This is a genomic window from Exiguobacterium sp. UBA6309 (genome assembly GCF_002439205.1).
Lineage (GTDB): Bacteria > Bacillota > Bacilli > Exiguobacteriales > Exiguobacteriaceae > Exiguobacterium_A.
Window position 1 is genome coordinate 94311 of the sequence record NZ_DJTL01000038.1, and the last position, 57523, is coordinate 151833.

General features: G+C 47.0%; 58 protein-coding genes and 1 riboswitch (2 of these 59 only partly in view). Of the genes, 17 read left to right on the forward strand and 41 right to left on the reverse strand.

Annotated features, from left to right (window positions below):
* On the forward strand, positions 1 to 192 hold the end of the coding sequence (locus B3M90_RS13640; RefSeq protein WP_290784498.1) for a hypothetical protein. Its footprint begins 429 nt before the window's first position; the window shows 192 of its 621 coding nt (coding positions 430-621); its start codon lies off the left edge, out of view; the stop codon is at positions 190 to 192.
* 65 nt (positions 193 to 257) lie between these two features.
* Here the strand turns inward: B3M90_RS13640 and B3M90_RS13645 are convergent, their stop codons facing one another.
* Positions 258 to 1169 (reverse strand): Gfo/Idh/MocA family protein, encoded by a 912-nt coding sequence (locus B3M90_RS13645; protein WP_290784500.1) that lies wholly within the window; start codon positions 1167 to 1169, stop codon positions 258 to 260.
* Positions 1170 to 1341: 172 nt separating this feature from the next.
* Here B3M90_RS13645 and B3M90_RS13650 point away from each other — a divergent pair, with 172 nt between their 5' ends.
* Together B3M90_RS13650 and B3M90_RS13655 are read left to right on the forward strand one after the other, a co-directional pair.
* The gene (locus B3M90_RS13650) at positions 1342 to 2595 is read left to right on the forward strand and encodes an SH3 domain-containing protein (RefSeq protein ID WP_214852298.1); all 1254 of its coding nucleotides are present in this window, start codon (positions 1342 to 1344) and stop codon (positions 2593 to 2595) included.
* 145 nt (positions 2596 to 2740) lie between these two features.
* A complete protein-coding gene (locus tag B3M90_RS13655; protein WP_290784502.1) occupies positions 2741 to 3346 on the forward strand; it encodes an AmiS/UreI family transporter in 606 nt (201 codons plus the stop codon).
* Positions 3347 to 3429: 83 nt separating this feature from the next.
* Here B3M90_RS13655 and B3M90_RS13660 read toward each other — a convergent pair whose 3' ends face one another.
* Genes B3M90_RS13660 through B3M90_RS13725 form a run of 14 tightly spaced genes read right to left on the reverse strand, consistent with a single transcriptional unit; the run spans position 3430 to position 18058 of the window.
* Positions 3430 to 3618, reverse strand: coding sequence for a hypothetical protein (locus B3M90_RS13660; protein WP_290784504.1), 189 nt, complete (start codon positions 3616 to 3618; stop codon positions 3430 to 3432).
* 5 nt (positions 3619 to 3623) lie between these two features.
* On the reverse strand, positions 3624 to 4514 hold the full coding sequence (locus tag B3M90_RS13665) for an LCP family protein (protein WP_290784506.1): 891 nt from the start codon (positions 4512 to 4514) through the stop codon (positions 3624 to 3626).
* Between the two features lie 29 nt (positions 4515 to 4543).
* Positions 4544 to 5287, reverse strand: a complete 744-nt coding sequence (locus tag B3M90_RS13670; protein WP_290784508.1) for a hypothetical protein — start codon at positions 5285 to 5287, stop codon at positions 4544 to 4546.
* A 23-nt stretch (positions 5288 to 5310) separates the two neighbouring features.
* Positions 5311 to 6462 carry an aminotransferase class I/II-fold pyridoxal phosphate-dependent enzyme gene (locus B3M90_RS13675; RefSeq protein WP_290784510.1) on the reverse strand — a complete coding sequence of 384 codons (1152 nt, stop codon included), beginning with the start codon at positions 6460 to 6462 and terminating at the stop codon, positions 5311 to 5313.
* On the reverse strand, positions 6459 to 7529 hold the full coding sequence (locus B3M90_RS13680) for a lipid II:glycine glycyltransferase FemX (protein ID WP_290784512.1): 1071 nt from the start codon (positions 7527 to 7529) through the stop codon (positions 6459 to 6461). The genes B3M90_RS13675 and B3M90_RS13680 overlap by 4 nt, the downstream gene beginning before the upstream one ends.
* Positions 7510 to 8130 (reverse strand): sugar transferase, encoded by a 621-nt coding sequence (locus B3M90_RS13685; protein ID WP_290784514.1) that lies wholly within the window; start codon positions 8128 to 8130, stop codon positions 7510 to 7512. Before B3M90_RS13685 ends, B3M90_RS13680 begins: the two co-directional genes overlap by 20 nt.
* Before the next feature lie 15 nt (positions 8131 to 8145).
* Complete coding sequence (locus B3M90_RS13690) at positions 8146 to 9255, reverse strand: glycosyltransferase family 4 protein (RefSeq protein WP_290784516.1); 1110 nt, start codon at positions 9253 to 9255, stop codon at positions 8146 to 8148.
* The gene (locus tag B3M90_RS13695) at positions 9243 to 10586 is read right to left on the reverse strand and encodes a nucleotide sugar dehydrogenase (RefSeq protein WP_290784518.1); all 1344 of its coding nucleotides are present in this window, start codon (positions 10584 to 10586) and stop codon (positions 9243 to 9245) included. The genes B3M90_RS13690 and B3M90_RS13695 overlap by 13 nt, the downstream gene beginning before the upstream one ends.
* A gap of 12 nt (positions 10587 to 10598) precedes the next feature.
* Positions 10599 to 11948: a phenylacetate--CoA ligase family protein gene (locus B3M90_RS13700; RefSeq protein ID WP_290784519.1), complete on the reverse strand. Its 1350-nt coding sequence runs from the start codon at positions 11946 to 11948 to the stop codon at positions 10599 to 10601.
* Positions 11938 to 12972: an NAD-dependent epimerase gene (locus B3M90_RS13705; protein ID WP_290784521.1), complete on the reverse strand. Its 1035-nt coding sequence runs from the start codon at positions 12970 to 12972 to the stop codon at positions 11938 to 11940. Before B3M90_RS13705 ends, B3M90_RS13700 begins: the two co-directional genes overlap by 11 nt.
* Positions 12962 to 14248, reverse strand: a complete 1287-nt coding sequence (locus tag B3M90_RS13710) for a glycosyltransferase family 39 protein (protein ID WP_290784523.1) — start codon at positions 14246 to 14248, stop codon at positions 12962 to 12964. The genes B3M90_RS13705 and B3M90_RS13710 overlap by 11 nt, the downstream gene beginning before the upstream one ends.
* Positions 14249 to 14260: 12 nt before the next feature.
* Positions 14261 to 15520 (reverse strand): oligosaccharide flippase family protein, encoded by a 1260-nt coding sequence (locus tag B3M90_RS13715; RefSeq protein ID WP_290784525.1) that lies wholly within the window; start codon positions 15518 to 15520, stop codon positions 14261 to 14263.
* Positions 15521 to 15535: 15 nt separating this feature from the next.
* Positions 15536 to 17401 carry a polysaccharide biosynthesis protein gene (locus B3M90_RS13720; protein ID WP_290784527.1) on the reverse strand — a complete coding sequence of 622 codons (1866 nt, stop codon included), beginning with the start codon at positions 17399 to 17401 and terminating at the stop codon, positions 15536 to 15538.
* 21 nt (positions 17402 to 17422) lie between these two features.
* Positions 17423 to 18058, reverse strand: a complete 636-nt coding sequence (locus B3M90_RS13725) for a YveK family protein (protein ID WP_290784529.1) — start codon at positions 18056 to 18058, stop codon at positions 17423 to 17425.
* 339 nt (positions 18059 to 18397) lie between these two features.
* On the opposite strand from B3M90_RS13725, the gene B3M90_RS13730 reads away from it, so the two are divergent.
* Both B3M90_RS13730 and B3M90_RS13735 read left to right on the forward strand, forming a co-directional pair.
* On the forward strand, positions 18398 to 19666 hold the full coding sequence (locus tag B3M90_RS13730) for an O-antigen ligase family protein (protein ID WP_290784531.1): 1269 nt from the start codon (positions 18398 to 18400) through the stop codon (positions 19664 to 19666).
* Positions 19667 to 19695: 29 nt separating this feature from the next.
* Positions 19696 to 20454, forward strand: coding sequence for a homing endonuclease associated repeat-containing protein (locus B3M90_RS13735; RefSeq protein ID WP_214852265.1), 759 nt, complete (start codon positions 19696 to 19698; stop codon positions 20452 to 20454).
* Between the two features lie 63 nt (positions 20455 to 20517).
* On the opposite strand, the gene B3M90_RS13740 is transcribed toward B3M90_RS13735, so the two are convergent.
* Positions 20518 to 21513 (reverse strand): ATP-grasp domain-containing protein, encoded by a 996-nt coding sequence (locus B3M90_RS13740; protein WP_214852263.1) that lies wholly within the window; start codon positions 21511 to 21513, stop codon positions 20518 to 20520.
* 16 nt (positions 21514 to 21529) lie between these two features.
* Positions 21530 to 22054 (reverse strand): VanZ family protein, encoded by a 525-nt coding sequence (locus tag B3M90_RS13745; RefSeq protein ID WP_290756613.1) that lies wholly within the window; start codon positions 22052 to 22054, stop codon positions 21530 to 21532.
* A gap of 207 nt (positions 22055 to 22261) precedes the next feature.
* Between B3M90_RS13745 and B3M90_RS13750 the strand changes: the two genes are divergently transcribed.
* Complete coding sequence (locus B3M90_RS13750; RefSeq protein WP_214852259.1) at positions 22262 to 22681, forward strand: helix-turn-helix domain-containing protein; 420 nt, start codon at positions 22262 to 22264, stop codon at positions 22679 to 22681.
* Between the two features lie 38 nt (positions 22682 to 22719).
* On the opposite strand, the gene B3M90_RS13755 is transcribed toward B3M90_RS13750, so the two are convergent.
* The 4 genes from B3M90_RS13755 to B3M90_RS13770 form a co-directional block, all read right to left on the reverse strand.
* A complete protein-coding gene (locus B3M90_RS13755; protein ID WP_290756610.1) occupies positions 22720 to 23031 on the reverse strand; it encodes a hypothetical protein in 312 nt (103 codons plus the stop codon).
* Between the two features lie 141 nt (positions 23032 to 23172).
* A complete protein-coding gene (locus B3M90_RS13760) occupies positions 23173 to 23910 on the reverse strand; it encodes a hypothetical protein (protein WP_290784534.1) in 738 nt (245 codons plus the stop codon).
* Positions 23903 to 25108 carry a hypothetical protein gene (locus B3M90_RS13765; protein ID WP_290784551.1) on the reverse strand — a complete coding sequence of 402 codons (1206 nt, stop codon included), beginning with the start codon at positions 25106 to 25108 and terminating at the stop codon, positions 23903 to 23905. Before B3M90_RS13765 ends, B3M90_RS13760 begins: the two co-directional genes overlap by 8 nt.
* Positions 25109 to 25187: 79 nt before the next feature.
* Entirely contained in the window at positions 25188 to 25334 is a 147-nt protein-coding gene (locus B3M90_RS13770) for a hypothetical protein (protein ID WP_214729303.1), read from the reverse strand.
* Between the two features lie 147 nt (positions 25335 to 25481).
* Between B3M90_RS13770 and B3M90_RS13775 the strand changes: the two genes are divergently transcribed.
* Positions 25482 to 26357, forward strand: a complete 876-nt coding sequence (locus B3M90_RS13775) for a helix-turn-helix domain-containing protein (RefSeq protein ID WP_214852253.1) — start codon at positions 25482 to 25484, stop codon at positions 26355 to 26357.
* 23 nt (positions 26358 to 26380) lie between these two features.
* Here B3M90_RS13775 and B3M90_RS13780 read toward each other — a convergent pair whose 3' ends face one another.
* Together B3M90_RS13780 and B3M90_RS13785 are read right to left on the reverse strand one after the other, a co-directional pair.
* Entirely contained in the window at positions 26381 to 26746 is a 366-nt protein-coding gene (locus B3M90_RS13780; protein WP_214852246.1) for a hypothetical protein, read from the reverse strand.
* Positions 26747 to 27038: 292 nt separating this feature from the next.
* The gene (locus B3M90_RS13785) at positions 27039 to 27212 is read right to left on the reverse strand and encodes a hypothetical protein (protein WP_200934380.1); all 174 of its coding nucleotides are present in this window, start codon (positions 27210 to 27212) and stop codon (positions 27039 to 27041) included.
* Positions 27213 to 27290: 78 nt separating this feature from the next.
* Between B3M90_RS13785 and B3M90_RS13790 the strand changes: the two genes are divergently transcribed.
* On the forward strand, positions 27291 to 27872 hold the full coding sequence (locus B3M90_RS13790; RefSeq protein WP_290784555.1) for a TIGR00730 family Rossman fold protein: 582 nt from the start codon (positions 27291 to 27293) through the stop codon (positions 27870 to 27872).
* 153 nt (positions 27873 to 28025) lie between these two features.
* On the opposite strand, the gene B3M90_RS13795 is transcribed toward B3M90_RS13790, so the two are convergent.
* From B3M90_RS13795 to B3M90_RS13805, 3 genes are all read right to left on the reverse strand, one after another.
* Positions 28026 to 28979, reverse strand: a complete 954-nt coding sequence (locus B3M90_RS13795) for an ABC transporter ATP-binding protein (protein ID WP_035410435.1) — start codon at positions 28977 to 28979, stop codon at positions 28026 to 28028.
* Between the two features lie 15 nt (positions 28980 to 28994).
* Positions 28995 to 29792 carry an ABC transporter permease gene (locus tag B3M90_RS13800; RefSeq protein WP_290784557.1) on the reverse strand — a complete coding sequence of 266 codons (798 nt, stop codon included), beginning with the start codon at positions 29790 to 29792 and terminating at the stop codon, positions 28995 to 28997.
* Positions 29793 to 30126: 334 nt separating this feature from the next.
* Positions 30127 to 30249, reverse strand: coding sequence for a hypothetical protein (locus B3M90_RS13805; RefSeq protein WP_255359374.1), 123 nt, complete (start codon positions 30247 to 30249; stop codon positions 30127 to 30129).
* A 371-nt stretch (positions 30250 to 30620) separates the two neighbouring features.
* On the opposite strand from B3M90_RS13805, the gene B3M90_RS13810 reads away from it, so the two are divergent.
* Positions 30621 to 32717, forward strand: a complete 2097-nt coding sequence (locus B3M90_RS13810; RefSeq protein ID WP_290784559.1) for a 5'-nucleotidase C-terminal domain-containing protein — start codon at positions 30621 to 30623, stop codon at positions 32715 to 32717.
* Positions 32718 to 32779: 62 nt separating this feature from the next.
* Here the strand turns inward: B3M90_RS13810 and B3M90_RS13815 are convergent, their stop codons facing one another.
* The gene (locus B3M90_RS13815; protein WP_290784561.1) at positions 32780 to 34213 is read right to left on the reverse strand and encodes an ankyrin repeat domain-containing protein; all 1434 of its coding nucleotides are present in this window, start codon (positions 34211 to 34213) and stop codon (positions 32780 to 32782) included.
* A gap of 403 nt (positions 34214 to 34616) precedes the next feature.
* Between B3M90_RS13815 and B3M90_RS13820 the strand changes: the two genes are divergently transcribed.
* Positions 34617 to 34793: a hypothetical protein gene (locus B3M90_RS13820; protein ID WP_290784563.1), complete on the forward strand. Its 177-nt coding sequence runs from the start codon at positions 34617 to 34619 to the stop codon at positions 34791 to 34793.
* Between the two features lie 52 nt (positions 34794 to 34845).
* On the opposite strand, the gene B3M90_RS13825 is transcribed toward B3M90_RS13820, so the two are convergent.
* The 3 genes from B3M90_RS13825 to B3M90_RS13835 form a co-directional block, all read right to left on the reverse strand.
* A complete protein-coding gene (locus tag B3M90_RS13825; RefSeq protein ID WP_290784565.1) occupies positions 34846 to 35358 on the reverse strand; it encodes a VanZ family protein in 513 nt (170 codons plus the stop codon).
* A gap of 153 nt (positions 35359 to 35511) precedes the next feature.
* Positions 35512 to 36531 (reverse strand): fatty acid desaturase, encoded by a 1020-nt coding sequence (locus B3M90_RS13830; protein WP_290784567.1) that lies wholly within the window; start codon positions 36529 to 36531, stop codon positions 35512 to 35514.
* A 234-nt stretch (positions 36532 to 36765) separates the two neighbouring features.
* Positions 36766 to 38292 carry an FAD-dependent oxidoreductase gene (locus B3M90_RS13835; RefSeq protein ID WP_290784569.1) on the reverse strand — a complete coding sequence of 509 codons (1527 nt, stop codon included), beginning with the start codon at positions 38290 to 38292 and terminating at the stop codon, positions 36766 to 36768.
* 242 nt (positions 38293 to 38534) lie between these two features.
* Between B3M90_RS13835 and B3M90_RS13840 the strand changes: the two genes are divergently transcribed.
* Positions 38535 to 38924, forward strand: a complete 390-nt coding sequence (locus B3M90_RS13840) for a hypothetical protein (protein WP_290784571.1) — start codon at positions 38535 to 38537, stop codon at positions 38922 to 38924.
* Between the two features lie 154 nt (positions 38925 to 39078).
* On the opposite strand, the gene B3M90_RS13845 is transcribed toward B3M90_RS13840, so the two are convergent.
* Both B3M90_RS13845 and B3M90_RS13850 read right to left on the reverse strand, forming a co-directional pair.
* On the reverse strand, positions 39079 to 39984 hold the full coding sequence (locus B3M90_RS13845; RefSeq protein ID WP_290784573.1) for a hypothetical protein: 906 nt from the start codon (positions 39982 to 39984) through the stop codon (positions 39079 to 39081).
* Positions 39985 to 40002: 18 nt separating this feature from the next.
* Complete coding sequence (locus B3M90_RS13850; protein WP_290784575.1) at positions 40003 to 41226, reverse strand: hypothetical protein; 1224 nt, start codon at positions 41224 to 41226, stop codon at positions 40003 to 40005.
* 86 nt (positions 41227 to 41312) lie between these two features.
* Here B3M90_RS13850 and B3M90_RS13855 point away from each other — a divergent pair, with 86 nt between their 5' ends.
* Both B3M90_RS13855 and B3M90_RS13860 read left to right on the forward strand, forming a co-directional pair.
* The gene (locus B3M90_RS13855) at positions 41313 to 42068 is read left to right on the forward strand and encodes a hypothetical protein (RefSeq protein WP_290784577.1); all 756 of its coding nucleotides are present in this window, start codon (positions 41313 to 41315) and stop codon (positions 42066 to 42068) included.
* Entirely contained in the window at positions 42065 to 42748 is a 684-nt protein-coding gene (locus B3M90_RS13860) for a hypothetical protein (protein WP_290784579.1), read from the forward strand. The genes B3M90_RS13855 and B3M90_RS13860 overlap by 4 nt, the downstream gene beginning before the upstream one ends.
* A 44-nt stretch (positions 42749 to 42792) precedes the next feature.
* Here B3M90_RS13860 and B3M90_RS13865 read toward each other — a convergent pair whose 3' ends face one another.
* Genes B3M90_RS13865 through B3M90_RS13875 form a run of 3 tightly spaced genes read right to left on the reverse strand, consistent with a single transcriptional unit; the run spans position 42793 to position 46207 of the window.
* Positions 42793 to 44523, reverse strand: coding sequence for a zinc ribbon domain-containing protein (locus B3M90_RS13865; RefSeq protein ID WP_290784581.1), 1731 nt, complete (start codon positions 44521 to 44523; stop codon positions 42793 to 42795).
* Entirely contained in the window at positions 44520 to 44942 is a 423-nt protein-coding gene (locus B3M90_RS13870) for a zinc ribbon domain-containing protein (protein WP_290784583.1), read from the reverse strand. Before B3M90_RS13870 ends, B3M90_RS13865 begins: the two co-directional genes overlap by 4 nt.
* 20 nt (positions 44943 to 44962) lie before the next feature.
* A complete protein-coding gene (locus B3M90_RS13875; RefSeq protein ID WP_290784585.1) occupies positions 44963 to 46207 on the reverse strand; it encodes a TcaA 3rd/4th domain-containing protein in 1245 nt (414 codons plus the stop codon).
* 540 nt (positions 46208 to 46747) lie between these two features.
* Between B3M90_RS13875 and galE the strand changes: the two genes are divergently transcribed.
* Positions 46748 to 47755 (forward strand): UDP-glucose 4-epimerase GalE, encoded by a 1008-nt coding sequence (galE, locus tag B3M90_RS13880; protein ID WP_290784587.1) that lies wholly within the window; start codon positions 46748 to 46750, stop codon positions 47753 to 47755.
* 123 nt (positions 47756 to 47878) lie between these two features.
* On the opposite strand, the gene pelG is transcribed toward galE, so the two are convergent.
* The 5 genes from pelG to B3M90_RS13905 are packed head-to-tail and all read right to left on the reverse strand — an operon-like array spanning position 47879 to position 54698.
* Positions 47879 to 49339, reverse strand: a complete 1461-nt coding sequence (gene pelG / locus B3M90_RS13885; protein WP_290784589.1) for an exopolysaccharide Pel transporter PelG — start codon at positions 49337 to 49339, stop codon at positions 47879 to 47881.
* Positions 49320 to 50738 (reverse strand): GT4 family glycosyltransferase PelF, encoded by a 1419-nt coding sequence (pelF, locus tag B3M90_RS13890; RefSeq protein ID WP_290784591.1) that lies wholly within the window; start codon positions 50736 to 50738, stop codon positions 49320 to 49322. The genes pelG and pelF overlap by 20 nt, the downstream gene beginning before the upstream one ends.
* Complete coding sequence (locus tag B3M90_RS13895; protein ID WP_290784593.1) at positions 50735 to 52570, reverse strand: DUF2194 domain-containing protein; 1836 nt, start codon at positions 52568 to 52570, stop codon at positions 50735 to 50737. Before B3M90_RS13895 ends, pelF begins: the two co-directional genes overlap by 4 nt.
* Positions 52567 to 53475 (reverse strand): hypothetical protein, encoded by a 909-nt coding sequence (locus B3M90_RS13900; protein ID WP_290784595.1) that lies wholly within the window; start codon positions 53473 to 53475, stop codon positions 52567 to 52569. The genes B3M90_RS13895 and B3M90_RS13900 overlap by 4 nt, the downstream gene beginning before the upstream one ends.
* Positions 53472 to 54698 carry a GAF domain-containing protein gene (locus B3M90_RS13905; RefSeq protein WP_290784597.1) on the reverse strand — a complete coding sequence of 409 codons (1227 nt, stop codon included), beginning with the start codon at positions 54696 to 54698 and terminating at the stop codon, positions 53472 to 53474. Before B3M90_RS13905 ends, B3M90_RS13900 begins: the two co-directional genes overlap by 4 nt.
* 72 nt (positions 54699 to 54770) lie before the next feature.
* A riboswitch (cyclic di-GMP riboswitch) is annotated at positions 54771 to 54855 on the forward strand.
* 106 nt (positions 54856 to 54961) lie between these two features.
* Here B3M90_RS13905 and B3M90_RS13910 point away from each other — a divergent pair.
* The 3 genes from B3M90_RS13910 to B3M90_RS13920 all read left to right on the forward strand — a co-directional run bounded on the left by B3M90_RS13910 (position 54962) and on the right by B3M90_RS13920 (position 57012).
* Positions 54962 to 55753, forward strand: coding sequence for an endo alpha-1,4 polygalactosaminidase (locus B3M90_RS13910; RefSeq protein WP_290784598.1), 792 nt, complete (start codon positions 54962 to 54964; stop codon positions 55751 to 55753).
* Between the two features lie 233 nt (positions 55754 to 55986).
* Positions 55987 to 56277 carry a hypothetical protein gene (locus B3M90_RS13915; RefSeq protein ID WP_290784600.1) on the forward strand — a complete coding sequence of 97 codons (291 nt, stop codon included), beginning with the start codon at positions 55987 to 55989 and terminating at the stop codon, positions 56275 to 56277.
* Between the two features lie 171 nt (positions 56278 to 56448).
* Positions 56449 to 57012, forward strand: a complete 564-nt coding sequence (locus B3M90_RS13920; RefSeq protein WP_290784602.1) for a GGDEF domain-containing protein — start codon at positions 56449 to 56451, stop codon at positions 57010 to 57012.
* Between the two features lie 230 nt (positions 57013 to 57242).
* Here B3M90_RS13920 and B3M90_RS13925 read toward each other — a convergent pair whose 3' ends face one another.
* A protein-coding gene (locus tag B3M90_RS13925) for an ATP-binding cassette domain-containing protein (RefSeq protein ID WP_290784604.1) crosses the window boundary here: on the reverse strand, positions 57243 to 57523 show its 3' portion. It continues 550 nt past the right edge of the window; the window shows 281 of its 831 coding nt (coding positions 551-831); its start codon lies beyond the right edge, outside the window; it ends in the stop codon at positions 57243 to 57245.

Genomic DNA, 57523 nt, shown 5'->3' on the forward strand with positions numbered 1-57523 from the left:
GATCAGTTCGGTCTCCCGGACGCGCTCCGAAACGATGAAGAGATCGTCCGTTTCGAACCCGATTTCTCCGCTCGTGTCAGTTTATCCGGAGGACAAGTCAGCTACCGTTTCGTTCGTTCGACGCTCCGCGTGACGTTCGAAGGACCAGGCGGTAAGCGAATCTATCAACTCAAACAACTGTCAGATAAATAACCAGTAAAACGCCGCTTTACTTGAGACGATTCTCGAGTGAAGCGGCGTTTTTTTATGATTTTAATTTACCGTGTTGCTTGAACGTTCTCATACACCTGCTGACATAATTCATGTGTCGCCAGGCTATCAGAAGCTACGACCGATTCGGACGGTTCCCCTTTGACCGTCCGAAGGAACGCATCCAGCATATCGACGAATCCACGGCGCTTTAGCGTCGCTTCCCAGTTATCGAGCGGATACCGAAGCGTGCCTTGTTTCGTCAATTGATCGAGTGTCGTCACGTCCGTTGCGATTCGTTTTTCTTCCGGTCCCATCACTTCGACGCCTTCTTCCGTGATGCCGTTATTGCGGTTCATGACACCAATCGCCGTAATGCCGTTTGAGACGAATTGAATCGTCACGTGATGCAACCCGCTTGCGTCCTGCTTACTCTTAACGTGCAAATCTTCAATCTCACCGCGTCCTGTCAAGAAACGCAGCGTATCCGCGACATGAATGAAGTCGTCGAACAGAAACGGCTTGGCATCTTCGATGAACGACGTCCGATTCTTTTGCATGAGGACGAGATTCGGATCGTTGACCTCAAGCAAGCGCTGATGCGCTGAAGCGAAGCGACGGTTGAATCCGGTGATGAACGGTAACTGTTTCTCTTCTGATAAACGAGTCAATTTGCGAATCTCTTCAATTTCCATCGAGACCGGCTTATCAACGTAGACGGCGATTCCTGCTTCTAGCGCTTGCCGTGCCTGCTCGGCATGGACGACAGTCGCTGAATGGATCATGACCGCATCGATCCCCTCCTTTACGGCGTCAGCAAACGTCGCGTATGTTCCTGCAAAACGATACGCCGCTTGCAATCGTTTTGCTTTCTCTTCATCTCGCGAGATCAGATACACCTCGATATCAGATCGTTCAGCATAGACCGGTAAATAGGCTTTTTGAGCGATATCACCTAGACCAATGACGGCTAATTTCATATGAACTCCTCCTTTTCCACTGTTGCTTACATTCCCTATGATACGTTAATTGACACGAAAAGATGAGAAACAGCCCTTTACAGGCATCAAATTCCTTTTTTTGAAAAGAAGTGAATTTCCTTTTTTTGTTTTATGATAAAACCATATTTGAACAAGGAGGGAATGAGTTTTTATGAAGCGCTTGCTCCGTACTAGTCTTACGCTCTTATTATTGTTCGCTTTGTGTCTTCCCGCCATTCCGGCTCAGGCAGCCAGTTACCAAGTCGTCGTCACTTCGACGATTGGAGCGAACATCCGCTCGAAGCCGAGTACAGCCTCGTCTGCGACGATCGTCCGACGTGCCGCGTACAAGGCAAAATTCACAGCCGTTTCGTATACGAATGGCTGGTATAAGATCAAGGACGGAGGTACATATCGTTATCTATCGAACCAAGTCGCTAAAAAAGTGTCGAGTAGCTCCGTAAAGACGTACAAAATCGTCGTCTACTCGAAAGCTGGAGCGAACGTCCGGACATCACCAAGCACGGCCTCATCAAAGAACATCAAACGACTCGCATCCTACAACTCGAAGTTCAATGCAGTCTCGTACTCGAACGGTTGGTATAAGGTCAAAGGGAAAGTCAATTATTATTACGTCTCTAGCCAAGTTGCCCGAAAAGTGACGACGAGCAGCCCTAAACCATCGAGTGGCAGTTATCCGGTTGCATCGATGCGGTATTTCAAGCTTGGATCGTCAAGTTATCAATTGACGAAAGAAAGCTTCGTCCGCCGTTATCCAGCGAGTACGACGAAACTGTTGACGGGAATCGTCGCGTATGACGAAGCAGCACGTAAAGGCACGCTTGATCAAACGTTCACCCTGACGTCTTCGATGTTATCCGTTCCTGCAGGTAGCAGTGTCGCTGGCTTCCGTGCTGGCGATAAAGTCACGATGCGTCAACTCTTGAACGGGATGCTGATCCGCTCTGGTAATGATGCAGCAAAAGCGATCGCTGTCCGGACAGCAGGTTCTGAATCGAAGTTCGTCTCGTACATGAATAACCGCGCCCGTTCAATCGGAATGAGTGCGAGTCATTTCATGAACCCACACGGTTTCTATCATCCAAGTCATTACACGACAGCTGCTGATATGCAAAAACTCGCGAATACATATGCGAAGTACAGCACGCTCATGACGATCAGTGGACGCAAGTCGTATCAGACGACCGTTAAAGGACCGTATGCACGGACATTGACGTGGTATCATACGAATACGTCGCTTCCAGGAGATACACGTGTTTATGCGAGCAAGACTGGTTACACACCGGAATCTGGCTACACACGCGTCTTCTTCATCAAAAAAGGATCGACACGATATGGTCTCGTCACACTGAAAGGAACGTTGTCCCAAACCGAGACGACACTTCGCTCCGTCTTAAATCAATAATCGACTCATCAACAGTCTGGTTTTCCGTTTCGGGATCCAGACTGTTTTCTTTTTCCTTCAAATTATACTTGCGCTGAAAGCGAATTCATCTTAGAGTTAACTTTAGAATCAGACGTCTGACGTCTTAATGAAGGAGAGTTTTTACGTGGGAAATGTCAGTTTGTTATTTGGGGGCGTTGCGCTCTTTTTAAATAGTTTGACCTTGTTTGGAAAAGTCGATCTCCGTAGTGCTGGTGTCTTCAGTCTCATCACGGGTCTACTGCAAACGTTCATCGCAACGTATCTTGTCATCGGTGCTGTCGGTGATCCGGCGTTAACGTTCGGTTACGCGAGCATTTACTTGTTTGCCTTTACGTATGTGTATGTCGGCATCACATTTCTGTTCAATCTTGACGGAAGCGGTGTCGGTTGGTTTTCCTTGTTCGTTGCGATCGCCGCTTTGTTTTATGCATTTGTCAGCTTCACGACAGCAGACATCATCGGCGGGATGACATGGTTGTTCTGGGTATTGCTCTGGAGCCTGTTTTTCCTTGGGATGGGAATGAATCGTCCGATTGACGCGATCACTGCCCGCGTCGCCCTCGTATTAAGCTGGTTGACGTTGATCGTCCCGGCACTGATCGGTCTTCGGTTTGGCTACTTCAGTACGGCATACCAATGGTTATGGAGCGGCGCTGCCATTCTGACTGTCGTCTATTTCCTCTATACGATGATAAAATTCTCGATGCTTCGGACGATCCGCTCGTCGTGACATGCTAATCGATTCATCAAAAAAAGATGTCTATTTCCGGTCATGAATCGGAGATGGACATCTTTTTTGATTGATGGAGAACGCTATCGTTCATCCGCGACTCCTACAGGAAAAGAAAGTGCCATAGGTACTTTCGTCAGGGATGAATCAGACCCGGCAAACTGCATGAAATGTTGGTTGCCGCGGCTGATTTCCCGCCTGAGGAAAGCGCGGATGAGAGGAGCGTTCGTTTCGTTATCAATCAGTCCTGCTAGCGCATTTTTTCTCTCCATGCCAATCACTTCAATGCATTCTGCAGCTGTGCTTGAACCTCTTTCAACGACTTGTTCGTCGGATGCCAGTAATAGATGCCGTCCGATTCGATGCCACCTTTTCCGTCGAGTGATAAGGTCTCGACATTTCGTAAGGCATCCCGGTAGTCCGTCACGACCGTCCGGGCAACGGAAAATGGTACGTTCGTCTTGACGTTTTTCCCGAGGGCGTCGAGGACAGCATTGAAGCGACGAATCGAGAAGTCCTCTGTCATTTTATCGGCGACTGCCTGAACGACTTGCCGTTGGCGGATTTGTCGTCCGAAGTCCCCACGTGGATCATCGTGCCGCATACGAGCATAGGCGAGTGCTTCCTTCCCGTTCAGTAATAGTTCTCCTTTTGGGAACTGCATCTCATAGTACGAAAAATTGATATCGTTCTTGACTCTGACCCCATCCACCGCATTGACGAGATCCGTAAAGCCCGCTAGATTGATCTCAGCGAAATAGTCGATTCGAATCTTTAACAGATGACTGACCGTATCAAGCGCCATCTGTGGACCACCGAAGGCATAGGCATGGTTGATCTTATCATTTGAACCATTGCCGATGATGTCTGTCTTTAAGTCGCGCGGGATGCTGATCATCTGACTGGTATTCGTTTTCGGATCAATCGTCACGACGATGATCGTATCACTCCGTCCTGTCTCATTTTTTCGTTGATCGACGCCGAGTAAGAGAAACGAGAATCCTTTTTTCTGCTCGACGGTTTTTTCCGTCTCAACGCTTGCTTTGACCGGTACCTGGACTTCTTTGAGCGTCTGACTCGCTTTATGATACACATATCCGCCTGAACGAAAGAGAAGGAGCAGGCAAATCCCCGTAAGTGTCAGTACGATCCATTTCCATTTCTTCATCACCCATTCTCCTTTTCTTCAATTTGAATTCAGGACGGTCGTTGTGCTTCGAGTACCAGCAAAGCATTGCGCCAGCTACCGAACAAGGCAGTGATGACTCCGATGCTTGGCGCATCACGTCCGATACTGAACCGTTGATAACTTGCGATCGTCAGATGCTCCGTTTCGCGAGCGGCTTCAGCAAGTACGTCGAGCACTTCTTCTTCCCGCCAGCGTTTGCGCGGGAATTCGATCCCAATGATTTCAAGTGCGTTTGACCAAGAGCCGTACCGGCGGGCAATCGTTGCGACGGTCGGACGATTTTGACCAGCCGCCCACTTCGTGTAGGTCTGACTCGTCAAGACCGGCAAGACCCCTTGCGCTTCCAGTAATGACTCGATGATCCGTTGTTCCATTTCCTGGACGCGTTCCTTTAAGATATCCGCTTCTGACAATGCCTGCTGCCACGAGTTGAATTGATGGACGATATCCGTCAGGCTTGGTGCTTGTTTCTGTTGTGCCCATTCGCGGTACGTCGCACTCGTGAAAGGATGGAGTTCCTCACGTGCCTGACGCAAGGCGTCAATGATTTCCGATTTCGTGAACGTCAAGCGGGCATGCCCGATGCCTGCTCGTTCCAAAGCGATTTGCCACGATCCAAACAGCATCAGGATTTCCGCGACGCTTGGATGAGTAGTGTGGAGTTGCCAGCGGAAATAGGTATTGGCCGTCAATTCATTCTTCCCGTCCGCAGCGAGACGGAGTGCGTGGATCGCTTCCTCCATATCGCGCATGACGATGTCCCCTTCCCATATATTCATGACTGGACGTTCCGGCGTACGGTCGTCTGTAAAGCATGACGAACGTTTCGGATGACGACGGCTTGTTCAGTGAACGTCATTTGTGAAGCAGACGGAAGGCAGATACCGTCTTCAAACAAACGACGGCTGACGTCAACCCCTTCTGCTGTGACGAATGGTACGTCGCGATAGACGGGTTGTAAGTGCATCGGTTTCCAGACCGGGCGAGACTCGGCATTCGCTTGTTGCAGTGTCTGAATCATCGCATCGCGTTGCGCTTGACCACCCGGTAAAAGAAAGGCACTGAGCCAGCGGTTGGCGAATGTTCCAGGCTGCTCGGCTTGCGACGTGACGCCGTCCGGGGCAAAGGCACGGTCGTAGCGATCAAAGATTTTCCGCCGTGCGTCGACGCGTTGATCGAGGACTTCGAGCTGTCCCCGTCCGATCCCAGCAGCGACATTACTCATTCGGTAATTGTAGCCGACTTCCGTATGCTCATAATGCAAGACCTGCTGTCGCGCCTGTGTTCCGAGATAAAAGGCACGTTCGATCAGAGCCGGATCATTGGCGACAAGCATCCCGCCGCCTGACGTCGTGATGATTTTGTTGCCATTGAATGAATAGATTCCGAACGTTCCGAACGTTCCGGTCATCCGCCCGTTGACACGAGTCCCGAGTGATTCTGCAGCATCCTCGATCAACGGAACATCGTACTCTTCACAGATCGCAGCAATCTCCTCGATCTGCGCTGCAACGCCGTACAGATGAACGACGATGACGGCTTTCGGAAGTTTTCCTCGTGTTGCCGCCTGGATCAACGCGCGTCGGAGTGCGACGGGTGACATATTCCACGTCTCCTCTTCCGAATCGATCAGGACGGGACGGGCACCAACGTAGCGAATCGGATTCGTCGAAGCGATGAACGTCAAGGACTGACAGAAGACATCATCCCCCGTCGTGACACCAAGCGTCGCGAGTGCCAAGTGAATGGCTGCCGTACCACTGCTCGTCGCAAGCGCTGCGCGAGCTCCCGTGTAGGCGCGCATCTCTCGTTCGAAGGCGTCGACGTTCGGTCCAAGCGGTGCGACCCAGTTCGTCTCGAGTGCTTCCGTGACGTAACGTGCTTCTTGACCACTTAAGTGCGGGATGGAGAGCGGGATGTGTTTCATGATGTTTCCTCCCTTCGAGGTGACAGCTGACGGAGCGGCGTCCGGTAGATCGGGAACCACTGTCCTGTCTCGACTTCCGGATGTTGTCGTTTGATTTGTCGTGCGAGCCGGTCATAAATCGTCGGATCAAGAATCGATGTCCCGAGTCCAAAAAACGTTTGATTCGCACTAAAGGATCGTTTGTAGGCAAGCAAGCTATCCGTATTCGATCGTGTCGTGCCTCCACCGAGATGAAGCGCTTGAAAACCGGCTTGTTTTGCCCAACGAATCATCTCCGCGAATAACAGATGGTTGGGTCGAAGGACTAAGGATGCGGGATCAGACGCACCGAGGTGATAATGCGCGAACTGGCGACCAGTCAAGACGATACATCCGGCGATGATCCGTCCGTCATGTTCAGCAAGCAACAGGACATTTTTGATTCGTCCGTCCGCGAAGTGATCGAAGTAGGTCTGATCAAAGTAATACCGGGCATCGGCTTGATGTTTGTCCATCGTCATCTGATAGAGACGCGCGAAGTCCCGGTATTCTTCCGGGCGTCCCAGACGAATCGTGACGCCTTCGCGACGCGCCTTCCGGATGTTGCGTCGCGTCATTTGCGAAAAGTCGCTTTCGATCATCTCGAACGGGTCCGTTAGTTCGAGTGTCACGGTCGGCTGCAGGATCTCCGTTTGATGGCACCAGTATTGACCCAGTTCTTGATTGTGCAAGAGTGGATGGAAGCGAACCGTCTCTGTGACGATTCCCGTCTCATTGCAATAGCGTTCGAATCGCTCGCGCGCTTCGCGAATCTGATCGAGTGACCAGATGCCTTTGAAGGAAGGACCACCGTAGCCGTAAGGTGTCGTGATATCTTCAAAGAGTGTGCCTGGAATCCGTCGCCGCAAGTACGGATAGATCAACGTCCCAAACTCCGTCGGATAATAAAATAACTCAGGAATCTCGTCGTGTTCCTTCGCGAGTTCGAAGTAAGCATGTTCGTAATAACAATCGAGCTGATAGGTCGCGACGAGTGCATCCCATTCGCGCGGATCCCGGATCAACCGTTCATCGCTTAACGACATCATGGGGAACACCTCCGTCGAGACCCTTGAACTCACCCATCCCAGTCTGATGAGCTGTCGAGTTCCCTTCTGACGAGATGACCATCTTGAACGTCTTGAACAGGATATAGAGATCGAGTCGGAACGTCTTGTGTGCTGCGTACCATTGATCTTGCTCGAGGCGTTGTTGCCACGTCGTCGCGTTTCGTCCATGAATCTGCGCCCAGCCCGTCAGACCAGGAAGGACATCATGCCGTGTCATCTGCTCCTTCGTATAGTGGTTCAAATAACTGACGAGTAACGGACGCGGCCCGACGAAGCTCATCTGTCCGCGAAGAATGTTAAAGAACTGCGGAATCTCATCAAGGCTTAAGCGACGAATCCACTCGAGTGATGCGGGAATCCGGTCTGCATCCGGGAGAAGTTTTCCCTCAGCATCCGTTTCGTTCGTCATCGTGCGGAATTTGTAGATTTTGAACAACTCCCCCTTGTAACCCGGGCGGACTTGATTGAAGAAAATCGGACGACCGAGCTTCGTATAGATGACTAAGGCGACGAGGGCGTAGACGGGAATCAGGATCAAGATAGCGATAAGACTAACCGTGAAGTCGAATGTGCGTTTCATGATGACGTCCTCCTTTTACATGGCTGAAAAGAGATCAAGTTGTCGTTTGATGACGTCGGCTTCGTTGAAATGTTTCATGGCACGGTCAAATCCGTTCCGTCCCATCTCGTTGGCACGGTCAGGATGTTCGACGAGTGTGTTCATCCGTTTGGCAAGCTTCGTGATATCGCGGACTTCGATGAGATAGCCTGTCTTCCCCTCGACGACTTCCTCACGACAGCCGCGGATGTTTGTCGCGATGACTGGTTTTGCGCTCGCCATCGCTTCGATGATTGATCGTGGTACGCCTTCGCGATGTGACGGTAAGACGAAGGCATCGACTTGTTGGAACAAATTCGGTACGTCTTCGACGAATCCAAGGTAGTCGACGTTTGGAATCTCGCGGATCCGCCGTAAGAATAAGTGTTTCGTCGTCTGATCGCGCTCGCTTGCCATCATCTCACCGGCAATGACGAGACGGGCTTCCGGGTGACGATAGACGACATCCTCGAATGCATCGAGCAGTTCGAGAATTCCTTTCTCTTCGACGATCCGACCGATGAATAAGAACGTAAACGGCGCTCCGGCTTCACGTGGTCGTGGGTAGAAGCGGGTCAAGTCGATGCCATTTCCGAGATGCATCAGCCGGGTATTCGCTTTAAAGCGTTTGCGCTGGGCGAGTTGATAATCTTCCTCGCTTTGAAGGAGCAGATAATCGGTCGCGAGACGTGCCAACCACTTTTCGACTGAATACGTTAGCTGATACGTCATCCGCCCCATCTTCTCGTGAAAGTAAAAACCGTGTGCCGTATAGACGATATGCTTCGTCCCGGCACGTTTGGCGGCGACCCGTCCAAGGGCAGCGGCGACTGGTGTGTGGACATGGACGGCGTCGTAACCATCCTCTTTCAAGATTCGCGTGATTTCACGGATCGTCCGCCAGTTACTCGTCCAGTCGATTCGCCGCTCGATCGGAATGTCATGCATCCGGAATCCCTTTGCTGCCAGTTTCACCGAGGCACCCGTGTCGGCACAGGCGATGCCGACGTCGTGCCCCGCATTTTGTAAAGCGAGTAAGAGCGGCTGCAACATCGTCTCTGCCGTCGTATCGAGAGCACAGACTTGAAGGATTTTTAGAGGCGCCATACGTGGACCCCCTCCGGTTGTTCTGCTCGTGGCAACATGCCTTTGATGTCGACGACGATGCCGCGACCGACCTTCAGTAAGTGTTGTGCCAGATTCCAACCACCTTCAACGTATTCTTCGTGTGAGACGGCGAAGATGACGACGTCGGCTGGTTTGAGTTCACTCATCTCGAGTAAGTCGATCCCGTACTCACGTTTTGCCTCACTCTTTTCGACGAGTCGGTCCGTCACTTGGACGTCGATTCCGAACTCTTCGATTTCATGAACGAGGTTCGCAACTTTCGAGTTGCGGATGTCGCTGACGTTTTCTTTGAACGATAATCCAAGAATGGTGACCCGGGCGCCGAGCACCGGCATGTTCTGTTTGATCAGGTTCTTGACGAGCGCTGTGGCGATGAAACGCCCCATCGTATCGTTGATCCGGCGACCGGCAAGGATGACTTCCGGATGGTAGCCGAGTGACTCCGCCTTCATCGTCAGATAGAACGGATCGACACCGATACAGTGACCGCCGACGAGACCCGGACGGAACGGGAGGAAGTTCCATTTCGTACCGGCTGCTTCGAGGACTTCGAGCGTATCGATGTTCATCCGGTCGAAGATGATTGCGAGTTCGTTCATCAAGGCGATGTTGAGGTCGCGTTGTGTGTTTTCGATGATTTTTGCTGCTTCCGCGACCTTGATCGATGAGGCACGGTGGACACCGGCTTCGACGACGGCTTCATAAACTTCCGCGACGATATCCAGTGTTTGTTCATCTTGGGCGGAGACGATTTTTTTAATCGTCTTGAACGTGTGCTCATGGTCACCCGGGTTGATTCTCTCCGGTGAGTAGCCGACGAAGAAGTCGACACCAGCGCATAAGCCGGACGCTTCTTCAAGGACCGGGATACAATCTTCTTCCGTAGCTCCAGGGTAGACGGTCGACTCGTAGACGACGATGTCGCCTTTATTGAGCTGGCGACCCACGAGGTGCGACGCCCGTAAGAGTGGTGTCAGGTCCGGCTGGTTCTGTGCATTGATTGGTGTCGGAACGGCGATGATGATGAAGTCGCTCGCCTGCAGTGCCGATGGCTCTGAGACATAATCAACGGTCGCGTTCTTTAACGTGAAGGGACTCAGTTCGAGTGTCGCGTCAATCCCTTCTTGGAGTTCTTGAACGCGTTGTTCCTTGATGTCAAAGCCGACGACGTCTGTTTTTTCGCCAAAGGCGACGGCGACGGGAAGTCCGACGTAGCCGAGTCCGACGACGGCAATCGAACGGTTGGCAATGGGAAGTGCACCCGTATGGGCTGCTGTCGTATCTACGATGTGTTTGACTGCCTTGTTCATGTTGGGTTCCTCCTATTTCATCGACTGTTTGACGATCAACGTTTTTCCGTTCGGTTCTTGTTTGACGTGTTCGACGGGTTCAAGGACGATTTTCATCTCGGAGCCGAGTAACTTGCGCATCTCGTTCAAGAGAATCTGTTCGTGCTTCGGTTGGAAACGTTTCGCATCCGGAATATAGCGGAGTGTCACGTGATTGAGCGCATGCTGCTCGACTTGGAGCTGTAAGACTGAGTTCGGCAGTTCCCGGGCAATCGTCGTGATGTCTCCTTCGAAGACTTTGCCGCGCTTCTCACTGACGATGTAGCTCGTTCCCCGTCCGTCGATCGAAGCGATGACAGGACCATTCAAACCGCAATTGCATGTCTCGTCACTGAGTGTCATCCGGTCACCGATCCGGTAACGAATCAGCGGTGTGCCGCGTGTCGTAAAACAGGTGACGACGACTTCTCCGTCCTCTCCATACGGTTCGATGATGCCAGTTTCGTGGTGTAGATGCAGTTTATGATGGCGACACTCTGAGATGATTGGTGCCCCTTCCGAGGAACCGTATTGATCAAAGACCGGGACGCCGAACGCTTCCTCAAGGATGGAGCGCATCTCCTCCGTCACCGTTTCTGATGTCGGGAAGATGGCAATCAGCGGGATATCCAGTTGAATGTGGTGCTTCAGCATATAACGGGCGATTTCGACCATCGCCGTCGGTGTTCCGTCGAGTGCGCGTGGTTGAAAACGATTCAGCTCCTCGATATAAGCTGGGAAGTTCTCTTCCTTCATGTGAAAGATCGAGACGAGCAACTGATTGAGTGGCCGGTTCATCCGCCAGAAGATCGGTTTCGTTTGATCGACGGCTGTCAGCGTTCGACCGGTGAAGCTTGCCCGGCGCATTCCGGCCTTGAAACCGTGGAGTTCCTTGAAGTAATCAAGATGGGCCATCCGTTCCTGGACATCCTCGCGCATGAACGCGACTTGGAGCGACTTTCCGCTCGTTCCTCCTGTCCGTCCGCGGACCGGCGCATCGACACGGGACATGAACGCATCATTGTTTTGGCGAAGCGTCTCTTTTTCAAGGATCGGAATCGTCTTCAGCTGCTCGAGTGACGTAAACGGTAACTGGATGTCATGTTCGTGAAAGAGTTGTCTGTAATACGGTGTATGCGCCACAACAAACGCGAGAAAGGCATTCAGACGTTCGAGTTGTTCCGCTTGATAATCCCGCGTCCGGTCCTTCATCCGGAGCTCCTTCATCTTTTGCTCATAGAAGTGACCGTAGCGTTCTTGCATCAACTTCCGACCGTATAACGAGGTCAGCCAATTTTGGATGAAAATTGGAGAGCGATAGTAGATATTCTCTTTAAGCGCCATCTTGGATTTCCTCCTTCATCAAGTAATGGCTCTCGTACCAGTCGATGAATGCATGGACACCAGCTTCGACCGTCGTCTGTGGTCGGTAGCCGATTGTCTCGAATAGTGAAGAGACATCGGCGAAACTTTCCGGGACGTCACCCGGCTGTAACGGCATCCCGTTCTTGATCGCCGTCTTACCGAGGCGTCGTTCAATCAAGGCGACGAATTCACTTAAGCGAATCGGGCTATGACTACCGATGTTGTAGACGCGATACGGGACGTTGCTACGATCCGGTAAGGGATTTGACGCGTCAAACGTCGCGTCGACTTCCGGTTCAGTCTGGAACAAACGATAGATGCTTTCGATGATATCGTCGACGTAGGTGAAGTCTCGTCCCATCTCGCCGTAGTTGTAGAGATCAATTGGTTCGCCCTTCGCAATTCCCTCCGTGAACTTGAACAGTGCCATATCCGGGCGCCCCCATGGACCGTAGACGCTAAAGAAGCGAAGCCCTGTCGTCTTGATGCCGTAAAGGCTGCTATACGTGTGCGCCATCAGTTCGTTCGCTTTCTTTGAAGCGGCATAAAGACTTAGCGGATGATCGACGGCATCCGTCGTCGCAAACGGCATCTTCGTATTCGATCCGTAGACGGAACTCGATGAAGCGTAGATCAACTGCTCGACGGGATGATGGCGACACGCTTCTAGAATCGAGAGAAAACCGACGATGTTTGATGTCATGTAGACGTCTGGTCGGTCGATGCTGTAGCGTACGCCTGCCTGTGCTGCCAAGTGGAGAACGAGATCAATTGATTCCTGTTCAAAGATTCGCGCGACGGCTCCCGTCTCTTCGAGTGAGACCCGGTAAAACGTGTAGTTCGTGCCGAGTTCAGCAAGTCGGGCTTCTTTTAACGTCGGGTCGTAATAGTCGTTTACTTCATCGAGTCCGATGACCCGGTAACCCTCCCGGATGAAACGACGTGCGGCATGAAATCCAATGAAGCCAGCGATACCAGTGATTAAGATCGTTTTATTCGGCACGGTGTTCGACCTCCTCGAAGTAGTGGCGCGCTTGCAGGCGCATGTAGTGAACGGATGTATAGACGATGAGTAACATCGGGAACAACTTATACCGGTGTCGGATGGCCGTTCCGACGTTGCCGGTTCCAAGACCAAAGATCAACGCGTTGAGTGCAAAAAGAAGGAAAAAGAAGAAGAGGACGCTGCCGAACGGATGCTGACGAATCAGTTTGAACGACCGAATGATGGCAAAACAACCGATGAAGTAGAAGATGGCGTCGAGGAAGAAAATCAGGATGTTCATGACACTCGACCACTGCCACGGGAATGGTGAGAACAGGAAGTAGATCATCCGGATCGGTGAGTAGAGAATCATGTCGCCTGGACCTGTCACCGCCAATCCATTCAAGTAAGCGGAGCCGCCACGATCGTAACTCATCCCGCTGAACAGCTGTCCGTTTTCCGAGACGTGGGTGAACTTCGCGAACAAGACGTTCTGGAAGCTGTAGACGATGAAGCCGACGACGAGTACTTGGAAGATCAGTCGCTGTACCTTCGTCGGTTCAAAGTCCATGCGTCGTGTCTCATGGCTATAAAACGAGAAGTAGACGAGTAAGACGACGATTCCGACGGCAAGACCGGAGTGGAACATCGTACTGACGAAGTAGCCGAGATATGCGAGAATCATGTACCTGCCGGACTTCTCTTCCGTCCAACGCACCATGTAATAAAGCGTGTAGACGATTCCAAGGGCGACGATCTGATCCCGTAAGAGAATCGGTGAGAGCAACAATCCTTGCGGGAAGAACGCGAAGATGAGTGTTGCACCGAAGACGTATCGTTCCGGTAAACGTAATCGCTGTAACGTCTTTGCTAGAATGACGACGGCGACGACGCCAAGGATGACGTTGAAGAACTGAGCTAGGATCCGTTCCGGTCCGAACATCAGATAGAAGATTCCGAGAAACTTGGAATAGGTGCCGCGGACGACATCATTGAAGGTCGACGGGTCGGTGAAGATTTGGACACCTTCGAGATGAAAGGCTTCCGTATCGTCCCCACTGTGCGGCGGTAAGCGGAACAGTTCGAGATCGATGAACATCAAAACCAATCGGACGAAGAAAGCGGTGATGAAGATGAGATAGAGCGGCGTCGTCTCGGCTTGGCGGAGTAGGTAATAGAGAAACAACACCGAGTTGATGAGCAGCAAGGCGGTCACGTACGTGTCCGGGAAGAGCGACCGGGCGAATTGACAAACGAGCGCTTCGATGACGATGAGTAAGAGAATTGGTCGCATCTTCTTCCCTCCTTAACTGCTTTGTTCGACGACGAGGGCGACGTTTCGTGGATACAAGGAGCGATAGAGCGCGGGTAACAGTAGGACGATTTGAGTGACCGCGCAAAGTGTGTATGCAATCGTCGCCCCGTATAGTCCGTACAACGGAATCAAAAGGCTACAAGCGACGAGATTGACGACGACACTGCCGAAGATCGAGAGTGTTTGGATTCGAAACTGCTGGAAGCCGGTCAGTAGTGCTTGAATGACGGTCGAATTATAGAAGAACAACGACGCGACCATCATCAAGACGAAAATCAGATGATATTTGACGAACGACGCATTGTAGAAAATCGTCAAACTCCACTTTCCGAAGAAGATTGCTCCAAGAATCAGGAGGATCCCGACGACGTTCGTCATCAGTAACATCGACCGTGTCAGCTTGCGCAGTTCCGGTAAACTTTGGCGTTCTCCAGTCTCTGACGAGAAGTTCGGCAATAAGACAGCAATCAAGGAGTGGATGAACAGACTACCGAGTACGAGTAGATAGGCAATACTTGCATAATATCCGAGCTCTTCGGTTCCGATCGCATGTCCAACGAATAACCGTGGGATGTTCGCGTTCAAGGCGATCAGTAGAGCGACGAACCCGAGTGGCATCGCTTTAAGGAACAACTCCTTACCGGATCGATATCGTAAGTCGAGCGCTTGATTGTCAAAACCACGACCGACCCGGCGAATCGTCGGGAGATCGTAGACGAGTAACATGATCAAGTTACCAGTGATCAAGGCGATGACGAATCCCTGGATCGAATGGGTCGTAAAGAGGACGAGTGCTGCGCCTGAGACATTCAGGAGACTGCGAAAAATCTTCGAGATGGCGACTTCCTTGAAGGCAGTGTGTCCCTGTAAGAAGCCGTATCCGAGATCAGCGAACGACTCCATGTATTTATTGAGATAGACGAGTAACGTCAGTAGTAAGATGTTCGCTTCACCGAAGAAATAATAGACACCAAGGAGGACGAACACACCTGCCGAGAGGAGCGAAAAACGGGTCTTGATGAAGAGCCAGAAGTTCGTCAGTCCAGCCCGTTCTGCCGTCAGGATCGTACTGGCATTCAGCCAACAGAACATGACGATTGGTGCGGTGATGGCAAGGGCGTAATTGAAGTAGCCGATATTGAGCGGCGTACTCCATTTGATCAGGAGCGTCAAAATCATCCATTGATGCAATGAATATGCTGTATCCGCAATGAAGATGAGATTGAAGCGAGACAGCCGGACCGTTTTCATCGTTCTCCCCCCTCTCTATTTACGAGCGATCCGCATCGTCGGCGCGACTGGGTCGGCATCAGTCTCGTTCGTCACTTCTAATAAATACTGGCGAAGTGTCTCGTCCCGATCGAGCGCTTGGGCGATCTCACGCAAGTACGGATCGACGGAGCCGAACGGGCGTGTCTTTCCGACGAGGATCTTATCGAAGACGAGTTCGTCATGCACCTCATCACGAGCGAGCAGTTCCTCGTAAAGTTTCTCCCCTTTTCGAATCCCGCTATAGACGATCGGGATCTGTTCTTCCGTAAATCCACTCAAGTGAATCAAGTTTTTCGCAAGTGTCGTGATGTGGACCGGTTCACCCATATCAAGGACGAACACTTCGCCACCTTTTGCGAGGACACTCGCTTGAATGACGAGACGACTCGCTTCCGGAATCGTCATGAAGTAACGTGTCATCCGGGGATCGGTGATCGTGATCGGTCCACCTTTCGCGATTTGTTCCTTGAAAAGTGGGATGACGGAACCGCGGCTTCCGAGGACGTTGCCGAACCGGACGACGGCGAACGTCGTTTCGCTATTTCTTGCCATCTGCTGGATGACCATCTCAGCGATTCGTTTTGTCGCCCCCATCACGCTCGTCGGGTTGACTGCCTTATCGGTCGAGATCATGACGAAGCGTTTGACTCCAGCCGCTTCTGCTGCTCGGGCGACGTTACGTGTTCCGTAGATATTATTCTTGACGGCTTCGCTCGGATTATCCTCCATCAGCGGAACGTGCTTATGGGCTGCCGCATGATAGACGAGGTCCGGTTCGAAGCGTCGCATGACTTCAAACATCCGGTCACTGTCCTGTACATCGGCAATGACAGATTCGAACTGGATATCCTGGCTGAGACACTCGAGTTCCCGGCGAATCAGGTAGATACTGTTTTCACCGTGTCCAAGAAGAACAAGTCGTTCAGGACGAAAACGAATCAGTTGCCGGCAAATCTCGGAACCGATTGATCCACCGGCACCGGTGACGAGGACCGTCGCTCCATGCACGCTTCGTTCGATTTCCGTGATATCAAGCTCGACTGGTTCCCGTCCGAGTAAATCAGCGATTGAGACTTCACGGATTTGTTGAATCGAAACCTTACCGGAAGCGAGTTCGACAAGCATCGGTAACGTATGCGCCTCGACTTGCGTCTGTTTAATTCGATTCAACAGTTCGATTCGTCGCGGATACGATAAGGACGGGATCGCGAGGACGACCGCTTCAATCTTTTGTTCCTCGATGATGCATTCAAGTTGCTCGATCGCTCCGATGACAGGAACACCGTGAATTCGCATCCCGCGTAGTTCAAGCGAGTCATCGAGTAATCCGACGACGTTTAAGATATGCGATTTCTTTTGTTTCAGTTCTTTCGTGATCATCTGTCCGGAAGCTCCGGCACCGATGATTAGCGTCCGTTTGCCTAGCGTCTTATGCTCCGGAACGAGTCTGAGACTACGGCCACGAATCAACAACCGGACGAATAAGATACCGTTCAAGACAAGTCCCGTCTGCAAGAAGATTGCCCGTTCGACCGCGAAGTCGAACAACGCGTATTCAAGACCAAGTAAAACGAAACTACTGGCAAGGACGACGACGAGGAGAACGGCGAGATCGCGTAAACTCGCATAGCGCCAGATGATTTGATAGAAACGCATCCAATGCGCGACGAAGGTGAGGGCAATCCACTGGATGAGGGCGATTTCGAGCGCATCCTGTAACTCGAAATTGACGGTGAGATGGAGCGGATTAAAGAAGTAGAACGTTACTACGGTTGCGAGTGCGATGACTCCGGCGTCGATTAGGCGAAGGAGTCCAATCTTCAACTGCCGACGATACGGGGTAAGCGGGGAATGCTGCATGATGGTGTCTCCTCTCCTCTCTCATGAGTGCGTCCGGGGAATGGCTTTCGGATAACTGTCGGTCGCTTCACGTGTCACTTCTTTTTTGCTTAACGAGCGCGAATAGACGATCAGGAGTCCGAGCATTAAACCAAGGACACCACCGATTCCCGTGTTCATCAAAATGTTCGGGGATACGGGCTTCGTTGGAATTCGGGCACTGGAGAAGACTTCCGTCTTACTCGTGTTAATCAGTTGCGGGAGATAATCCTGGAAGACTTCCGTCATCGTATTTGCCTGGATGGCTGCCTGCTCCGCTGAACGATCCGTGATGGATAAGGCGATGACCTGTGAATCGAGATTGCTCGAGACCGTCAGACGATCCGTCAAATCGAATAATCGCTTGTCGGTGACGTTCATCTTTTGGGCGACCTGATCGACGACTTCTGGGCTTCGCAAGATATCTTGATAGGTACTGACGAGTGTCGGCGTCGATGTCGCCTCTGCGTTTGCTTGAGGAACGACGAGAATGTAGGCCGTCGCTTCATATGTCTTCGGAATGACATACGTGCTGAGTGCATATCCGGCACCTGCGAAGAGAATCATGAAGAGTGCCAGTAGCCACCAGCCGCGTCGGAGTGTCGTCAGATGATCTCCGAAGGTTTTTCTTTGATGCATCGAGCTCACTGTTGTTCACCTCTTTCTAGCTTGACCGAATGGATGGACATTGGTTATGTCTACACCTTATTTCCAATCGAATTCCAAAACAATTAGAGCTTGGTGAAAATGATTATATTTTTTTCGGTAGCTATCTCGCTTGCGTGACGCAAGTTCACAGCAGGAATTCATGTCACAAAAAAAAACGCGATTCACGAAAAAATGATTGCGTTTTTTTTAATATTTTTTCATTGGTCTGCATGATTTTTTAAAAGATGAGGGTAAATACAAATTTGACGATTAAAAAGTATTCAAATCGGTAATAAGTCCTATATGAAGGGTGGATAGTCTTTAGAAATCATGTTAAAATCAGCCAATATACCCATATCGTTTGCCTTATCCATCCTAGTCATTTGGATCATGCTCGATGCTTGGATTCGTCCTCTATCCTTTACGGACGAAGTGTTACCGAAACAGTGGTCACTTTGGTTGCTTCCTGCCTACATCGTTCTGTTCAGCGTCTGTTGGTTCATTTTACGACCGTTCTATCGCGTCAATCGCGCAACTGGACATCAAATCGGATTTATTTTTCTGATTTATCTGACATTTCATATCGTATTTTTCTTTTTTAACGCGAATACGGATCGTGTCCTTGCTTCGCTTTACCTCATTTCGACTTGGCTTTTCGTCGGCATCGTCTCTTCGCTCTCCCGTGCATCGATCGACCAATGGCATCGTCTTCTGTATTACTTCCTTTACGGACAAGCTGTCTTTCTCGCTTCCTACGCACTTATCGTCTCGTTTGGCACAACGTATGTTCCGGTCGAAAACCTACAATGGCTTCGGATCGGTCCTTTGTCGTTTCCTCAGCTGTATGTCGGAGAGCAAGGTTCATTCCTTCGCCTCGCTGGACTGACGAACAATCCGAATACGTTCGCAGCGTGGCTCGTTCCGGGAGGACTGCTTGCTTGGTTCTATCTACTGCGACAGTTTCCACGTTGGCAAAGTCTTCTGCACGCTGTTTTCTTACTGCTGATCGTCATTGCCTTGCTAAGGAGCGGTTCGCAGACAGGAATCTACTCCTTCGTCCTCTTGGCACTCTTGACGAGTATTCGAATGGTTCCGGGAACGAGACGCCGGATGCAGGTCGCTGCCTGTTATGTGACAGGAAGCCTGATCTTATGTGCCGTCTTCGCATTTCAAGGTCTGCTTCCCCGTTTGCTTAGTCTTAACGGACGATTTACGCTTTGGCAAGCAGGGTGGCACGCTTCCGCTGACGCACTCTGGTTCGGTCACGGGATTGGAAGTGCCCCGCGTGGACTGCAGGAACAACTCGGTGAACGGATTCTTTATACATTTCATAGTACACCGATCACGTTTCTCTACGAATTCGGTCTCATTGGTTGTCTGCTGTATGGTGCAGTCTTTCTGTATCTGTTTTATCGACTGTTTCGCATTCAGACGACGGATCTCGCTTTCCTCGCGCTCTTGCTAGCCAGCTGGCTCGGGTTACTCCAATTCACGGAAAGTGTTCTCGTCAGACCGAGTGGATTTTATTTCATTTGGCTCAGCCTTCTCGCTTATGCGTCGCTTCGTCGACCTCCACCTCACGACAGTACCCACACCTAGACGCACTTACACGAAAGGGGTATGACATCATGAAGAAATGGACAGAACAACAAGTCATCGATAGCCTGATCGAAGCTAGTATCGAATATCCCTCTCTCGACGCAAAGACATATGCGCGCTGGTCGGTCGGAAAAGACATTCCATCGATCACGACGATCATCAATGTATTCGGCTCTTGGCGTGAAGCACTCCAAGCCGCTGGTCTCTCATCGATCCGTCCATATTTTTCAGATGAAGAGATTCTTGCTTTCATCAAGGAAGCATCGACACGTTTACATCCTTTCCATAGTAATAGCTACCGGGAGTGGGCAAAGGCCAAACACGGTCCATCCTTGACGCTGATCAACTTACGTTTCGGCTCTTGGTCACGTGCGCTTGAAGAAGCACAGATCGAGATGACACGCTCCATCTCGATGACGGAAGAACGAATCATCACTGCTTTACTTGAAGCTTCCGATGTCCTTCCGCGTTTGACAACACAGACGTATGCGATTTGGGCACAGGAAAATGGACATCCGACAGTCGCGACGATTGCCCGTAAATATGGTTCGTGGGCAGATGCTCTCGCTTGCCTTGACATCGCTCCACCTCGCCGGAAATGGGTCGAAGAAGACGTCCTTGAAGCACTGCGACAGGCACAAGAAGAATTACCTTCTCTCAGCATCATCCATTATCGGAAATGGGCAGAAGGTCGCTCGGTTCCGAGCACCTCGACGATCAACGCCCTCTTCGGCAACTGGACCTCCGCCGTGCAATGCCTCAAGCGTGCACGCGTTTCTCTTTCCTAATCCTTCTCTTCCATAAAAAGGAGTGACCCGGTACGTTACCGGATCACTCCTTTTTCGTGCGTATCATGATTTTTCGATCTGCTCAAGTAGAGATGCCGGCAATAGTGTCACCGTATCGTGCTTCAACAAATAGATGTCTTCCGTATACGCCCCGATTCGTCGAGGATTGCGTTGCCCGTGGAGATTGTTTCGGATCGCTTTCGGAAAATTGACACCACACTCATAGGCATGAAGATACCCCCCACCAAATCGTGGATTGATTTCTGATAAATAGAGCGTTCCGTCCACATCAAACAGATCAAAATCTAGTGGCCCGACGAGACGAGTTCCCGCTAAGATCTGCTCAATCAATTCAAAGACGTCGTCGCGTTTGACGGAGCGACTCTTATCCGTTTCTCCTGCGCGCATGACGAGTTTCTCCTTAATGAAGATATCCGTCACTTCATGCGTCAGCCAATCGACATACACATCAACGCCAAGCTCTTGTCCTCTTAAGTATTCCTGAATCAATAAATTCGGATGGACAGCGAACAATCCTTCGACGACCTGAAGGGAGGAGACAACCTGGACATGAAGACTAGCACTGCCGTTACGTGGTTTTACGAAGACTGGAAATGCGATTTCCCCTTGCGCAAGCGCATTTTTGAATGCGTCGAGCGTCGCATATGTCCGTGCATGGGCAATCCCTTCCGTAACACAATACGTATACATAGCGTATTTATCAAAGCATAACTGGCACGCATCCATTGGGGAGACAAGAACCGTGACACCGATCGCTTCAAATCGTTCCGTTGCCGCTGCGAGCAACTCCAGTTCGGGATCGATCAATGACAACAGCGCCGTTACGCCTTCCCGCTGACACAACTCTAGTAGGTGATCGATATACCCCGGTGCGTCGATGCGCGGGACAAGATGATGACGTTCCGTCATATAAAGACCCGGTGCGAGTGGATTACAATCCGCAGTACTGACGTGACCGTCCGACATCTCACGAACGAAGTACTCGACCAGTTTCGTCCGGCGACCGACGCTTGTCATCAACAAATGGGCAGTCTTCATAGGGCCATCTCCTTCGTTAAAAGTGATGCCTTTTCTTTTCGTGCCAGAAAGAAAGACTTCCTGCTTGGCGCTGTACTTTTTTCCTACGAACGAGCAGATAACATCCGATTCCGATCAATGCTCCGGTTCCATCGAGTAGCACATCTTGGACAAGACCAGTCCGGTCACCCGTTAAAATTTGATGAAACTCATCAAACACAGCGATGGTGATTGCTAATGAGTAAGCGAACAAGACGGCAAGACCCGGTGTCAAACGACGACGCGTCAAATCAATCAAGCCGATACCTAATACGAGAAACGTCGAGACGTGGGCTGCTTTACGAATGAAAAATTCAATGAATCCACTGCGTCCGAGCGCCGCTACACTGACTTCTCCATGATACGAGAAGGAGATGAATCGTAGATGATCGACGAATCCTAATGGGATATAGCGAGATAGATCAGGTTTGATCGATTGTGCCTGATAGGGCATCGAACTTGAGATGAAGAGGATCAATAGGACGGTAAAGACGACATAGCCGGACCAGGTGATTTTTTTCATGAAGACACTCCCTTATTTGATATCACTTTAGAATAGCATGGACAGAAACGATAGGCGATTTTCTCCAAAAATCAATTTCTATTTTAACCCATTTCATTTTTTTAGTTTCCTTGAAAAACGATATTTTACATTTACCAGGTTTCTTTTATACTGAAAGTGGTTAATTAGTACTATAAAGAATGAGCTGAAGAATAGGAGTGGAGTGCCATGAATCGTGCACTAGGTAAAAAAATCATGCAATTGCGCAAACAACACAAGTATACTCAAAAATTTTTAGGTGAACGGTGTGGTGAATCAGCAACGGACATTTCCGCTTACGAACGTGGTCAGCGCATTCCCTCTGCTCAAGTTTTGGAACGATTGGCTCTTGCTTTAGACACGACGATCATTGATCTCATCGATCCGAAGTATGTTCAGCATCCTTCATTGAGTGAATTCATGCACCAAGCGCTTGAACCATCGCAACCGCTTGATCTAAAGCTCATTCTTGAAGATTTACTGGTTCATCTCAGTCTATCGAAGGAAATCTATTTTGATGGTCGACTCGTCTCATCGTCTGTCCGAGATGAGATGGCAACGTCCATTGATCAAGCATTAAAGCGGGGTCTTTCTTCTATCGAAGCGTAAAAAAAGAGATCAAAATCAGCTGATTTTGATCTCTTTTGTTATTCTGTTTGGACGATATGATCGATGTATAATTGATTGTCGTCATATGTTGCTTCTAATAACTGACGAAAAAACGTATTTTCGCTTGTTTTCTCGGATACGAATACACGTGCGTAATGCTTATGCGCCTGCTCGAGTACAGTGAATTTCAAAGTACGGGCAGGTGAAGCGAAAAACAATTGACGACCGGGATAACCAAAGGCGTCCGTCGCTTTCGATTCTTCTAAGAAATGAAAAGGTTCGTCTGGAAACAAGGTCTCAATGAACGATAGACAACTTTGTTGAAAGGTACTTCCGCTCTGATTTTCCATGATACATCCGGCTCCTCTTTCTTATGATGTACTTTGAATCATGCAAAGGAAACTACTGTATCTCATTACCCGGTCTTTAGACCTATTCAAACCAATATATTACATATATTTTTTATTTTATTATTACATTATATTTTGCACTTATTGTTTTTCGAACTCTAATACCATCATTGATTTTCCTTCATATAGAAATTGTCCATGATAACGCGATAAGGTTGCAAATTCAAACAGCGTTTTTGGTTCGTATAGATATTCGACCGCATAACTGACTTTTTCCTCTTGTCCGGATTTGAGATAAGCGTTGAACAAGAGACGTTCCCCATCGATGTGATAGCCATAGAAAAGTAATGTCTTTTGAAAGCGTCGTGTCGCAATCGGATGGACAATTGATTTCAGATGATCGATGTGATGCAAGGACACGAGCAAGCGTCCACCCTGTCGTAGCAACTGACGGATGTTTCGGAAGAACAACAGTAGTTCTCCGCGTGTATAACGTAAAATCGTCGTTCCCGGTAAGATGATTCGATCAAAATACTCAGGTCCGACGACGTCCGTCACGTCATGACTCCAGCCGTAGATCTTATGACGATAGCGCTCCGCGATCTGTTTCGTCCGCGCAGCTTCTGGTTCGATCAAATAAAGATCATATCCTTCGTCCGACAAAAGATTAAACAGAGATAGATCAAACGTTCCGTAAAATAGGATCCGCTCTCCTTTTTGTAGATAACGTCGATAGAGCATCAACTCATCGACTTCATTTAACTGTTGTGCTTCTTGGTACAATCGACCAATTCGTTCATCTGCCTGTACATGATCGAGCACTTGGACACGGGAGTAGCTACCTTTACGCAAAAACGGACCAAATAAGACCTCACCCATGATACATCAACTCCTTGTAATGCTGAATCGCTTCCGCATAATCTGCGCCGAGTCGCTCTGGCAACACGTCGAATTGTTCCTTTTGATCCGCTTCTAAAATCCAGAGGAACGCTTCGTTCGTCTCGAACAGACGTAACGTCGTTCGATCGAACGCAAAACACCCTTCCTCATTTTGAATGCCGATCAATGTTAACGGTCCAATCCGTCCAGACGTCCGGGGTAATTCAAGATCCGAGTAAGGGGTGATGAAACGGCTCGTCCCTTGAAACGACCCTGCCAGTTGATACAACAACGGAAACAACTCCAGTTCCGTTTGCGACGCGAGCGCCTCTGGTTGCGGTTGCTGTTCTCGAAGACATTCAATATCGCTTGAAATATCCGCACTCAACTGAATCGTTTTTTGTCGATCAGCGTAAATCCCGTCCGCAAAAAAGAACAGGCGATGCGAGACGCGTAATCCGCTTAATGTCGCATAATCGAGAATCCCCATCGATTGTTCGTTTTGAATGCGCCCCGTTTGCTGCCAGTCTTGTAACCGCTCGGCAAGTGCGTCGCGAGATAAGACTGTCAGCTGTGACGCAAGTGACGGAGATAAACGATCTGAGAACGTCAACAAAATCGGGGTCCGGCTCATCAGTTCGATGATCGGCAGATCGTGCCGCATCGGATGGTCAAAATAGATGACACTATTGATCGTCATCATTTGAAAACTGTCTACTGGAATCCGGTCCAACAATGAGCTGTCCTCGATGTAGACATGACGCAGCGGTTGTGGATGGTGCGGCACGGATGCGGGATAGACACCCGTCATCAACGAAAGGAGAGCATGATGAACAGCCGGAACGGATGCCGAAACCGGTATCTCTTCCTGCGGTAAGAAGAGACCGTTCAGGAAATCCGGTTGACCGAACAGAACCTCCCCGTTCTGCCGGATCAAATGAAATTGGACGTGTAGCATCTCGTGTTGCAAATAGGCAACGAGACGCAACGTACGCTCCCCTTCTCCTTGGAGGACGAAGACGTAGTGCTCATATTCCTGAAAATCCATGTAATCGAGTAAATCATGAAACGTATGCGTATCATAATCAAAGGCATCGATTGAAATACGATGTCTCTCACAAAAAGTCTGCATCGCGGTAGATGGCAAGGAACGTTGTAACCAGCCGTCTTGTTCCGATAAAAGTGATAATCCGATCATGTCCTCTCTCCTTTCTCGTCAAGTGATTGAAAAAAGGGCTTCATTCTCTACGATCCGAATGAAGTCCTTTTTGTGTGTATTAAGCCGATTTAACATTTGCTTTTGGTTTCGTATTAGTCCGGTCCATTTCCCGATGAGCGAGGGGGGCGACGGAGACGGTAGCAGGATTGAGACACCAAGCGCATGAAGTCATGTTACGTCGCGTTTCTTTTAGGATGAGTGTCATGGTTGTACCCCTTTCTGAATCAAGTGTGATGGTCGTTGAAACATTGATACGAAATCAAGTAAATCAGTGGTATCCCGTTCAGTTCGCTTCTATAATAGAAATTGGTACCCTGTACCAGTTCAATCTTCACGAAAGGACGAGGAGCCGATGGATCAATTCATGTCACCGCAAATCGGCTTAGCATTACGCCGACTGCGAAAGAAACATAATCTGACACAAAAAGATTTATCAAACGGAATTTGCAGTCAAGCAGAGATCAGTAAGATCGAGAGTGGTACGCATTCGCCGACAGTCGAATTATTGTACGCTTTATCAAAGCGATTACAAGTTCCATTGTCAGCGTTCTTAGACCCTACAAATCAACAAACGAATTTACGAACGATTGACGAAGAATTACTTTATAAATTTAGAAATCAGGACTTTGAAGGCATTTATAAACAAAGTAAAGTCGCACTATCTAACGCTAATACTTCATTTGAACATTCATTATTATATAAATATTATTTCTTCATTTGCTCGTATCGACTAGGAAAAATCGATTACCGTACATGTATAGTAGAGCTCCAAAATCTATCTAATGAATACTCCACTTCATATTATTCACCAAATATGCTAATTCGAATTAAATCTGCGATTGCGAATCTGTATTCTGAAAATAGAAGTTTTCAATACAGTATCAATGTTTATGAAGAAATATTAAATCTCAACTTTGACAATGATGATTTAATCGTCGATCGAATTAGAATTTCGTATAATTTTTCAAAGATTCTTTTAGAATTTCAAAAACATAATCGAGCACTTACTATAATTGATGAAGCAATTGAAACAAGCTTAAAATTTAAAGACATGTCGTTACTCGGACAATTGTACTCTCAAAGAGCTGCTTGTTTAGATAAATTAGGTGCTCCATCACAAGAAATTATTAGAACTTTTGATAAATCATATTTTTTGTTTGAATTATTAGGAATGAAAGAGTATCAAAAAATTATTAAAACGATGAAAGAAGAATATCTAGCCAAATAGCTGTATCAATGTACGAATTTCAATTAAGCTCGTTTTACTGCGTACTCAAGTGGAATTCCATCAATAGCCACATCTGTTTTTTGTGAATACTCTAAAGGCAATCCTTTGATCGCTACATCGAAAGCTGGAGCATACTCAAGTGGTAATCCTTTGATCGCTAAGTCTGTTCTTTCTGAATACTCGAGTGGCAGTCCTTTAATCGCTAGGTCTGTTCTTTCTGAGTACTCGAGTGGCAATCCTTTAATCGCTAGGTCTGTTCTTTCTGAGTACTCGAGTGGCAATCCTTTAATCGCTACATTAGTTTCAAGCTGACTAGCAACGCCAGCACCAACAGTAACAGACAATGATAAAGCTGCAATCGCTAAACCTAATTTCTTTTTCAAGTTCATTTAAATAACCTCCTATTATTTTTCGTATGGCTTCGTAACAACATCATATAACCTTAGACCCTCTCTGAATATTCGAATACGAATAATTATGGTATTTTACACATTATTTTCACTTTCCATTACTTTTGTCTCGGGTCATATGTCCCGAAAAATACGTTTTTCTTACAAATCATCCATCAATATGTAGAACTTGTGTATGAAAATAGATTTTTCTGAATATTTAACTATTATAAAATTTCGTAACAGACAAAAAGAGAGCTAGTCCAACTCATACGAGTCGAACCAGCTCTCTTTATTTTGATGATTGTCGTAACGCGATGACATAAAATATACCGAGTATGAGAATCACACCTAGTAGTATCGAACTAATTGTTGTCCGAGTCGACGTATCCGGCATCCATATCCCAAGTCCCAAATTGATTGCTGCGATAATTAGGACGAGCCAAACGATCGTACGTGGTCGCATACCGATCTCCTTCCTGGTCTCCTCTGCCGTCCGCTCACCGAATATGCTATGGTGACAGTAACAAAGGAGGTTCTGTTCATGAATAGACTTGCAGTATTTTGTGGTTCTAAAGATGGCGCGCATCCTGTCTTTCGCGAGGCAGCAGGTACGCTTGGTCAAGCGCTCGCTGCTCACGGCATCGGACTCGTATACGGCGGTTCCCGCGTTGGAACGATGGGAGCTGTCGCGGACGCTACGCTTGCGGCTCAAGGTCAAGCGATCGGTGTCCTCCCCCACTTTCTACAAGAGAAGGAGTTAGCACACCCGGGACTGACTGAATTGCATCTCGTCCACTCGATGCACGAGCGGAAAGCGAAGATGTCAGAGCTTGCTGATGGCTTCATTATTCTTCCTGGCGGACCCGGAACGATGGAAGAGTTTTTCGAAGTCTTCACATGGGCTCAACTCGGTCTGCATGAAAAACCGTGTGGTGTACTCAACATTGACGGGTATTATGACCCCTTGATTGCCCTGTTCGACACGATGGAACGTCAAGGATTCTTGATTCCCGAACACCGAGCGATGCTGATCGTCGAATCGGATCCGGATCGTCTCTTGGAACGCTTCGCCACATATGAAGCGCCACGCGTCAAAACGTATATGGATCGCTCACAAACCTGATGAAAACGGAGTCCTCGACTCCGTTTTTTTTGATGAATTCGTATCCTCTTCCGATATTTCTTCTCTCATTTACTAGTTTTCTCCATTTCGTTTCAGGATTCCTACTCTTTAGGCACAAAAAAAAACAGATGCGCAGAGGCATCTGGTAAAACGTTAGAAGAACTTCATGATTGCGTCACTGAGATTCGTCAAAGACGGTGTCTCGTCAATGACCATCAAACTACCTGCCGCAATCGCGAGTAATCCGAGACCCGATAAAATCCAGCCAGGATGTTTTACGTTGACGTCAGCATCGACGTTTTCTTTTCCGGACCGCGCATTCGCTGCTTGTTCCTTCAAGCGATCGCGACGGTACTGGTGTTGTTCCTCTTTTGACCATTTCTTATATTCTGCGAGGAACTTCTTATATTCCGGTAAGACATCCTTCGTCGTCCCGTCGAGTCGAACTTGACCGTATTCGAGCCAGACGACACGCTCACAGAAACTCTTGATTTGTGAGAGCGAGTGACTGACGAAGATGATCGTCTTGCCTTCGTCCTTGAATTCGTTCATCTTATCGATACAACGGTTATAGAAGGTTTGGTCACCGACCGATAATGCTTCATCGACGATCAAGATGTCGGCATCGACATTGACGGCGATTGCGAAACCAAGTCGGGACTTCATCCCACTCGAGTATTTCTTGATTGGCTGATCAATGAAGTCACCGATATCCGCGAAATCGATGATTCCAGGCATCCGACGTTCGATTTCCGCATCGTCCATCCCAAGCAGGAGACATTTCAAGCGAATGTTCTCGCGTCCTGTCAGCACGTTCTTCAATCCTTGGGACACGGCGATGATCGCGACTTCTCCGTTGATCGCGACGTTTCCTTCGTTCGCGTAGATGATTCCTGAAATCAGATTCGAGAGCGTCGATTTACCCGAACCGTTGATTCCGACGAGACCGACGACTTCTCCTTTTCCGATCTCAAGTGAGATATCGCGTAAAGCTGTAAATGTTTTAACGCTCTTGCTTTGATTTTTGAACAAGAGCTTGAATTTTTCTTTCGTAGTCGTGACCATGTCGAAGCGTTTCGTGACATGGTCGAGTTTAATCATAGACATGGCGATTTCCTTCCCTTAAACGAGCTCAGTGAATGATTTACGGAACTTGATGTGCAAGAACGTTCCGGCTGAGAATAAGAGGAGCGTGACACTCCAGAAGTACAGACCCGTTGGCCATTCTTGCCAGACCCAATGTCCGCCGAGCAAGCTCGCCCGGTATCCCTCGACGAGATAGTAGACTGGATTCAAGCGTAGGACACCATGCAAGACGTCCGGGAACCGCTCGATGTTCCAAAGGATCGGTGTCATATAAAAGAGCATCCGCATCATTGATTGCAAGAAGAGCTGGATGTCCTTGACGAGTGTGACGAGTGTCGAAAAACAAAGCGAAAAGGCATAGACGAAAATGTATGTGGCAATCATATAATACGGCAATTGAAGCAGTTTCCACGTGATCGGAATACCGTTTGCAATGATGACGACGATGACGATGGCAAGCATCGCAAAATGTTGATACATCCGTGACAAGATGACATATGATGGAATCGCACTCATCGGGAAACGCATCTTCGTTACCATCGCGAGACGGCTGTTGATCGAATTTGAACCTCGAAGCAAGGCATCGTTGATGAAGAACCAGACGACGATCCCGCAAAGGAGCCAGACGATGAATGGAATGTTTCCATCGACGTCTTTATTTCCGCGCAGACCGACCCCGAAGACGAACCAGTAGATGAAGATTTGGAGACCCGGATTGAGGAGCTCCCATAAAAGGCCAAGGCGCTGCTCTGCATGCGCTGATTTGATTTCATATCGCGCCAACCGGCGAATCAGGGGGAAATTATCGACCTGTTCCCGGATGATACTTCTCATTTCTTTCAGCATAAGTGTAAGTTCCTTCCGATTCATGATACATGTATTTTATTTTCATATTCGTTGATTCCACTCAAAAAAGACGGATGCCGTCCGCGATTGCTCAAACGAACGCTCCCTCCGCGTGAACGGGACCATGCCCGGTCGATTCTGACTCGCCTCCTTCTTCGTTTACTCGTGCATGATAGAAGCAATACTTCCTATATACACTTAATCAATTCTAGCCATCGGGAAAAAGCGTGTCAATGTATTGGACGAACCGACACCAAACTGTAGTTTTTCAGGCACGAAAAAACCGGCGGGTAACCACCGGTCATCTCCTAGTTTGCTTCCTTCATGCGTGATTAAAATGTGGAAATTCGATCGTCGTCGGTGGCGAAGCAAGCCCCCATACGAGGAGGACCGTAATCACACAAATAATGCCGACAAGAACGCCTCCTCGAATCGTATCATTCATCCAGCGTTGCCCCTTTTCATCTGAACTGCTTGTATACTGACATCATACAATATTTAGCAATTTTCGACCACTAAAAAATCGACATTTAATGGAAATGTTTAACGATTGTTCATATTCTTTCGTTTCATTTTTATCCAAGACAAGATATAATGAAAGCGCTATCATTTAAACAAGAAAGCGAACGTTCGGATTTAAATTACATCGAACGAACGACTCCCGTGGGTTGTCATGTTGTCGGACCTAAGAATTTACGTTATTTACAAAAGGTTCATCCCACGAAGCTTTCCAAACCCTTTATAGTAGAAGAAGAGGTCAACGATCGCAGCTCGACCTTGCATTCATACCCCACTCTTGAAGGAGGATTTTTACGTATGTACAAATCAAAACCGCTTTACGCAGCAGCTGTGGCTGTCGCCCTGACGACATCGGCAATCGTGCCGGTTGCTCAAACGACAGTTTCGGCTGCAACACATGTCAAAGTCAAAACGGTCAAACTCAAGTCACTCGTCTTCACGAAAGGTGCTCCGGTCAAACTCCCTGCTACATATAAAGGTGAGAAGATCACATGGAAATCTTACGATCGCCATGTGTTCAACCGTTATCAAACGGTCAAAGGCACATACGGTAAGAAAAAAAATCCGATTGAAGTCAAAATCTACATTCAGAACTACGCAGTGAAGTTCGTCGAGAAGGTCGCGGATCAGACAATCTATGTCGATCAAAAACCAAAATTGCCGAAAACACTAGCTGTTCTTTATGCGACAGGTCGCATCTATGACAAGCCAGTCCGCTGGTCGAAGGTGGATACGAGCGAAGCGGGTGTGAAATATGCGGTCGCAAGTTATACGCGTCTTGGTAAGACGATTACATTAAAAGCAAAAATCACGGTGCTCGACGTCAACACGGATGACTTCTCAATTGGTTTGATGCATACGAACGACACGCATGCTAACCTCGATAAAGCACCGAAACGAGCAACTGTCATCAAAGAACTACGCTCTGCTTACCGTGCAGAAGGTAAACCATCGCTTCTCTTAGATGCAGGTGACGTCTTCTCTGGAACACTCTACTTCAACAAGTTCCTCGGTCAAGCAGATCTTGAACTGATGAACTACATGAAATACGACATGATGACATTCGGTAACCACGAGTTCGATCTTGGGGATACTGACAATAACATCGCCTTGAAAAACTTCGTCACGGCTGCGAAGTTCCCGTTCATCACGGCGAACGTCGATTTCAGCAAAAATAAGTCGTTCAATGGTCTACAAAAGAAAACAATCACTGCAGGACCGGAGCGCGGCAAGATTTATCAAGGCATCATCAAGGAATACAAAGGTCAAAAAATCGGTTTCTTCGGTCTGACGACAGAAGAGACGAAAGATATCGCAAGCCCAGGTACGGTTGCGTTTGCAAACTATATTGCTAGCGCTAAAGCTGCTGTCAAAAAGCTTGAAGATCGTGGCGTCAATAAAATCGTAGCTTTGACACACATCGGTTTTGATGACAACGAAGCAATCGATAACGACCAATTGCTTGCACGTAATGTCGACGGGATTGATGTCATCGTCGGCGGTCACTCGCACACGAAACTTGAAAAACCGGTCGTCGTTGATAAGACGGTCGTTCCAGGCAAAACAGAACCGACAATCATCGCTCAAGCCTACCAATACGGTGATTTCCTCGGAAATCTTGACTTGACGTTCGACTACAAAGGGAAATTGACTGAGTATAACGGTTCATTGATTGATGTTTCTACAGCAAAAGAAGATGTGCGTGCGGCTGAAATCCTTAAGCCATATGCGGATCAAATCGCTGAGTTGAAAAACGAAGAAGTCGGTGCGAATATCGTTAATGCCCTTCCAAACCCACGCGGCGAAATCAGTGTCCGCAACAGTGAAACGGCTCTCGGAAACTTGATCACGGATGGTATGCTCAAAAAAGCGAAAGAATACAATAAGGATACAGTCATCGCGATGCAAAACGGTGGAGGGATCCGTGCTGCCATTGATGCTGGACCATTTACTGTCGGTGAAGTCTTAACGACGCTTCCATTCGGTAACACGCTCGCGACAGCGAAGATGACCGGTGAAGAAATCAAGAATCTTCTTGAAATCAGTGTTGGGGTTGCGCCAAAAGAAAACGGTGGTTTCCTCCATGTCTCTGGTATGAAATTCGAATACGATAGCACAAAAGCGGCCGGTGAACGCGTCACGAAGATGGAAGTGAACAATAACGGCACATTCGAAGTCATCGATCCAGCGAAGACATATGTCATCGCAACGAATGCCTTCACAGCTAAAGGTGGCGATGGTCTCACACCATTCGAGACGGCTTACAAAGCTGGTCGCGTCACGGACCTCGGTCTCTCTGACTGGGAAAACCTACGTGATTTCACGAAATCACTCGGTCAAGTCGACTACAAGATTGAAGGTCGCATCGTCGATACATCAAAACTTCCAAACTAATTCAATACAACAAACAACCGCAGGTCTTCTCGATCCATTCGAGAGAGCCTGCGGTTGTTGTTTTATAACGTTTGCGCTGAATGTTGTTTCAACAGATCAATGATTTCATCGAGTTCATACTCCTGTGCCATCATCAGCGGTGTGAAGCCATCCGCATTTTTGATCGACGGGTCGGCACCGCGCTCGAGCAATAGCTTGACTGTCTGTTTCCCCTCACCCTCGACAGCATGATGAAGCGGCGTGAACTTGTCGGCATCTTGTTGATTGACCTTTTCGCCTCGTTTCAAATACAGATCGACGAGTTCATCGTTATTGCTGAAGACAGCTGTAATGAATGGTCGCTCGCCAAAGTCATTGACGGCATCGACATCACTCCCTGCTTCTAGCAGTTCCTTAAAGATCGATTCAAGCCCCTTACTCGACTTCCGGTAACCGAGATAATGCAGTGCTGTATCCCCATCTGCATCGACTGCCTTCATATCACTTTCCGGAATCAAGCGATGGATATCTTCAAGCTTTCCTTTTTGAATCGCTGCCATCAATTCCGTCTCATTTAAATCCTGATCGTTCGTTTTTGCCGTCGCCGTGTCGTTACTAGCTGCTGTTTGCGTTCCCGCTTCGTTCAGCAAGATCCCTGCCCCTGCACTGACGAAGAACATGACCGTCAGAACACTAAGCGTGATGATGATTCCTTGACTATACCGTAGGAAAGGACGGGGTTGATGGAGCGGTTCACCCGTCAAGCGAAGCCGTTCCAGCATGGAGAGATTGGTCTGTAGCTTCTCATACAATAAGACAGAAAACGTCCGTTGCTGACGCTTCTCCGCTGTATAGGAAACGATATCCGTCGTCGCAAGAAGTGTTGGCCCGAGAATATCCTCAAAGATCGCTTGCCGAGCACACTCGTTGGATACAAGCGGTAGAACCATCTGATAACGAGTCCGTTCGCATGCCCGCGTGTAAGCCGGACGTAAAAATGGAACCCAGCTCCCGATCCAAAGCAACACCTGCTTTTCTTGATGATTTCGTTTAATGCGTGCAAGTTCAAGCAGTAACTGGAATCGCTGTACCTCTGGCAATTCCAAATATGACGTCGGAAGAACGATCAAATACTTTTGAAATAATCCGATCACATGCGGTCGTTTCACATCGTTCTGAAAGTAGATCTCTGGCATCCGCCATAGCTGCAATTGTTCTGTATGTATGCTGATTTGCTCGAATAATTTTGGGAACTGCTCCGCACTCAAACGAACCCCTTCACTTCGAATCCGCGATACTCGTCGCCATTGACGTAACCAAAGTAATAACAACAAAATCACTAGCGCGAACATAGCATAAATACCACTCTCACCTGTTTCAAATACTAAGCCGATGATGCCACCCACTGTCAAAATGGCGACACCTAATAACAAACTAAAATAAGCGGTCTCTTTCCGTGTCACTGCTTTCCTGATCCGTTGTGCGGGATCGATTCGTTCATTCGTCTCCTGCTCCATACGTCATCTCCTTCATCTATCGTTTGATTCATCGTCTTTTTCATCCCTTCTTATCTTAACGGTTATTCCATCAAAGTTCCAAGGGAATCCTTTCCTGACATACCAAAAGAATATTCAGACAAATTATATTTTCAACCACATCTTGATGACGTAACTTTTTTCCTGAATATTCATTATATATGTAATAAAATTTCTAAAATTCTATTTTAGAGCACTTTTTGTTTATTTTTCAGCATTTATACGCAATTCGAACAATAAAGCAACCTGTCATTCGAACCACTAACTTTTTATGAACAGGTGGTACAATAGTCACTCTTTTATATTGCAGAAAAATTTGGAATCCCATATAATAACTAACAGGAAGAAGAATATGGGAGTGAAGAACTTGGGGTTATTTAATCTAATGAAAAAGGACTACACCGTCCAGTATCACGTATTACGCGGAGACGAGATCATCGACACGGATCGATTGAACGTTCGAGCAGGCGATCACACGACAGCACGAAAAAAAGCCGACAACATGTTAAGAAGAGAATACGGACGCACTCAGTACAAAATCGAGTGGGTACAACGGTTCTAATCGCTAAAATACCCCATCGCCTCAATCCTAGGATTGGGACGATGGGGTATTTTCATGCGTGCTGTTGTTCTTGTTCGCGAACGATCCGATCGGCTTTCAAATAAAGACGGACGACAGTGTATAAGACGATTCCGACGAGTGCACCACTACCATCGATCAGTACGTCTCCAACGAGTGGTGTACGTCCGCCCGTCAACAATTGATGAAACTCATCCAACACACCGATCGTCATCGCCGTCGTGAAAGCAAAGAAGGCAGCTGGGAGTGTTGCATATCCTCGACCACGTAAAAAATGAACGAGACTGATCCCAAGAACGAAGAACAGACTGGCATGCATGCCTTTCCGAATGAAGAATTCAAGGAAGGCAGCAGGTCCGAGTGACGCGACGCTGATCGGGACTTCGTAATGGAACGACACGAACGAAAACGCATAGACCCAGTCGAGCGGCATATGTTGCGTCAAAAATGGAATCAGGGATTGTTGCTGATAGGTCATCGAACTGAAAACGAATAAGGAAAGTAAGATGGCTCCTCCTACATAAGCAGCAATGGGTATACGGCGCATCATGCACGCTCCTTTCTCTTTGTACATCCTACCATGGATGTATCGTGAACATACGCCAAAAGACGGACATACACTGCTCTCATTTACTGTGCTTTCCCTCTTTTACAACTCCTACAACAAAAACACCCCATCCATATGGATGAGGTGAAAAGCTTACAACGATGACGTCTTCGGCTCGCGTAAGAGGTGTTTAATATCTTGGAACGTCACGAACGTTCTGTTCTTCGCATCGTATAGTTTATACCGAAGCGATTTCAAACTCGAGAAGAGACCGATTTTCGTCGCCTTCTGAAGCGGTGGCGTCGAGACATGTGCTTTTTCGAGATGATAATTCGGGACACGTGGACTGAGATGGTGGACGTGGTGGAAGCCGATGTTTCCGGTCACCCATTGTAAGACCTTCGGTAGCTCGTAATACGAACTGCCTTCGATTGCTGCCTTGACGTAATCCCATTCGCTCTCATCCTCAAAGTATGAGTCTTCGAACGTATGCTGGACGTAGAATAACCAGATTCCGAGGACACCTGCTGTGAACATCGTCGTGCCTTGGATGATCAGGAAGGCTTGCCAGCCGATGAAGTAGATCAGGATACCGTACAAGACGACGAGCGACGCATTGATGACATGTGTGTTGATGCGTTCTTTTTTCCGAGCATCCTTCCGGTTGAAGCGGCTCGAGACAAGAATCAACAAGAGTGGTCCAAGACCAAACATGACGAGTGGATTCCGGTACAGACGATACTTGAGACGTGTGAAACGTGATGCTTCGATATACTCTTCAATCGTCATGACCCAGATGTCACCGACACCGCGCTTATCGAGATTCCCACTTGATGCGTGGTGGATCGAGTGCTCCCGTTTCCATTTCTCATACGGGAATAACGTCAAAATCCCCGTGATCGTCCCGACGATGGCGTTCGCCTTCTTATTTTTGAAGAATGAACCATGGGTACAATCATGGAAGATGATGAACATCCGGACGACGAATCCTGCAGCGAGGATCGCCAACGGGATCGCGAGAAACACAGATAGTTTCAGGGCCTCATATGCCAGAAACCATAGGACGAGAAATGGCAGGATCGTGTTGATCATCTGCCGGACGCTGGCTTTGATGTCCGCCTTCTCAAATGGCGATACATGTTTGCGCAGCTGGGCAATCTTTTCTTTACTCATAGTGGTGCTTCCTCCTCGGGTTGTTTCAGCGTTCACGACGCTAAGTAAAATAGTGAAACTAAAGTATGAAGCCAGTGAGCGGTGGTCGTGACGGTGCCTCTACAACACGATTCAAAAGCGGCACTCTAATTGTTTAGCGCTAAAATATTTTTGTTACCAGGTAATTATATCACATATCATAAATCGTCCACGGTTTATTTTTAAAATTAAAAAAGCAGAGACAAGCGTCTCTGCTTACTCGATCGATTTGAGTGGGTTGACGGCTGGTCCTTCTAGCACCTCTCCTGTCGGACCGAATCGTGAACCATGACACGGACAATCCCACGACCGTTCCGCCTCATTCCATTTCGTATCACACCCCATGTGGGTACAGGTCGTCGAGACGAGATGAAGCTTTCCTTCCGGATCCCGGTAACCACCGACCGTTTTCCCGTGATGCGTGACGAGTCCACCTTCGTCCGGTTGTAACTCGTCGGCACTGCGACGCGCTTTCGTCAGCTTTCCTTTGACCAGTTCGATCGCGACGTCCGCATTGTTCTTGACGAACTGCGTCGCATCCTTCGTTTTTAGCTTTGAACGGTTCGGGTCAAACAGATGCCGAAAACGGTTGGGTGTTCCCGTCAATAAGTCGCTGAGCAACAGTCCGGCCGCGATACCATTCGTCATCCCCCACTTCGCAAAACCGGTCGCGACGAACACGTTCGGATCATTTGGCGTCATCTGTCCGATGTAGGGGATCTTGTCGAGCGTGATCAAGTCTTGTGCTGACCAGAACTGTCCGAACGATTCGACGTGAAATTCACGCTTTGCAAAATCCGCAAGGTGTTGATACCGCTGCATCGTCTCTGTCTCGTGACCAGATAGATGATTCTCACCGCCGAAGAGACCAAGTAGACGACCGTCTTCTGTCCGCGTGTGACGCAGAGAACGACTCGGTTGATCGGCACTCATGAACATCCCGTCCGGAAACGTCTCATCGACCTGACCCGATACGATATACGAGCGATGGACTTCAAGTTTTGAGAAGTACAAGCCTTTGAAGTCATGAAACGGAAAATGGGTCGCGATGACGACCTTCTTCGCCTCAATCCGATGTCCATTTTCAAGGACAACAGTAGGCATCCGGTTCGATTCGAGCGATACAGCACGTGTCTGTTCATATAAGGCACCCCCTTGGTGGACGATTTGTCGGGCGAGTCCTTGAAGATATTTGACGGGATGGAACTGCGCTTGCTCGCGCAAGACGACAGCTTTTTTTACATCGTACGGCAACTTATCCCGAACTTCTTGCGTTGCTTCTCCACCGTTCAATCCCAATCGTTCATAGGCTTTTACTTCTCGTTCCATCGCTTGCTCTTTTGATGTCGCAGCGTAGAGATACGCGTCCTGCGTTTCAAGTTCACACGCAATGTCGAGTCGTTCCACCTGATGACGTAAAAACGTGATGGCTTCTTCATTTGCTTCATAATACAGTCGCGCCGATTCTTCACCGACCGTTTTGATTAACATGTCGTAAATTAAACCGTGCTGCGAGGAAACTTTCGCCGTCGTATAACCCGTCGTGCCAGCAGCGACGTCACCTGCTTCGATCACGGCTACATCATATCCCCGTTCCGTCAATTGCATAGCCGTGACGAGCCCAGCAATACCAGCCCCGATGATGACGACATCATGCTTCGCATCTTGATCCAAAGGGGGATAAGAAGTGGCAGGTGTACTTTGCTTCCAATAAGATGACGGAAATCCGGATAAGTAAGACATCATAAAACTCCTTTCGGAAAACACGATAGGTCGACATGTTAAAAGTTCCCTGAACGATGCGAAAACATGCGTGAATCGTATAGTTTTAAAAAGAAGCTCTAATTAAGAGGGGTTAATTTACTTTAATAAAAAATAAAAGGGGATAATTAGGTTGATAATCCTAAGAGAGGAGTCCATTTTATGAAACTGAGCCGCCATATCATCGAAACCTTTCGTCGTTTTACCCTTGCAGCAAGTCAAGTATGGATGAGTATGACTTAGCAAGCGAACTAGCAAAAGAAATTCCAGAAATGACAGCTATCTGTGTCACGATTCGACCGACACATAATTACCTTCAAGCCGTTGTACCGTTGACCCGTTATGGTTTAGAACGCGACTTACCAGTCGAGTTGACGCTCCAAATGCGATCCTACGATAAACGTACCATCACGTTCGAAGTCTTTGATGTCTGTCTTCAAGATACCGAATCCTTTAATGAAACCTACCTCATTCGTCCATCCTATCTGCATTACGCAAACCAACTCCTGACCGTTGATCTTTCCTTCTACTTCTCTTTCCGGCACGCCCGTTACCGCTTAATTCGTCACGTTAAACTTAAAGAAGGGCTTTTACTTGCCTATTTATCTCATTAAAAGAGCACCCTCTCTAATTTTTAGATGAGGGTGCTTATGTATGTTACAAACATCATTGACCCAAATGACGTTTGATTGAGCAAATGCGCGGTTCACTCACACTATTAACAAATGAAAAAGCCAGCTCCCGAAGTAATCAGGAACTGGCTCATACTTATTTAATAGTAAATTTCATCGTGACAGAATTACCGTATGCTTCTGGTTCGAAATGCCATTTCTCGACACCCGTCTTGATTGCTTTAAAGCCATACCCATCAAGTTTCAGTTTACTTTCTCCTGATGAGAGCGCCCGGTAGACATATGGATTCGTATCCTTCGTCGACTTACGAACGATTCCGAAACGTTGTCCTTTTTTGAGCGTCATCGACTTACTACTCGTAAGATGTGTAGTTCCGCCATATTCATCAAGCGTCATGTATTTCGAGACTTTTCCAACAGCATCTCGATCATCCGCCCCCGTACCGATGCGATGTTTTAATGTCTTTCCTTTATAGGAATAGACATCATGAACGATCGTCATCGAACCAAGATAAAGTTTTTTATCTTTAATCAACGCGCGACCGAACGGATACGCTTCTTTTGCTTCAAACACCTTCTTGATTGCCTTACCATCCGTTGATCCAATTAAAATTGGTGTTAGAAAGCTACCACTTCCCTCGACTGGTCCGATGACGAGTTGTTCTTTTTTCGCATCGACCAATTTTCCTTTAGCCCACACATCATAATAAGCTGTATCTCGATCCGTATACGTGTAGATCGTTGTCCATTTTTTCTTCTTCGCATCATACTTCTGCGCTTTACCGATGACATCATTCATATATGTCTTTGAGTTGAATCGTTCATACAGCGTAAACGTCTCGGGATACTTGCCGCCGAGTAGATAGACGGACCGGACATCGATTGGTTTATAACCACCAGATAGTTTACTTTTCTTTAACGCCGCAATTTGGCGATCAACGATTGATTTCTCTGTCTTACTGAGTGCTGCCGCCGAATCATTCGCTACTGGGAGTGTGCTGATGATGAGACCAAGTGCCGTTGCTGCCACTATTTTTTTCATTTGAATTCCTCCTTATGATCAGTACGTCGTCGTATCGTTGTGACTAAAGGTTTTTAGTGCTTGGGAGTCAGTGATATACCAGCGTTCGTCATCTAAGTTGTACTTCAGGTAATACTTGAAAGGTACGTCTTTTCCAGGATTGCGTTCATCGAGTGAATCATCATCCTCTTTATAGTAGCTACCTTCGTAATAGCAAATCGCTTCGACGGTCGCAGTCAAATTAGTCGCGACTTCGCTGACGGTGATGGATGCTGGGGAATACTCGATTTCATCCAAATACCCATCCCAGTAAACGCCATTCTTATCCATGTTTGCATAATAACTTTGTTGTTTATTCAAATACGCAGACGACGTGAACAATGTGAAGGCTGATGTGTCTTTATCCATGTACGCCTGTTCCCACTCCTTCGCATGCTGATACACGGTATCGAGGATGTCCCCTTTGACCGATTCTCGGACTTCCATGCCTCTACCTGTCGCTGAATCCGAGAGCGACTTCCGCTGATCGACGAGCCAGTCTTGATCCGATTTCACAAGATTTAGTTCCCAGACGATTGTGCTGCCATCCGGACGTTCGTGTAGATACGGCTGATAAGACCGTGAGGAATAGTCGACCTTTACTTTGACCGTCGCCTTATCTCCTTTAATCGTAATATCGTTTTGAGGAATATCGTTGACCGTCAGCTCACCATCAAAGATGTAACCTCCGGTGACGAGATCGTTCAAACTGCTTTGGAAGTTTTGATTGTAAGTGTTCGTACTGACAGACAATCCTTTGACACTCCGCTCTGTCAGAGCGTCTTCGAGTTCTCGGAAAAAGAGCGTTGAAATATCCTGGATATTCTTATAATCCTGATCGGACACTTCCTTCGAATCTGACTTTTTCGCTGCTTCCGTCGGTTTCGATTCCGATTTGTCCTGACTCGTCTTCTCTTCTTCACCAATGACGAATGAAGCATCCTGCTTCTTTTGTTCGACCGCTTGAGGCGTCTCTTCCTGGTTCAAAAAGAAATACGTCCCACCGCCCGCGGCGAGTAAGAGGAGCAGTGCGCTAATCCCGATCGTTCGCTTATTGCGTTTGTTCTTTTGTTTCTTTTCGTACTTGATGACGACGTATGCTCGTTCGATTTCTGTCCGTTCCTCGGATTCCTCCGGATGTGCTTTTAGCTTCTCAGCATACGCTCGCTCGAGCTCTTTCATCGATGAAGTACGCGATATCCCCAATCGTTCATAAGGATCCATGATTCCCTCTCCTTTTGTTCAAAAATTTGTTATTTTTATCTTTATTTTACATTATAATGACGAAGTTAAGAAAGGAGTGCTTTTTAATGTCACATTGTTCGAATTGCCGAACCCCGATGAATGATCAGATGATCTATTGTCCGGTCTGCGGTCAAAAAAATCGTCCATCGCGATCCCGTTCCGCCAAAACATCATGGCTCATCGGCTTGGTGATCGTGATGCTTTGCATCGGTGGAGGTACGTTCGGTTATCTCAAATATCAAGCGGCACAACCGTTATTCAAGACGAGTGAACTGACACATGCAGCGGCTGACATCGATCAAGTCTTGCCGGAAGGTGCTTCAGCGACACAACTTAATCAACTAGCTGATGAGGACCTTGAGGATTACCTCATTTTTGATGCTGCTTCACCCGATTCCTTGTACGAGTTCCTGAACAGCTATGCCCAACGCCTCCCCTTGCTCAACAATGGAGAAGATGGTGGTTGGGATTATTATGACTCCACGACTGAGGATTATAGTTCCTATGCTGATCTATTCTACGGTGAAGACGATTTAACAGAAGATGAGCGAGACCGTTTCGGTGATCGATTAAAGGTGTCTGAAGAAGATCCATATAGTTACCTCACATTAAAGGACATGACCTTCGATCGGATGGAAGCCATCAGCGAAAATGAATTCAGAGTCGAAACGACCGAAACTTATGCTCGTGTTCATTTCAGTAATGATGAAGAAAAGAAACGACTTTATCGCGCCATCGTCGAATATGAGGTGACGTTCGATGACGACCGATACAGCATCACCTCTGTGAAACGAACCTTCAAGAAGGAGACGACATCATGATGCCACGCATACTTCCTTTTCTTTTAACAGCTCTCATACTAGGTGGTTGTAGTAACGACTCAGCGAATCTCTACTTGAAGCAAAGTGCTCAAAGCACGCTCGCTGGAGACCTGTTCGAAGAACAACAATGGCGCGAAAAAGCTCGGACAGAAGGTGCGACAGATAAGCGTCTGATCGCGCTAGCGCAACAACAAGAGGCGTTTCACGATTTGAAAGCCGCCTTGTTCATGAATCAGACGACGGACGCTCTTCGTCACGCGGAACGAGTCATGAATCAGACGTTCGGTGACAAAGCACTCGCGGATGAAGCAGCTCGTTATCACCGCACTCTTGGTAAGGTCGAACAAGCATTTCGTGACGTGGCAGGTACCTACACGTACTCGACGAGTGATCAGGGCGAAAACGAACAAGATTATAGCGATGCGACGATTGATGTCGTGACGCATCCGAATCGTGAGGCGACACTGACAATCCATGATGCTCGAGATTATGAAGGACAACCACTTGATGACTTTACGTATAGCGGACGTTTTAATTCCGATAATAGCCTGATGCTATATTTCTATGAGTCTTCTTTAGAAATCGAGTTTGATGACGACGGTGGTTTGACCTTCCGCGATTCCGGGATTGAAAAAGACTCGACGATCGATTTTGAACAGACGACCAAACAATCCTTATGATAAAACGCTTGTCTTCGAAAACGGAGACAAGCGTTTTTTTGGAATCATCCTTTTGTATCTTTGAAGCGATTCAATCCATATCCCACTAATCCACCGAGGAATGGGAAGAGGAACAGCATGAACGCATTCCACCATGTCAAAGAAGAAACGACGACACCGGCTAGGACATCGTTATCCCATTGCAGTTCAAACCGCGTTTGTGTGAAGTACGCTAGAATGAGTCCGCCGACCATAAAGACCTCGGCATAAATCGCGACATTCGGTAACGTTCGAATCCAACGGAATCCGATTCCGACATGGATGACGAACATCAGAATAAGCGCAATCAAGCCGTACGGAGCAACACTTGAACTGAGCAATTGCTCTTCTTCAAACGAGGTAGTGGCATTCGCGATTTGCGCGAAGCGTGTCAAGAGTCCCACATCCACCGTCTCATCAAAGCGTGTCACTTTCGGGTCAAGTGTTGGATCTTCTCCGTTTTCAATCTGGTTCCCGATGATTCCTTGAATCCGACTCAGATTCGAAGCTTCTCCCGCTTCTTCCACTGGTCGTTGTAGATCATTCAAACGGTCTTCGCCATATAAGGCAGCACCTAAACGGAAGTCTTCCGTCAAAACGGTCATCTTGAAATCGACTTGTCCCGCTTGCGACATCGCGTAAATCGGAGATGCACCACTCAAGAGAACGAGACTGGCTGATTCCCCAAATTCGACTTCGTCCAGTTCATCGAGCTCGTTTAGATAATACACTTGTCCAAATGACGTCAGTAGGACACCGAACAAATAAACGCTCATCAATGTTGTCGCAGCGACCCGTCCGACTTGCCAAGAACCGTGCAGATTAGTTTGACCGATGAATTGGAATAAGAGAACACCAGCGAGCGCCAGAAGGAAAATCCGAAGCATCCCCGTGATCAGATGTAGATCGAAAATGCCGAAATCCGTCGCAAACAATCCGACGAACAATGTGATCACAGATAACGTCAGGGCAAAGACGACCGCACGTTCAATCCGTTCATTCCACGATGTCGCCTTGATTCCGACGACACCACCTCGTTCCAATAACCAGGCACTACCGATTAATAGGATCAATCCTGGTAAAGACAGCAAGAAGTGTCCTGAGAAAATATGAAAATCAAGTTGATCGATTGCTTTTTGAATATCAGAGAACTGTTCCGCATCGTTGCCTACCACTTCGGTCAGAAAGCGTGATTTCAAGTCTTCACTTGATGTGAGATTTAGACCAGCAAGAGCGACGAAGGCAAGGAAGAAGAACATACCGAACGTACTAAAATCATCCCCCATGTTTCGTTGAACAGTCTTAATTCCTTCTAATGCCGGGTTATCACTGAGTAGACCAAGCATGACGAACAATAAAACGATGATTGCAGCAAAAAAAATGACGGCAACAATACTACCGATCGCAAGACTCGGATTCCCAAGCGAGAAATCGAATCGTGATATAAATGCGCGTCCACGCTCTTTCCATGGAAGGTTCACGTTCCAATCCTGCGATTTCCACTTCTTACGAATGTCGTCCATACCCGGAAGACGGTCCACAAGTGAGCCTTCCGACGTCGCAGCGACGAGGCGCGAATGTCCACAATTCGGACAGTAGGACGCACGACCATCCATTTGTGTACCACATCCGACGCAAAAATGAGCATTTTGTTCAAAACGAATCGGACGGGCTTGCTTATCAAGCGATGTTCCGTCTATCTCGCAATACTGGGCGTGTGGAGCATGTGCTTGACCACAGGTCGAACAATACTTCATACGCGTTGCCCCATTTCTGATCCACAGCATGTACAAAAATACTGATCATTACGTTGTGGCGTATGGCATGTCGTACAGGCGACTTTTGCTTGTTCGTTCTCGCGTGGAACGGACGTGCCACATTTCCCACAAAACTTCGCGCCTGGCTCAAGTGGCGTCCGGCATGACTTACATTGCTTTTGTGCAGCTTCGACTTCCATCTCGTCAATCCGTGACAAGGCACCGAATACGAGTACTTCTTGTGCAAGAATGTCCTCGATTTCTTGACGATGCCCTTCGCTCCGCAGCTTCATGTAATGACGCTCTCCGATTTCGTACAGCAAGCGTCCTTTTTCACGTCGTGCTTGCTCCGCCTGCTCCTGTAATTCTTTTGCTGTCATCCCTTGAAAACGTGATCTGACTGATTGCCAATCCATCATCTGTGTAGCCTCCCTTGTTCTTATTTAATACTCGTTGCCTGTTGAATCCTGAAACTTTCCTCGTAGCTATCCTCACTACTTTCATACGTGAACAAGTAGCGGAAGAGCGACTTCGATGTTGTTTTTCCTGGCGATTCACTATCAGGCGTATACATTTCACCCCGAATATAGGTTGTCGCCATGACTTCGATACCTACCGAATCCCCATATTCGACGAACTTAGCTGAGGGACGATCAATCGACGCATTCATGAACTCTCCGTCCCACTCCAAGTCCTTTCGGCTCCAATCGTCATAGTTCTTTTGTTGTTTCGCAAGATAGGAAGCATCATCGACGAGTGAGAAATAACTTGTATCTTGATAAGTTGCCGCATCAACCCAGTCAGAAGCATGCTGCTCGACGGCTTCTTGCAGTTGGTTCAAAACGTTTTCTGATGGTTCGAACGTGAACATCGCTTTTTTCGTATCTGGTTTGACGACAACCTCACCCGATGTTTCCTCACCCCAGGGGAATGAATTTTCAATCGAGAGTTTAATGCCGTTCTTCGGGATTGGTCCATAGTTCTTCAAATCTGATACTCGTTCTGATGTCGATTTTCCATCAACGATCAAAAAGGCATCCGGATACGTCTGGTCGAGTTCGACCGCATTTCCTTTTAAAGTGATTTCGTATTTCCGATCTGCAGCGTCAAGCGTCAACGGATTGATTGTCACATCGCTCGACTCTTTTCCGTATTCGCCATCATACGCGATCTTGGCATCCGTCAATCCTGGATAGACGCCGTCCATCATGATGCCCTCCGCCGACGCTTTACTACTTTCCGTTCCGACCGGATTGACGAGCGTCACCTTCGTTCCTTTAAAATTACTGATGACTTCCGTTTTGACACTATCGAGGCGCAGGCGATAATCCTTGAAGATCCCGAGCTGGCGACCACTCGCTACGATTTGACCAGGAACATCACTTTCGTTTTCTGCTTGAATCGACACACCGGCCATCAATAAATAATCCATGAATGATTTCTTTTGTTCCGGTGTCTCTTTTAAGGCATCTAAAAAGCGTTGCGCCATCTTCTGATCAACCGGTTTTCCGTTGAACTCCGTATGCTCAGCGAGTAATGTAGCGTCACCAGAGCGAATCGCATCACGGACCTTATTCGTCGTCGCTTCGACCGTGAACCATTGTGTCGCGAGTCCATAATAGGCACCACCTGCTACGACCAACAATCCAACTGTTAAAAGAACGGCTTTTACAGACTTACTCATTTTCTTAGGACGAATTGATCTGACGTCGCGTTCTTTCTCTACAGGTTCTGCATGTTCTACATGCTGTTCTAAGGCATCACCGCAACTCGGACAGAATTTCAATCCACGCTTTGCAGCATCCGAACAATTCACACATGCCATCTCTTCTACTCTCCTTTTGTTTTTTAATTTCATTTAAGTGAAAAATATCCATTAAAAAGATAACATAATATTCTACAATTTACTATTTATGTAAAAATAATTGTGTTTTCTGAATGTTTGTTGACCATAATTAGTATTCACTAGAATATTTCTCGTTTTATTCTGAAGCCAAAAATGGATTCAGTGATGTGAATCTCACTCGAAACTTCAAAGAGTATAGCTTCTTAGTGAATAAATGCATCTAAATGACTATTAAATATCCTTTTTACAGGTATTAGATTAGCGGTCTTACTTACAAATGACTCATTCAACAAAACGGATAAAGAGAAAAATCAATAAAAAAATTCTTACTTCTATGTTATTATTATAGAAATTATGGAATTAAACGGAGGACAAAATATGAATATTTTAGTAACTGGAGGCGCTGGTTATATCGGCAGCCATACATGTCTCGAACTTTTACGAGAGGGTCATGAAGTCATTGTCGCTGACAATCTAAGTAACAGTCATCGGAATGCCCTTGAACGTGTCGAACAGCTTGCGGAACGATCTGTCACATTTTATGAGATAGACGTTCGCGATGAATCATCATTAGAAAACATCTTCCAAAAGCATTCGATTGATGCCGTCATTCATTTTGCTGGTTTAAAAGCAGTTGGTGAGTCCGTATCACAGCCGTTATTCTACTATCAAAATAATCTGATCAGTTCACTTGTCTTACTAGAAGTGATGAGTCGTCACGACGTTAAGAAGCTCGTCTTCAGTTCGTCCGCAACAGTCTATGGTGTGCCTGAGACGACACCGATTACAGAATCTGCTCCGCGATCTGCAACAAATCCTTATGGTGCGACAAAACTCATGATTGAGCAGATTCTTGAAGATATCGCTCAGGCTGATCCAACGTGGGACATTACGTTACTCCGCTATTTCAATCCAATTGGTGCGGATGTGAGTGGTCTCATTGGTGAAGATCCAAATGGTATTCCGAACAACCTAATGCCTTACGTGACGCAAGTCGCTGCAGGTAAATTAGATATCCTTCAAATATTTGGAGATGATTACGATACGGAAGATGGCACGGGTGTCCGAGATTATATTCATGTCGTCGATTTGGCAAAAGGGCATATCAAGGCGCTATATCATGATCATTCTGGTATTGAGGCATTCAATTTAGGAACGGGTCAAGGCACAAGTGTCCTTGAACTTGTTGCGACGTTCGAAGACGCGACTTCCCTGCAAATCGATCGAAAGATTACGACCAGACGACCGGGAGATGTTAGTTCATGTTATGCGGATGCTTCAAAAGCAGAACGCTTACTCGGATGGAAAGCGGAGAAAAACTTATTTGAGATGTGTAAGGACGCTTGGCGCTGGCAGTCAAATAATCCAGACGGTTATCAAAAATAATGTATACGACAAAAGATTTTGCTCTACAAACATAAAAGGAGATCAATTTCCGAATCCATGTCGGAAATTGATCTCCTTTTTAAATAAATAAAACAAATGTTAGAAAACTTTTTTAGGCTAACTTCACATCCAAGAGCGGTTCAATCGTTCACTCCAGCGGGTGAAGCGCATCGATCGTGACGGTAACGTCATTCGACAAAACGTATGATAATCAATATCCGAGACATACTGGATGAGTCGTATCAATGCAAACGCGAACGTCAAGGTCGATCCGATCGCAAAGCTAAGACCGTATCCAGAAGCGCCGAACGGTGCAATCAATAAGGCTAAGATTCCGTTAGCAAAGAAAAAGATGAACGAACTCCACGCCGCTCCTTTTTGGTCTTCAAAATATAGTAACAGTAAAGTCAGGACGAGAACCATCGCATTCGAAAAAGCACCAATTGTCGTCATCTGGAAGATACTGATTGTCGCTTCAGGTAATGCGAGGTAACCGAGTAACGTCGAGGCGAACAACAAGATGAACAACGTGAACAATCCTTGGTTCCGAAACAGTCGCTGTAATTCCTGGCGTAAGACGAGTAACATCGCATCTTGCGCTTTTTCGACCTGATCTAGCGTTCCGCCTTCATTCGCGTATCCATAAAAAATACGATACCGCTCATAGAAACGTGTCTCGACGGAAACGACGAAGATCGTCATCGTCGGGATAACCGTCAAATACGACAAAAAGATTGCCGTATCGTACAACGGATGATAGCGGAATGTTCCGAGATGCACGGCACCTCCGTCCGCGAACCAGATGATCCAGTTCCCGACCCAAACACCAATATTGTAGAGAAAACTCGTCCAAAAGAGTGCCGGGTGACGATCAAAGTAACTCAAATAGGTAAATTGGTTTTTCGTTCCGCGATGCGGAAACGTCAGCAACATCGAGGTAAATAGACCGAACAACGTGATAATCATGCCGAATGTGAAGCCTGCCGTCAACGCAATGCTTGGTGTGAGGAGACCAGTCAGATAGTTCATCAGATACCGATCAATCAGTAAAACCGAGCCGACGGCTACGGTGCCACCAATCAAAAAGCTATATGCGACGGACTGATAGAACTTCGCGACACTTAAGAATAAGAAATGCACCCAAATCAAATTGATCGTCATGAATAGAATGAAGATCAGTCCATTCAATAAGAATGGGAGCTTCGAAAAACTGAGAAAGATTAGAAAGACAATACTACCTAACGCCATCGTCATCTTCGTCATGCCTAGAAAGGCAGGAAACAAGTCTTCATATCGTTTCTCGTAGAAACAATCCGCCAAATACCGGGTGACGACGAGCTGCTGAATGCCAAGCAGTACTTGTGAAAAAATGAAACTGTACGAGACAACCAGATTGAACGTCGTCCGTTCTTCAAAAGAAGCAATTGACAGGAACGTCGTCAACCACTGGGTCACGGCGATCGTTAAGATAACGATCAACCAGGGACCGGACGTGACAAGTCCGGCAAAGGCATATGCTTTTAGTCGTGATGAAAAATAATCTTCTTGAAATAACTTTTGAAGTTTAAACCCGATGCCCGCCATATGTCACCCCCCTCTCTTGATACAATGTCTGATACTCCGAGATGAAACGTCGTGTCTGATAATACGCAAGTGCACGTTCTTTCCCATTTTGTCCAAAACGAATCGCTTCTTCTGGATGTGACTGGAACCAGGCACAACGCTCCGCAATTCGTCGCGGATTGACTGGAGGTACGACGAATCCCGCCGGTCCGTATGGATCATCCTCACGTCCGTTGATCAGTTCGGAGCATGCACCGACATCAGTGACGACCCACGGAATGCCTGCAGCCATCCCTTCTAGGACAGCAAGCGGTTGACCTTCTGAAATACTCGTCAATAAACAAACATCAAATGATGGCAGATAGCTCCGAATATCAACCTTTCCGACGAGTTTCACACTCGTGGATAATTCAAACAGATCGATTTGTTCCTGACATTCACGGGCGTATTCCGGATCTTCTTCAAGCGGACCCATGATCGTCATTTCGAATGGAACATGCATTTCCTGTAAGACCTTCGCAGCATGAATCATTGTCTTGATATCTTTAATCGGAACAATCCGGACGATGGCACCAATCCGGAGAACATCTTGCTTTGGAAGATGACCTAACGCAGCAAGTCCCGTCGCATCAATTCCGTTCGGGATGACACGAATTTTTTCAGCAGGTGCACCGAGTTCACGCTGCAATTCACCATTTCGGTCAAAGAGCGTGATGATATTGTCTGCCCCTTCGTAGGCTTCGCGTGATAAGTGATGGAAGAACTGAACCCAATGCATGCGGTATTCTTGCGGAATCCACATCGCTTGAACGAGTTCTTCCTCTCGTTCACGGGAGTAGATCCCGTGTTCCGTTAGGACGAAAGGAACTTGTTGGCGCTGTTTAATCGCTGCTGCGACGAGTCCCGCATATCCCGTCGACGCGGAGTGGATCAGGTCGACGGTCGGCAATTCTGCTTGAAGTAGTTCCAGAACAGGCGCATACATGCTACGCCACATCCAGAGATAATCGATGAAAGAGTCAGCCTGTTGTTCTTCCCGGTAGCTCGTCTTGACGAGATCAAAAAAGAGCCGGCTCGTAAAAAATTGTGTCGATGTTCCGATGGCTTGACCGAAGAGTGGGAAAATCGATGTGTTCGTCGCTTGAAATCGCATCCAACGTTTGATATCCTCTTCCTGCTCCGGTGTCAATGTCTGTTTCAACGGACGCATCTCATGGGTTTGATCGAGTGGAAGATTAGTCACACCGACGACGTTCACCGGAAGGGTGTACCGAAATTCTGCTTCGGTCATCCGTGTAGGTGTAATCGTGATCAGCTCGAACTCATGCTCTGGCATTTGTTGAATCAGCATATGTGCCCAACTGGCGACTCCACCACTAACATAAGGATAACTCCCTTCTAACACTAAGCCAATCTTCATTGAGACACCCCCAATACTGGTATACGTGCGAAATTCTTCTTGAGTTCTACTTCGTATAAATCGTCCGCATTTCCCAATTTTCGTACCTCACCATACGCAAAGGAGCCCGTCGCAATTTTCCCATCATTGACACGAACCATCATTTTAGAAGGAAGAAGCATCTGACTTCCTGAAATCTCAATCGCCGTTTTAGAATACCGGACATCGATCTTCGATTCTTGGTATAGCTTCATTTTTTTGTAGCCATCATACTGCGTCATGCTCTCGAGATACGGATAGTCCGTATGGATCGTTTGGAACATCTTTTCAATTGAACGTTCCATCTTCGGCCATCCTTGTCCTTTCGAACGTTGTTCGTCAAGGACGTCATCTGGGTGGATGAAATGCGAGACTAGTCCGAAGTTGGCTACAGCGTCAGCTAAGACGAACATGTCTTCAGGCGATTCATTATATCCGCTTGTGATCCGTGGGAAGTTGTATAAATTCTTATAGGTCGCGTCTGGCTCGAATTCTTGAATGTAGCTTCCTTTTGAAGCATCCCCGTTATAGAGTGATGCGATGATTAGACCATCCGGGAAAGCTTCATTCAAAACGGATAAACCGGTCGGTCCGATGATGTTCGAAGGTGGGACATAACTACGTATTTGTTCTTTCGGGAAGAAATACTGATGTGCCACTTTGACTTCTTCAATCCCTTTCATCATTTGAGAACGATCGTCCCATGTGGTATAGCCGAGACTTGGATCCATTGTTTCCCCGTTAATGACGAGCGGTTGGTGGTTATATCCATGCAGTCCTAGTTCTCCGCCCATTTTTAATAATCTACGTCCAAAGTTCAGCATTGGAAAACGAATATTTTCAATCAACTGCTCTTCCGTGTCATCGATTGCATTTCTGTAACTTCCGATGATGAATCCGGAATAGATTATATCTTGTTCTTTTGCGATTCGTTGCATGTCTCTCAACCAAACATCCGCAAAGAAATCTTTAACCGTCAAATCATAGTTCTTTTGAATTGCTGGATTGGAGGCATCTGGTACAGGCGCTGGGAAATCATCGAAGTGCGCTAACTTAACAGCGACTTGTTGGCTAACGAACGTCGGAAACAGTAAAGAAAGTGACTGGACGAGTAAGCCGCGTGAGTTTTTTTCAAGCAACGAAGAAGTATTCCAAAACAAGACCTCTCCTTTTCCATACTCATGTGTCCATAGAATCGGGTTTCCTTCTGCTTCGATTTTGACATCAGCATTCTGCAATGTCACATCCGCAATACTGTGAACGAACAGTGTAGACGACTTCGATAAATCGATGTACCCGGGAAATAAATCTTTTTTAAACGTCATACCTTTGACATTTTCCTTGAAGTCACCAAAACGTTTCACACCAACCAAGTCCCCCCACTTCGGATCGATGAATCGACCCGCAACATAGAGTTTCCCTCCTTTTCGGACGAACTTTCGAATGGTTTTGTACGGCCATTCCTTCGTGTGTTCACCCGATAAAACAAGGACTGTTCGCTCGCTTGGATCAAGTGTCTTGATGTCAGATGTACGAATACGCTGATAATCGATTTTCGCGTATTTCAGCGCATACGAAAAGTTTTGAATGACGCCTTTTGACAGATCACTATCATTTTGGAGCAAGTAGACGCGCAGTGCCTCTCCTTTAGCTTCGGTTGTTTTCGTATTTGTCGTCTCGAATGAACGAACCTTCGTTTTTTCAGAAGGAATCAGTCGATGTGGATAATCGAGACGAAACAATTGCACGATGCCCATTGCTACGAATAGAACGGCAAACAACCCAATGAGATAGCCGTAAGTTTTCTTATTCATCGGTCTCCTCCTTCAAAACGTTTCAAAATAAAGCGATGTTCTTCTGGTATGTCTTCCTCTACCACCGCTGTTCTTAACTGATGAAGCACCGGTCCAATCGAAGACCAGTTATTTCGTTGAAAGTAATAGCGAACCAAAGCGAGGTACCCGTCTGGTAAAGTCGGGTGAATCTGAATCATCTCTTCATACGACGCAATCGCCTTCTCATCATTATCTTGACGTATCGCCATTTCTGCTTCCGCTTCGATCCGTGTGAGATCCGTCGGATAGAGGACGCGCATTTGCTCAAGTACTCGGTGAAGTCGTTCATCGAGTCGGCCAATGCCACCTTCATCTAATAGACCGCTCTCAAGAAAAGTTTTACATTCTTGAATGAACAGATGATACGTCGTCACGTCGACGGGATTGAGTTGTTGTTCCCGTAAACGAAGATTGGCTTCATATCGATCAAACAAGGAATTTCGGACTGTCGCTGCATAATGGACGGTTTCTGAATCATCATGATCGAGTCCGTATTGCAGATACTTTCCACTATTTTTCAGAGACGATGTCGTTAAGTGGATCATTGACTGTTTCCGGCGCTTCGCATCCATATTCAACGCCTCCTTGATTGGAACCATTTCCATGTTATCGGCTGCCTGTTGCTGCAGTCCTTCAAGATTCATGACATCAAATTGCACATATTCATCGTAATCCAGTAACGTATCTGATGACGCAAATCGTCTCGAAATCAAGTAAGCGATACCCCCAAGCACTTCACCAAAAAGTGGCAGGAGAGCACTGAACAGGCAGATGAACGTCAAGATTCCCCGCTCATGCTCTGGCAACCGCAAGACGAGTAAACGATAGGTAAACACGACAAGCAGAAGATGGAGTACATATAGAACGGATAGAAGTGTCATCATTGGACACGTCCTCCCTTTTGTACATACACAGCTTTTATTCGTTCGAGGAATCGGTTCGCATGTTCTTGAGGTGTTCCCGGTAGTAAAAATTGTAGTTGTTCCGTACTTTCGTCAAAACCGATCAAGTCAATTTCACGCATCGATTGCCGTAAGATCAGTTCTAGTTCGATCAGCGAGAACGGCGTATCACGAATATCAAGCTGAACGAGACTGTATGGTTGACCGTAATGCTCGCGTCTGTATTCTTGATATTTCACTTTTTCCTCAAAATGCTCTCGTTTAACGATGCGCGTGCCTTCAATCAATTCATGACGCGTCTCGATCCATTCCATCAACATCGCTTTTTCAATTCGTGATCCTGTCCAATCGACGATCAGTTGCATGACGTGCATCTCATAGTTTGTCAATCGCTCGAAGGCGATCGATTGAATGACGACGACTTCTTGGATACGACCATCATAACGAATCGGTGCAATCAGTAACGGCACATCCGTCTCATCGATTGTCCGGATGGCGATTGCTTGCTTTTGGAACATCCGTTGATAGATTCCTTGTTCTGGATCAATGAACATCGTTTGTGGTAACTGTTCTTTATCACCGAAACGAATGTGTAATCGTAATGTACGTCGTGACGTATCGACGTGATAGATCGCAATCTCCTTCGCATCAAAAGAGGCTTGTAAGATCTGTACGAGTTTATCACGTACGATGTCCGCGACAGATTGATCGAGTTCTGTTCCGATCCGGTAGATGTTCGTCAACGTATGATTGGATTCAAGTACCTTATTTCGCATTGCTTCTTGAGCGACACGTAACTTTTCGAGCGTTTCACGCAGCTGTTCGTTCTCGACCACAACTTCTTCTTGACGCAGACGCAAAGATAGATAGCGCTCCTGAAACGACGTACTGAATATGCCGCAAGAGATCGCGACTAGAAAATGCAGGATAATCCATGACATCTCACCCCGATCATAGACAAAGAGTAAGACGTCTTCTCCCCCCCATGCGAGCGAACTCAGATGGTAGATCATCGTAAACAGAAAGCTCGCGAAGGCTCCTAGTAGTCCGTAACGAAGCGAAAAAAGTAAAATATAAAAAATAAGTGGATCAATCGTCCATTTTAAGATCGAAAGATTAAACATATAGTCCAAAATGCCGATAATAAGGATACTAACGATCATTTCAATCCATTTAATGCCTTGTCGGTTCTGAGTATATATCATTTCTATTCACTCCTTTTATTTTTTATCGGTATGATAACGGAAGAAATGTATCGTTAAATCACTACAATTTCATATCGAGAAGGGCAAACTTACTGAAAAGTAAGGGCGCAAAGACATGGGTCGTCGATCTTCGGATACCGATCGCCAGTCTGCAATGCCGCGGCCGCTCTCTGATAATCAATCAGGAGGCTATCAACATGGGTATTATCTCACTCAAGCGCATGACGTCTATTTTGTGCATTCTTTTACTGGGAGTGTTCTTCATGTCGTCATTAGACGCGAAAGCAGAAAAGTCAAATCCACTAGACAATGCGAAGTCGTATAAAGTTTACTACGACGCACCGTCAGCAGCGAAAATCAAGAAGATGCAACAGTATGATGTCATGATCATCGAACCCGTCTTTTATTCAGCTGCACAAATCAAACAGATTCAACAAAATGGAACAAAAGTATACGGCTACATCAATACGATGGAAGCAGATAATTGGAATACAGATTTGATGGGGCAACTCGTGGAATCTGACTTTTTCCACCGGAACGGTCAACGTATTCATTACGCTGAATGGGATTCGTACTTAACGGATATCACATCGAAACACTATCAAGCTGTTTTAATGAAAGAAGTTGAAAAACAAATCGTCCAAAAAGGACTAGATGGTGTTTTCCTCGATACAGTCGGTAACATCGATAACGAGCATGCCGACCAACCTGTCGTTCTCGAACAACAACGAATAGGAATGAAGAACTTCCTAAAGTCACTGAAAAAAAAACACGCCTCTTTATCACTGATCCAAAACTGGGGATTTGGAACGTTGAAGTACCGTACGTATCCTTACGTCGACGGTATCATGTGGGAGAACTTCAATTATTCAACAGTCGCCAATGATCAGTGGTCAAAGGATCGGATGACAGACCTCCAAAAATTAAATCAATCTCAAGACATCAAAACACTGACGATTTCTTCCGTACAAGGCACAAAAAGTGAAACACTTGCTCAAAAGAACGGATTCCTTCATATGAAGTCAAACATTGATTTAAATTACAATAAATTCTAAACATTTTCATATACCACTTTATAAGGTGACAGCAAATCCCACTACCTGTCAAGCACATGGCATATATCTTATTTCGAAAATGAAGGACCAATTTCCTCTACAGCACGAGGAAATTGGTCCTTTTTATTTCCACAAAAAACCATCATCTCAAATGCTAATATACAGTATTTTACACCAATCGTTTTTAATTATATATTTTAGAAAACTATTTGTATAGATTGGACGTCTTAAATATGATTCAAATTTGGATACTTCAAGGGTCGATGATGTTTGGGTTGACGTATCTCCTTTTAGCCACATATCAATTAATTCGTAGCAAAAATAGTGAAATTGTAGGTACTTTCATCATCATCCTATGGTTTGGTAGCTACCTGTTGATCATCGATGTCTTATTTTTATCATATGAATTAATCTGGCAGGTCATCCCTTTTGTTTTACTAGCCTATCATCGAGAAAAAAGAGCATTCATCAGTGTAGCACTCATCGCTCTTATCAATATGTCGGTGACAGCAGATACTGAATAAATGCTCCTCTCGGTAGCGGGTATTGCGTTTCTCTCGTTTCTCTTACAAAAGAAGACACATCTCGCTTTGCGCTTTGCCGTGCTTCACCTTCTCATCGGAAGCTTCATAATATTCTTTCAATCGGATCACACGCTATCCACGATTATTTTTAACGGAAGTCTCACGTTATTGATGTACAGTATATTTCTTTATCTATTGCCGCTACAGTATCGCTATCGAAAGCAACTTGAGACCTATCAACAGTTAGCGGAATATGATGCGCTGACGGGTCTCGCCAATCGACGAGTGTGGGAATTACGCGCCAAAATACTTGCTGGTCAATCTTCGACCTATCATTTGATCACGCTTGATTTAGATCAGTTCAAACAAGTGAACGATCAATATGGTCACTACAACGGCGATGCTGTGTTGGAGCAGTTCGCGAAAATACTGAAGCGCAATACACGTCCGGAAGATTCAGTCGTTCGGATGGGTGGCGAAGAATTCCTTGTTCTCCTAATCAACCTGACAGTCGAACAAGCAACCACCATCGCCGAACGAATCCGCCAGGAAGTCGAGCGAAATACCTTTCATTTACTCGACGGCTCCTCGATTCATGTCACGACATCAATCGGTCTTTCTTCTGGAAAGCGAGACATTCCTGTTCAGCAGTCGCTAGAACTATCCGATCAAGCTCTCTATCAAGCGAAACGATCGGGACGAAATATCGTTCAAAATGCTAATCAGCTGTCATGAAGACTTCGACTCATATACGAACTCCATCTTACGTTGAGAAATTCGTCTAGCGTGTAAGATGGAGTTTTTGTTGTGATTTACGATTTACGAAAAAATGGGGACTCTCTTTTTGATATACATACGTATTTCAGTGTTCTTCATCGATATTCAATCATTATCTAAGCACTACCAAGTTTCTTATTAACATGATGAAGAATTATCTCGAAAACAACAACGAATCGTTCGTTTCGTCACCCAATCTCCACCAGCCTTTTCCCTTGTTGTTTAATCGCTTCGTCATGCGTGACGAGAATAATCGTCTTTCCTTGATCGTTCAACTCTTGTAAGAGCGCCATCACGCGCTCCGCGTTCGCTTGATCAAGCGAGCCCGTCGGTTCATCCGCTAAGATGATGTCACATTGCTTCAGCATCAATCGGGCTAATGCGACCCGTTGCTGTTCGCCCCCTGACAACATGAAGACTTTTTGATTGATTTTGTCGCTCAATCCAACAGAAGTCAGCACTTCTTCGA

Coding starts and splice junctions, on each gene's coding strand:
- B3M90_RS13645 (WP_290784500.1), bottom strand. CDS start 1,169: ATGAAATTAGCCGTCATTGGTCTAGGTGATATCGCTCAAAAAGCCTAT.
- B3M90_RS13650 (WP_214852298.1), top strand. CDS start 1,342: ATGAAGCGCTTGCTCCGTACTAGTCTTACGCTCTTATTATTGTTCGCT.
- B3M90_RS13660 (WP_290784504.1), bottom strand. CDS start 3,618: ATGGAGAGAAAAAATGCGCTAGCAGGACTGATTGATAACGAAACGAAC.
- B3M90_RS13665 (WP_290784506.1), bottom strand. CDS start 4,514: ATGAAGAAATGGAAATGGATCGTACTGACACTTACGGGGATTTGCCTG.
- B3M90_RS13670 (WP_290784508.1), bottom strand. CDS start 5,287: ATGCGCGATATGGAGGAAGCGATCCACGCACTCCGTCTCGCTGCGGAC.
- B3M90_RS13675 (WP_290784510.1), bottom strand. CDS start 6,462: ATGAAACACATCCCGCTCTCCATCCCGCACTTAAGTGGTCAAGAAGCA.
- B3M90_RS13680 (WP_290784512.1), bottom strand. CDS start 7,529: ATGATGTCGTTAAGCGATGAACGGTTGATCCGGGATCCGCGCGAATGG.
- B3M90_RS13685 (WP_290784514.1), bottom strand. CDS start 8,130: ATGAAACGCACATTCGACTTCACGGTTAGTCTTATCGCTATCTTGATC.
- B3M90_RS13690 (WP_290784516.1), bottom strand. CDS start 9,255: ATGGCGCCTCTAAAAATCCTTCAAGTCTGTGCTCTCGATACGACGGCA.
- B3M90_RS13695 (WP_290784518.1), bottom strand. CDS start 10,586: ATGAACAAGGCAGTCAAACACATCGTAGATACGACAGCAGCCCATACG.
- B3M90_RS13700 (WP_290784519.1), bottom strand. CDS start 11,948: ATGGCGCTTAAAGAGAATATCTACTATCGCTCTCCAATTTTCATCCAA.
- B3M90_RS13710 (WP_290784523.1), bottom strand. CDS start 14,248: ATGCGACCAATTCTCTTACTCATCGTCATCGAAGCGCTCGTTTGTCAA.
- B3M90_RS13715 (WP_290784525.1), bottom strand. CDS start 15,520: ATGAAAACGGTCCGGCTGTCTCGCTTCAATCTCATCTTCATTGCGGAT.
- B3M90_RS13720 (WP_290784527.1), bottom strand. CDS start 17,401: ATGCAGCATTCCCCGCTTACCCCGTATCGTCGGCAGTTGAAGATTGGA.
- B3M90_RS13725 (WP_290784529.1), bottom strand. CDS start 18,058: ATGCATCAAAGAAAAACCTTCGGAGATCATCTGACGACACTCCGACGC.
- B3M90_RS13730 (WP_290784531.1), top strand. CDS start 18,398: ATGTTAAAATCAGCCAATATACCCATATCGTTTGCCTTATCCATCCTA.
- B3M90_RS13735 (WP_214852265.1), top strand. CDS start 19,696: ATGAAGAAATGGACAGAACAACAAGTCATCGATAGCCTGATCGAAGCT.
- B3M90_RS13740 (WP_214852263.1), bottom strand. CDS start 21,513: ATGAAGACTGCCCATTTGTTGATGACAAGCGTCGGTCGCCGGACGAAA.
- B3M90_RS13745 (WP_290756613.1), bottom strand. CDS start 22,054: ATGAAAAAAATCACCTGGTCCGGCTATGTCGTCTTTACCGTCCTATTG.
- B3M90_RS13750 (WP_214852259.1), top strand. CDS start 22,262: ATGAATCGTGCACTAGGTAAAAAAATCATGCAATTGCGCAAACAACAC.
- B3M90_RS13755 (WP_290756610.1), bottom strand. CDS start 23,031: ATGGAAAATCAGAGCGGAAGTACCTTTCAACAAAGTTGTCTATCGTTC.
- B3M90_RS13760 (WP_290784534.1), bottom strand. CDS start 23,910: ATGGGTGAGGTCTTATTTGGTCCGTTTTTGCGTAAAGGTAGCTACTCC.
- B3M90_RS13765 (WP_290784551.1), bottom strand. CDS start 25,108: ATGATCGGATTATCACTTTTATCGGAACAAGACGGCTGGTTACAACGT.
- B3M90_RS13770 (WP_214729303.1), bottom strand. CDS start 25,334: ATGACACTCATCCTAAAAGAAACGCGACGTAACATGACTTCATGCGCT.
- B3M90_RS13775 (WP_214852253.1), top strand. CDS start 25,482: ATGGATCAATTCATGTCACCGCAAATCGGCTTAGCATTACGCCGACTG.
- B3M90_RS13780 (WP_214852246.1), bottom strand. CDS start 26,746: ATGAACTTGAAAAAGAAATTAGGTTTAGCGATTGCAGCTTTATCATTG.
- B3M90_RS13785 (WP_200934380.1), bottom strand. CDS start 27,212: ATGCGACCACGTACGATCGTTTGGCTCGTCCTAATTATCGCAGCAATC.
- B3M90_RS13790 (WP_290784555.1), top strand. CDS start 27,291: ATGAATAGACTTGCAGTATTTTGTGGTTCTAAAGATGGCGCGCATCCT.
- B3M90_RS13795 (WP_035410435.1), bottom strand. CDS start 28,979: ATGTCTATGATTAAACTCGACCATGTCACGAAACGCTTCGACATGGTC.
- B3M90_RS13800 (WP_290784557.1), bottom strand. CDS start 29,792: ATGAGAAGTATCATCCGGGAACAGGTCGATAATTTCCCCCTGATTCGC.
- B3M90_RS13805 (WP_255359374.1), bottom strand. CDS start 30,249: ATGAATGATACGATTCGAGGAGGCGTTCTTGTCGGCATTATTTGTGTG.
- B3M90_RS13810 (WP_290784559.1), top strand. CDS start 30,621: ATGTACAAATCAAAACCGCTTTACGCAGCAGCTGTGGCTGTCGCCCTG.
- B3M90_RS13815 (WP_290784561.1), bottom strand. CDS start 34,213: ATGGAGCAGGAGACGAATGAACGAATCGATCCCGCACAACGGATCAGG.
- B3M90_RS13820 (WP_290784563.1), top strand. CDS start 34,617: ATGAAAAAGGACTACACCGTCCAGTATCACGTATTACGCGGAGACGAG.
- B3M90_RS13825 (WP_290784565.1), bottom strand. CDS start 35,358: ATGCGCCGTATACCCATTGCTGCTTATGTAGGAGGAGCCATCTTACTT.
- B3M90_RS13830 (WP_290784567.1), bottom strand. CDS start 36,531: ATGAGTAAAGAAAAGATTGCCCAGCTGCGCAAACATGTATCGCCATTT.
- B3M90_RS13835 (WP_290784569.1), bottom strand. CDS start 38,292: ATGTCTTACTTATCCGGATTTCCGTCATCTTATTGGAAGCAAAGTACA.
- B3M90_RS13840 (WP_290784571.1), top strand. CDS start 38,535: ATGGATGAGTATGACTTAGCAAGCGAACTAGCAAAAGAAATTCCAGAA.
- B3M90_RS13845 (WP_290784573.1), bottom strand. CDS start 39,984: ATGAAAAAAATAGTGGCAGCAACGGCACTTGGTCTCATCATCAGCACA.
- B3M90_RS13850 (WP_290784575.1), bottom strand. CDS start 41,226: ATGGATCCTTATGAACGATTGGGGATATCGCGTACTTCATCGATGAAA.
- B3M90_RS13855 (WP_290784577.1), top strand. CDS start 41,313: ATGTCACATTGTTCGAATTGCCGAACCCCGATGAATGATCAGATGATC.
- B3M90_RS13860 (WP_290784579.1), top strand. CDS start 42,065: ATGATGCCACGCATACTTCCTTTTCTTTTAACAGCTCTCATACTAGGT.
- B3M90_RS13865 (WP_290784581.1), bottom strand. CDS start 44,523: ATGAAGTATTGTTCGACCTGTGGTCAAGCACATGCTCCACACGCCCAG.
- B3M90_RS13870 (WP_290784583.1), bottom strand. CDS start 44,942: ATGATGGATTGGCAATCAGTCAGATCACGTTTTCAAGGGATGACAGCA.
- B3M90_RS13875 (WP_290784585.1), bottom strand. CDS start 46,207: ATGAGTAAGTCTGTAAAAGCCGTTCTTTTAACAGTTGGATTGTTGGTC.
- galE (WP_290784587.1), top strand. CDS start 46,748: ATGAATATTTTAGTAACTGGAGGCGCTGGTTATATCGGCAGCCATACA.
- pelG (WP_290784589.1), bottom strand. CDS start 49,339: ATGGCGGGCATCGGGTTTAAACTTCAAAAGTTATTTCAAGAAGATTAT.
- pelF (WP_290784591.1), bottom strand. CDS start 50,738: ATGAAGATTGGCTTAGTGTTAGAAGGGAGTTATCCTTATGTTAGTGGT.
- B3M90_RS13895 (WP_290784593.1), bottom strand. CDS start 52,570: ATGAATAAGAAAACTTACGGCTATCTCATTGGGTTGTTTGCCGTTCTA.
- B3M90_RS13900 (WP_290784595.1), bottom strand. CDS start 53,475: ATGATGACACTTCTATCCGTTCTATATGTACTCCATCTTCTGCTTGTC.
- B3M90_RS13905 (WP_290784597.1), bottom strand. CDS start 54,698: ATGATATATACTCAGAACCGACAAGGCATTAAATGGATTGAAATGATC.
- B3M90_RS13910 (WP_290784598.1), top strand. CDS start 54,962: ATGTCGTCATTAGACGCGAAAGCAGAAAAGTCAAATCCACTAGACAAT.
- B3M90_RS13915 (WP_290784600.1), top strand. CDS start 55,987: ATGATTCAAATTTGGATACTTCAAGGGTCGATGATGTTTGGGTTGACG.
- B3M90_RS13920 (WP_290784602.1), top strand. CDS start 56,449: ATGTACAGTATATTTCTTTATCTATTGCCGCTACAGTATCGCTATCGA.